This window comes from Pseudocoprococcus catus, from assembly GCF_019734885.1.
Lineage (GTDB): Bacteria > Bacillota > Clostridia > Lachnospirales > Lachnospiraceae > Coprococcus_A > Coprococcus_A catus.
In genome coordinates this window covers 1-57,671 of the sequence record NZ_JAAXCM010000039.1, presented here as the reverse complement: position 1 = coordinate 57,671, position 57,671 = coordinate 1, and the positions used below count along the sequence as shown (strand labels likewise).

Annotated in this window: 53 protein-coding genes, 2 pseudogenes and 1 riboswitch (1 of these 56 running past the window's edge); of the genes and pseudogenes, 5 read left to right on the top strand and 50 right to left on the bottom strand. The window is 43.9% G+C overall.

Translation table 11 applies throughout. The features are described 5' to 3' along the window. Positions 1-218: the final stretch of a hypothetical protein gene (locus HED67_RS11435; protein ID WP_221718371.1), read on the top strand. 1,264 nt of this gene lie to the left of the window's left edge; 218 of the gene's 1,482 nt are visible here — the last part of the coding sequence; its start codon lies beyond the left edge, outside the window; it ends in the stop codon at positions 216-218. A gap of 206 nt (positions 219-424) precedes the next feature. Here HED67_RS11435 and HED67_RS11430 read toward each other — a convergent pair whose 3' ends face one another. Together HED67_RS11430 and HED67_RS11425 are read right to left on the bottom strand one after the other, a co-directional pair. Then, a complete protein-coding gene (locus tag HED67_RS11430; RefSeq protein WP_178440111.1) occupies positions 425-1,279 on the bottom strand; it encodes a patatin-like phospholipase family protein in 855 nt (284 codons plus the stop codon). A gap of 298 nt (positions 1,280-1,577) precedes the next feature. Next, positions 1,578-1,730 carry a hypothetical protein gene (locus tag HED67_RS11425; protein ID WP_221718402.1) on the bottom strand — a complete coding sequence of 51 codons (153 nt, stop codon included), beginning with the start codon at positions 1,728-1,730 and terminating at the stop codon, positions 1,578-1,580. A gap of 241 nt (positions 1,731-1,971) precedes the next feature. Here HED67_RS11425 and HED67_RS11420 point away from each other — a divergent pair, with 241 nt between their 5' ends. Continuing rightward, entirely contained in the window at positions 1,972-3,294 is a 1,323-nt protein-coding gene (locus tag HED67_RS11420; RefSeq protein ID WP_221718370.1) for a sodium-dependent transporter, read from the top strand. A 140-nt stretch (positions 3,295-3,434) separates the two neighbouring features. On the opposite strand, the gene HED67_RS11415 is transcribed toward HED67_RS11420, so the two are convergent. Beyond that, on the bottom strand, positions 3,435-3,650 hold the full coding sequence (locus tag HED67_RS11415) for a helix-turn-helix domain-containing protein (RefSeq protein WP_178440106.1): 216 nt from the start codon (positions 3,648-3,650) through the stop codon (positions 3,435-3,437). Between the two features lie 288 nt (positions 3,651-3,938). On the opposite strand from HED67_RS11415, the gene HED67_RS11410 reads away from it, so the two are divergent. Then, positions 3,939-5,015 carry an ABC transporter substrate-binding protein gene (locus HED67_RS11410; RefSeq protein WP_221718369.1) on the top strand — a complete coding sequence of 359 codons (1,077 nt, stop codon included), beginning with the start codon at positions 3,939-3,941 and terminating at the stop codon, positions 5,013-5,015. Positions 5,016-5,071: 56 nt separating this feature from the next. Here HED67_RS11410 and HED67_RS17415 read toward each other — a convergent pair whose 3' ends face one another. Both HED67_RS17415 and HED67_RS17665 read right to left on the bottom strand, forming a co-directional pair. Then, positions 5,072-5,596, bottom strand: a complete 525-nt coding sequence (locus tag HED67_RS17415; protein ID WP_330656578.1) for an acyl-CoA dehydrogenase family protein — start codon at positions 5,594-5,596, stop codon at positions 5,072-5,074. Positions 5,597-5,659: 63 nt separating this feature from the next. Next, positions 5,660-5,856: pseudogene (locus HED67_RS17665) on the bottom strand (acyl-CoA dehydrogenase family protein); the annotation flags it as partial. A gap of 463 nt (positions 5,857-6,319) precedes the next feature. Between HED67_RS17665 and HED67_RS11400 the strand changes: the two are divergent. Further along, complete coding sequence (locus tag HED67_RS11400; RefSeq protein ID WP_221718368.1) at positions 6,320-6,985, top strand: electron transfer flavoprotein subunit alpha/FixB family protein; 666 nt, start codon at positions 6,320-6,322, stop codon at positions 6,983-6,985. Between the two features lie 189 nt (positions 6,986-7,174). Here HED67_RS11400 and HED67_RS11395 read toward each other — a convergent pair whose 3' ends face one another. From HED67_RS11395 to HED67_RS11315, 17 genes are all read right to left on the bottom strand, one after another. Further along, the gene (locus tag HED67_RS11395) at positions 7,175-7,507 is read right to left on the bottom strand and encodes a type II toxin-antitoxin system RelE/ParE family toxin (RefSeq protein ID WP_023923142.1); all 333 of its coding nucleotides are present in this window, start codon (positions 7,505-7,507) and stop codon (positions 7,175-7,177) included. Then, positions 7,504-7,812, bottom strand: a complete 309-nt coding sequence (locus tag HED67_RS11390; protein WP_221718367.1) for a type II toxin-antitoxin system RelB/DinJ family antitoxin — start codon at positions 7,810-7,812, stop codon at positions 7,504-7,506. Before HED67_RS11390 ends, HED67_RS11395 begins: the two co-directional genes overlap by 4 nt. Before the next feature lie 113 nt (positions 7,813-7,925). Beyond that, positions 7,926-8,282 carry a hypothetical protein gene (locus HED67_RS17725; RefSeq protein WP_221718401.1) on the bottom strand — a complete coding sequence of 119 codons (357 nt, stop codon included), beginning with the start codon at positions 8,280-8,282 and terminating at the stop codon, positions 7,926-7,928. 376 nt (positions 8,283-8,658) lie between these two features. Further along, complete coding sequence (locus tag HED67_RS11380) at positions 8,659-11,883, bottom strand: hybrid sensor histidine kinase/response regulator (RefSeq protein ID WP_221718366.1); 3,225 nt, start codon at positions 11,881-11,883, stop codon at positions 8,659-8,661. Next, the gene (locus tag HED67_RS11375; RefSeq protein ID WP_221718365.1) at positions 11,873-14,500 is read right to left on the bottom strand and encodes a hybrid sensor histidine kinase/response regulator; all 2,628 of its coding nucleotides are present in this window, start codon (positions 14,498-14,500) and stop codon (positions 11,873-11,875) included. The genes HED67_RS11380 and HED67_RS11375 overlap by 11 nt, the downstream gene beginning before the upstream one ends. A 128-nt stretch (positions 14,501-14,628) precedes the next feature. After that, positions 14,629-14,704, bottom strand: a riboswitch (cyclic di-GMP riboswitch). A 122-nt stretch (positions 14,705-14,826) separates the two neighbouring features. Next, complete coding sequence (locus HED67_RS11370; protein WP_221718364.1) at positions 14,827-15,276, bottom strand: hypothetical protein; 450 nt, start codon at positions 15,274-15,276, stop codon at positions 14,827-14,829. Positions 15,277-15,345: 69 nt separating this feature from the next. Then, positions 15,346-16,164: a hypothetical protein gene (locus tag HED67_RS11365; RefSeq protein ID WP_221718363.1), complete on the bottom strand. Its 819-nt coding sequence runs from the start codon at positions 16,162-16,164 to the stop codon at positions 15,346-15,348. 46 nt (positions 16,165-16,210) lie between these two features. Continuing rightward, on the bottom strand, positions 16,211-16,642 hold the full coding sequence (locus tag HED67_RS11360; RefSeq protein ID WP_221718362.1) for a hypothetical protein: 432 nt from the start codon (positions 16,640-16,642) through the stop codon (positions 16,211-16,213). Positions 16,643-16,916: 274 nt separating this feature from the next. Beyond that, a complete protein-coding gene (locus tag HED67_RS11355; protein ID WP_173770128.1) occupies positions 16,917-18,593 on the bottom strand; it encodes a recombinase family protein in 1,677 nt (558 codons plus the stop codon). Between the two features lie 52 nt (positions 18,594-18,645). Beyond that, entirely contained in the window at positions 18,646-18,798 is a 153-nt protein-coding gene (locus tag HED67_RS11350; RefSeq protein WP_015560145.1) for a hypothetical protein, read from the bottom strand. Positions 18,799-18,895: 97 nt separating this feature from the next. Further along, positions 18,896-19,267, bottom strand: a complete 372-nt coding sequence (locus HED67_RS11345; protein WP_015560144.1) for a type II toxin-antitoxin system PemK/MazF family toxin — start codon at positions 19,265-19,267, stop codon at positions 18,896-18,898. Positions 19,268-19,852: 585 nt separating this feature from the next. Then, a complete protein-coding gene (locus HED67_RS11340; protein WP_015560143.1) occupies positions 19,853-20,281 on the bottom strand; it encodes an RNA polymerase sigma factor in 429 nt (142 codons plus the stop codon). Between the two features lie 405 nt (positions 20,282-20,686). Beyond that, positions 20,687-21,763: an ABC transporter permease gene (locus tag HED67_RS11335; protein WP_015560142.1), complete on the bottom strand. Its 1,077-nt coding sequence runs from the start codon at positions 21,761-21,763 to the stop codon at positions 20,687-20,689. Further along, the gene (locus HED67_RS11330) at positions 21,763-22,635 is read right to left on the bottom strand and encodes an ABC transporter ATP-binding protein (RefSeq protein WP_021932294.1); all 873 of its coding nucleotides are present in this window, start codon (positions 22,633-22,635) and stop codon (positions 21,763-21,765) included. Before HED67_RS11330 ends, HED67_RS11335 begins: the two co-directional genes overlap by 1 nt. Positions 22,636-22,726: 91 nt before the next feature. Beyond that, positions 22,727-23,902, bottom strand: coding sequence for a sensor histidine kinase (locus HED67_RS11325; protein WP_226852905.1), 1,176 nt, complete (start codon positions 23,900-23,902; stop codon positions 22,727-22,729). Then, entirely contained in the window at positions 23,890-24,564 is a 675-nt protein-coding gene (locus tag HED67_RS11320) for a response regulator transcription factor (RefSeq protein WP_117889533.1), read from the bottom strand. The genes HED67_RS11325 and HED67_RS11320 overlap by 13 nt, the downstream gene beginning before the upstream one ends. A 37-nt stretch (positions 24,565-24,601) precedes the next feature. Then, positions 24,602-24,781, bottom strand: coding sequence for a helix-turn-helix domain-containing protein (locus HED67_RS11315; protein WP_015560140.1), 180 nt, complete (start codon positions 24,779-24,781; stop codon positions 24,602-24,604). 194 nt (positions 24,782-24,975) lie between these two features. Here HED67_RS11315 and HED67_RS11310 point away from each other — a divergent pair, with 194 nt between their 5' ends. Continuing rightward, positions 24,976-25,335, top strand: coding sequence for a helix-turn-helix transcriptional regulator (locus HED67_RS11310; RefSeq protein WP_221718361.1), 360 nt, complete (start codon positions 24,976-24,978; stop codon positions 25,333-25,335). 26 nt (positions 25,336-25,361) lie between these two features. Here the strand turns inward: HED67_RS11310 and HED67_RS11305 are convergent, their stop codons facing one another. The 28 genes and pseudogenes from HED67_RS11305 to HED67_RS11170 form a co-directional block, all read right to left on the bottom strand. Then, positions 25,362-27,137: a lysozyme family protein gene (locus tag HED67_RS11305; RefSeq protein ID WP_221718360.1), complete on the bottom strand. Its 1,776-nt coding sequence runs from the start codon at positions 27,135-27,137 to the stop codon at positions 25,362-25,364. Positions 27,138-27,172: 35 nt separating this feature from the next. After that, positions 27,173-27,946 (bottom strand): class B sortase, encoded by a 774-nt coding sequence (srtB, locus tag HED67_RS11300; protein WP_118366426.1) that lies wholly within the window; start codon positions 27,944-27,946, stop codon positions 27,173-27,175. 14 nt (positions 27,947-27,960) lie between these two features. Continuing rightward, complete coding sequence (locus tag HED67_RS11295; protein WP_221718359.1) at positions 27,961-28,374, bottom strand: DUF6075 family protein; 414 nt, start codon at positions 28,372-28,374, stop codon at positions 27,961-27,963. A gap of 15 nt (positions 28,375-28,389) precedes the next feature. Further along, on the bottom strand, positions 28,390-30,723 hold the full coding sequence (locus HED67_RS11290) for a VirB4-like conjugal transfer ATPase, CD1110 family (RefSeq protein ID WP_221718358.1): 2,334 nt from the start codon (positions 30,721-30,723) through the stop codon (positions 28,390-28,392). Next, positions 30,707-31,159: a PrgI family protein gene (locus HED67_RS11285; RefSeq protein ID WP_025577679.1), complete on the bottom strand. Its 453-nt coding sequence runs from the start codon at positions 31,157-31,159 to the stop codon at positions 30,707-30,709. The genes HED67_RS11290 and HED67_RS11285 overlap by 17 nt, the downstream gene beginning before the upstream one ends. Positions 31,160-31,173: 14 nt before the next feature. Continuing rightward, positions 31,174-32,010, bottom strand: coding sequence for a hypothetical protein (locus HED67_RS11280; RefSeq protein ID WP_008703427.1), 837 nt, complete (start codon positions 32,008-32,010; stop codon positions 31,174-31,176). A 91-nt stretch (positions 32,011-32,101) separates the two neighbouring features. Further along, entirely contained in the window at positions 32,102-32,458 is a 357-nt protein-coding gene (locus tag HED67_RS11275; protein WP_015560134.1) for a hypothetical protein, read from the bottom strand. 14 nt (positions 32,459-32,472) lie between these two features. Continuing rightward, a complete protein-coding gene (locus tag HED67_RS11270) occupies positions 32,473-34,263 on the bottom strand; it encodes a VirD4-like conjugal transfer protein, CD1115 family (protein ID WP_015560133.1) in 1,791 nt (596 codons plus the stop codon). Further along, the gene (locus HED67_RS11265; RefSeq protein ID WP_006857246.1) at positions 34,250-34,447 is read right to left on the bottom strand and encodes a hypothetical protein; all 198 of its coding nucleotides are present in this window, start codon (positions 34,445-34,447) and stop codon (positions 34,250-34,252) included. Before HED67_RS11265 ends, HED67_RS11270 begins: the two co-directional genes overlap by 14 nt. Positions 34,448-34,462: 15 nt before the next feature. Next, positions 34,463-35,326 carry a hypothetical protein gene (locus HED67_RS11260; protein ID WP_118633353.1) on the bottom strand — a complete coding sequence of 288 codons (864 nt, stop codon included), beginning with the start codon at positions 35,324-35,326 and terminating at the stop codon, positions 34,463-34,465. 6 nt (positions 35,327-35,332) lie between these two features. Then, positions 35,333-36,145 (bottom strand): PcfB family protein, encoded by an 813-nt coding sequence (locus HED67_RS11255; RefSeq protein ID WP_221718357.1) that lies wholly within the window; start codon positions 36,143-36,145, stop codon positions 35,333-35,335. Then, positions 36,087-37,499: a relaxase/mobilization nuclease domain-containing protein gene (locus tag HED67_RS11250; RefSeq protein WP_221718356.1), complete on the bottom strand. Its 1,413-nt coding sequence runs from the start codon at positions 37,497-37,499 to the stop codon at positions 36,087-36,089. Before HED67_RS11250 ends, HED67_RS11255 begins: the two co-directional genes overlap by 59 nt. Then, positions 37,499-37,828, bottom strand: a complete 330-nt coding sequence (locus tag HED67_RS11245) for a plasmid mobilization protein (RefSeq protein WP_008703437.1) — start codon at positions 37,826-37,828, stop codon at positions 37,499-37,501. Before HED67_RS11245 ends, HED67_RS11250 begins: the two co-directional genes overlap by 1 nt. After that, on the bottom strand, positions 37,788-37,940 hold the full coding sequence (locus tag HED67_RS11240; RefSeq protein ID WP_015522602.1) for a DUF3789 domain-containing protein: 153 nt from the start codon (positions 37,938-37,940) through the stop codon (positions 37,788-37,790). Before HED67_RS11240 ends, HED67_RS11245 begins: the two co-directional genes overlap by 41 nt. A 91-nt stretch (positions 37,941-38,031) precedes the next feature. Continuing rightward, positions 38,032-38,325, bottom strand: a complete 294-nt coding sequence (locus HED67_RS11235) for a hypothetical protein (protein WP_221718355.1) — start codon at positions 38,323-38,325, stop codon at positions 38,032-38,034. A 74-nt stretch (positions 38,326-38,399) separates the two neighbouring features. Next, positions 38,400-39,389 carry a DUF3991 and TOPRIM domain-containing protein gene (locus tag HED67_RS11230; protein WP_221718354.1) on the bottom strand — a complete coding sequence of 330 codons (990 nt, stop codon included), beginning with the start codon at positions 39,387-39,389 and terminating at the stop codon, positions 38,400-38,402. An 82-nt stretch (positions 39,390-39,471) separates the two neighbouring features. Beyond that, a complete protein-coding gene (locus HED67_RS11225; protein ID WP_221718353.1) occupies positions 39,472-40,638 on the bottom strand; it encodes a hypothetical protein in 1,167 nt (388 codons plus the stop codon). Positions 40,639-40,753: 115 nt separating this feature from the next. Then, positions 40,754-41,101, bottom strand: coding sequence for a DUF6664 family protein (locus HED67_RS11220; RefSeq protein ID WP_221718352.1), 348 nt, complete (start codon positions 41,099-41,101; stop codon positions 40,754-40,756). Positions 41,102-41,160: 59 nt separating this feature from the next. Next, a complete protein-coding gene (locus tag HED67_RS11215; RefSeq protein ID WP_221718351.1) occupies positions 41,161-48,924 on the bottom strand; it encodes an LPD25 domain-containing protein in 7,764 nt (2,587 codons plus the stop codon). Positions 48,925-48,971: 47 nt separating this feature from the next. Continuing rightward, entirely contained in the window at positions 48,972-49,178 is a 207-nt protein-coding gene (locus tag HED67_RS11210) for a hypothetical protein (RefSeq protein WP_006857236.1), read from the bottom strand. A 33-nt stretch (positions 49,179-49,211) separates the two neighbouring features. After that, entirely contained in the window at positions 49,212-49,919 is a 708-nt protein-coding gene (locus HED67_RS11205) for a hypothetical protein (protein WP_246612200.1), read from the bottom strand. 128 nt (positions 49,920-50,047) lie between these two features. Beyond that, positions 50,048-50,320 carry a hypothetical protein gene (locus HED67_RS11200; RefSeq protein ID WP_221718350.1) on the bottom strand — a complete coding sequence of 91 codons (273 nt, stop codon included), beginning with the start codon at positions 50,318-50,320 and terminating at the stop codon, positions 50,048-50,050. A gap of 10 nt (positions 50,321-50,330) precedes the next feature. Further along, the gene (locus tag HED67_RS11195; protein ID WP_117638563.1) at positions 50,331-50,633 is read right to left on the bottom strand and encodes a hypothetical protein; all 303 of its coding nucleotides are present in this window, start codon (positions 50,631-50,633) and stop codon (positions 50,331-50,333) included. 145 nt (positions 50,634-50,778) lie between these two features. Continuing rightward, the gene (locus HED67_RS11190) at positions 50,779-54,921 is read right to left on the bottom strand and encodes a SpaA isopeptide-forming pilin-related protein (RefSeq protein ID WP_221718349.1); all 4,143 of its coding nucleotides are present in this window, start codon (positions 54,919-54,921) and stop codon (positions 50,779-50,781) included. A 189-nt stretch (positions 54,922-55,110) separates the two neighbouring features. Further along, positions 55,111-56,046: a ParB/RepB/Spo0J family partition protein gene (locus tag HED67_RS11185; RefSeq protein WP_195523160.1), complete on the bottom strand. Its 936-nt coding sequence runs from the start codon at positions 56,044-56,046 to the stop codon at positions 55,111-55,113. Then, on the bottom strand, positions 56,000-56,827 hold the full coding sequence (locus HED67_RS11180) for a ParA family protein (protein WP_118633363.1): 828 nt from the start codon (positions 56,825-56,827) through the stop codon (positions 56,000-56,002). Before HED67_RS11180 ends, HED67_RS11185 begins: the two co-directional genes overlap by 47 nt. Before the next feature lie 125 nt (positions 56,828-56,952). Further along, positions 56,953-57,132, bottom strand: coding sequence for a hypothetical protein (locus HED67_RS11175; RefSeq protein ID WP_118280264.1), 180 nt, complete (start codon positions 57,130-57,132; stop codon positions 56,953-56,955). Positions 57,133-57,246: 114 nt separating this feature from the next. Beyond that, positions 57,247-57,597 (bottom strand): annotated as a pseudogene (locus HED67_RS11170) (23S rRNA (uracil-5-)-methyltransferase RumA); the annotation flags it as partial. Positions 57,598-57,671 lie beyond the last annotated feature (74 nt).

Here is a 57,671-nt window from a genome sequence, read left to right as displayed (position 1 = left end):
TGTTCCTCAAAAATCCGGAACGCTATCACACGGACGTCGGCCCTTATTTTTATTCTGTGCTCTCCGATACGCTTGTCCAGAAGATCAGTGCGTATCTGGACAGCATAAGAACTGCAGACTACTGCATTCATTACGACGCAGAGAGCCTGCAGGCATTTTACGATAAATACGGCTCTCTTGTCTATCGAATGATCGATTTGAGTGCTTTTAAAAAGTAAGACAAGAGGCGTGTTGCTCCAGGTATACATAAAGGGATTAAAACGAGATTATTCAACACAGACGCGTTAGAAGCACCTGCGCTTGAATAATCTCATTTTAATCCCTTTTCGATGTTTTTGAGCAACACGCCGTTGAACATTTCAAAAGCACTCTAGCCGGGAATTGAATATGGCACTCTCATGGGCAAAGTTTTACTCTACAACACTTACTTCATAAAAGCCTTCAGTTTTTCCTGCTGTGCATAAAAATCCCTGATTCCCATCTCATAAATAGCCTCTTCCTCCTTGGCATCCATGCTGTAAGTGCCGCCGCCAAGTACGTGTTCCGGTGCAAAAACAAATGCTTTGCCTGACTTTTCCAAGGCAAACATTTTATCCTGGCAGGCTTTGTACATGATATGTCTGTGATCCAGTGCTTCGATGATCTTCGGATATTTTTTGCATAATCTCTTGTAAATAAACCGATCTCTCTCCGGCTCCTTCACAAAATCATGGGGCTTGGTCAAAATGACAACCAGCTTGTCACAGCCGTCATCCATGGCTTTCTGAACAGGAATAGAATCCGATACACCGCCATCATAGTAAAATCTTCCATCGATCTCAACAGGCCTGCAGACTGCAGGAATCGCACAGGATGCCATCACATGACGATAATCATCCTTATGCATGTCTTTCTTGCTGAAATAAGTCGGCTTGCCCGTCTGAGCATCCGTTGCCACCAGCCAGTATTCCATCGGACTTTTCATAAAGGCATCAAAATCCAGCGGATCTGCGCCACCGGAATTGGTCAGCGTTCCATATATATACTGGAGCCCGAAAAGATTACCCGTCTTCAAAAAAGAAGAAAGACCAAAGTAGCCCTTCTCATTAATATGCTCTGTGTAGAAGCGGATATTTCTGCCCCGCTGTCCGGCTACAAAAGAAACCCCATTGGCCGAACCGGCTGAAACACCGATACAATAATCAAAAGTGACGCCATTATCCATCATGGCATCCAGAATTCCGGCGGTATAAGCACATTTCATGCCGCCGCCTTCCAATACCAAGCCAATCTTACTCATTGTCATCAATCTCCATTATTTATTCTATATCACTTATTGTTTTTCCTATTCAACCTGTTTGTTCTGCGATATATTCTAACATAAAATAAAAATCAGATGTCATGACAATTTCTTGATTTTGTCGCTTTCACGACATTTCAACGCCTTCTTCTATCAAAAACAGTTTCTTACACCTCTTTCCATCTGTTAAATATCAAAACAGCATTGTACAGATAAAAAAGTTGTTCCTATATTTATATAGAAACAACTTTTTAGGTGATATTATGCACTTTTCTTTAGTATATGTATATTTTTCTTTTTAAATCAGACCCGCTTTTTTCATTTCAGAATGCATCTTATCAAAAGCTTTTCCCGGTCCTGTAAGCTTATTCGGCAAATAAGGTGCCCCGACTTTTCTGCCTCTCATCTGTGCCATATCTTTGGCTGCCACTGGGAAGCTTGTAGCATCCATTCGCCTTTTTTCTGCTTTAAAACTTGAGTTTTCTATCAAAACATAGTAATATTTTTGTAACTGTTCAAAGCTAATCTCCAAAATGCTACGCATTTCGTCGGTGTGGCGTATCCGCCAAATAAAATTTCAAAAACAGTCTTAAAAATGCAAACATTTTATATCTGTTTTTTGAAATTTTGCTTGGCTCTGAACAGTTACATATTTTTACAATAAATAAACGAAACTCTTGAAAGGAAATGATATGAGCAAAAGAGAATCTTTTAACAGCCGCTGGGGCTTTATACTGGCCTGCATCGGTTCTGCAGTCGGCATGGGCAATATCTGGATGTTTCCAACCCGCGTCTCCCTCTACGGAGGCGGTGCTTTCCTGATCCCTTATTTTATCTTTGTCGTCCTGATCGGCTTTACGGGAGTTATCAGCGAAATGAGCTTTGGCCGTGCCACCCGCTCCGGCCCTATCGACGCCTTCGGCATTGCCTGTGAATCCAGAGGACATCGCAAGGCAGGAGAAGCCTTGGGATGGATTCCGGTTCTTGGCGCACTGGCTATGGCTATTGGCTACACCGTTGTCATGGGCTGGATTTTGAAGTATACCATCGGAACTTTTACCGGTGCTGTTCTGGCCCCTGCCGATATTGATGGCTTTGCCGGTGCTTTCGGCTCAATGGCCTCTTCCTTCGGCAATAATTTCTGGCAGACTGCCGCTTTAGTGATCTGCATGATCATTCTGATGTTCGGTGTTGGCAGCGGCATTGAGAAGGCCAACAAGATCATGATGCCTGTTTTCTTCGTCCTGTTCATTATTCTCGGCATTTATGTTGCTTTCCAACCCGGTGCTGTCGATGGATACCATTATATTTTCAGAGTCGATTCAAAGGCACTGTCCGATCCAGTCACATGGATTTTTGCTCTTGGTCAGGCATTCTTCTCTCTGTCTGTAGCAGGAAATGGTACTCTGATCTACGGTTCCTATCTTCCGGATACGGAAGACGTCCCAGCTTCCGCAGCCAGAGTTGCTTTTTTTGATACCATCGCCGCTATGCTGGCTGCCCTGGTCATTATCCCTGCCATGGCCACCACCGGTGCACAGCTCGATCAGGGTGGTCCCGGACTATTATTCATCTACCTGCCTCATCTGATCAAAGCCATGCCCGGCGGAAGAATAATTGCTATTATCTTCTTTGCTGCCGTCTTTTTGGCCGGTATGTCCTCTCTGATGAACCTTTATGAGGCTCCTATCGCCACCGTTCAGGAGAAAACCGGTCTCGGAAGAAAAGCATCCTGTCTCGTTATCGCAGCCATCGGCATCGTCATTTCCCTGCTGATCCAGGGCATTGTCTCCGACTGGATGGATGTACTGTCCATTTACATCTGCCCTCTTGGTGCAGGTCTGGCAGGCATTATGTTCTTCTGGGTCCTCGGCAAAAGATATGTGGATAAGCAGGTCAACACCGGCCGCAAAAAGCCTTTCACCGGGCTGTTCTTCCCAATTTGCAAATACATTTACATTCCGATTTGTTTTCTGGTTTTAATCCTCGGTATCGCACTGGGCGGCATCGGCTAAATATTATTTGCATTTTTCAATATTATCCGCCCCTCACACAAAGCTAAAAAGAGCCTATGCAGTATTTTAATCCATTGATATGATGTACTGCACAGGCTCTTTTTGCTCTTATTCCGATTACTTAATGCTTTAAAACCAACTTAATTCTCCGAAACTTTCTGTTCATTCTCTTTCTTCACTTTTTCATTCTGAATATAATACTCCATAAACTTCAGAACATATTTCGGCGCATTTCTCGTTCCGCGCTCCCACTCAGTCACAGTCCTGTAGGGGATCTCAAATTCCTCGCAAAACTGTCTTCTGTTCATTCCCGTTGCTTTTCTTAATTCCTTAATAATCTGTTGGCACTCTGTCATAATCTCATTTTCCTCCTCAAATCACGCACAGCCGCAGGCATATACGGCCTCTTATATCTCCGATCCACTCTTTAAATTATTACATCTTTTGTCTATTATATCGCACTTTTATGTACTACACAATGTGTTGTTATACAATTTTCAACCAGACCGGTTATCTTATTTTTCTCTGTTGAATTATTTTCTGATTGGTGTTATAATTTACTTTGCCAGTTTAAAGTGCTACGCTTTAAACCATTGGTGAATTTAAAAAACGCAACACATACGATGTTGCGTAGGAGGAAAAGAATGAAAAAGGGAATTAGAAAAATGTTATCTGCCATTGCCTGTACGGCTTTGGCTATGGGTTGTCTGGCAGGCTGCGGCTCCAACACTGGCTCACCCGCAGCAGGTACAACCACTGAATCAGCTGCAGAAAATGCTTCAGCGTCAGCATCCGAAGCTGCTGCAGACAGTACTGAAGGCACTGCAGCCGACGACAAAGTCTATCAGATCGGCATCTGCCAGTTAGTCCAGCATGAAGCACTAGATCGTGCCACACAGGGTTTTGAAGATGCTCTGGTAAAATTATTAGGAGAGGATCACGTACAGTTCAACCTTCAGAATGCACAGGGTGACTCCCAGACATGTGCCACTATCGCCAACCAATTTGTCAACAACGGCTCTGACCTGATCATGGCCAACGCTACAGCTGCCCTTCAGGCCTGTGCCAATGCCACATCCACGATTCCTGTTGTGGGCACTTCTGTCACAAGCTTTGCCGCTGCACTGGATATTGAACTGGATGACAACGGCTGTACAGGCATCAATGTTACAGGGACCAACGATCTGGCACCACTGGATCAGCAGGCGCAAATCATCGCTGATCTCTTTCCTGATGTGAAACAGGTTGGTATCCTCTACTGCTCGGCCGAAGTCAATTCTGTTTATCAGGCCGAACATATTGCCTCTTATCTGGATGACTTAAATATTAAACACAAAGACTTCAGCTTCTCAGATTCCAACGATCTGCAGTCAGTGACCAACAACTGTGTTTCCGAATGTGATGTAATCTATGTACCAACAGATAATGTTGTATCCAGCAATCAGTCCATCATCGATGCTGTTGCCCGCCCTGCAGGCGTGCCGATCATCTGCGGCGAAGAAAGTCAGTGTACAGGCTGCGGCCTTGCCTCCCTCTCCATCGACTTCTATGATATTGGTTATCGCGCCGGCGAACAGGCCTACGATATTCTTGTAAATGGCAAGGATCCGGCTACAATGCCAGTTGAAGACCCACAGAGTCTGACACGCATTTACAACCCGCAGATTGCTTCTGATCTGGGCATCACCCTCGACGATGATTATCAGGCCATTGAACAGTAGCCAATCTCTTATTCATCTATAGAACTATGAGAAACACGCTCCGCGAGTTTCTCAAGTTATCGCGGCCTCTTCACTCCGTTTCGGTCGTTGCTAAACAAGCGCCACTGGCGCTTAGCAACGCCTAAGTCTCGTGCAAGCACGGACTTTGGCTCGTTGCTCGCGTAAATAAAATCCGACATGATAAAGTAAAAGCAGTCATTATTTTTACTTTCATCATGTCGGATTTTATGCTTTGAACCAATGCACGAAAAAGGCCTGTATGTGCTAGGAAATACAGCCCTTTCTGTCACTTCCCTAGCCACATTGGTACAGAGATATTTTGCTTTTGCAGCAGACTGATCGTAAGGCTTTCCTGTGTCATGATCGGTTGCTGCCTTATAGAGCATATATTTTGCAGCTTCAATCTTAACTGCCAGTTCAGCCATCTTGAACTGAAGATACTGGAATTTTGCAAGAGGTCCATTGGTATTGAAGCATTTCAAAACATTGATGACATATTCATCACCATCTTTGACAGCTGTTGTAATACAGCCGCCTGCATCAGATCCTGCATTGGGCTCTGTCAGGCCAAAAGAGCCCAATGCCTTTCCTGAAAGGACTTCTGAAAGGAAAGCTTTCTTCTGTTCTTCTGTCGCATCAGAGTTCCAAACACTGCCGACATAAAGAGAAGTTGTTACAGAAAAAGCAATACCAAAGGAAGCATCTACCTTGGAAACTTCTTCTACTGCAAGCGCATATTCATATAACCAAGTCCCTGACCGCCATATTCTTTCGGATAAGGCAAACCGATAAAGCCCAGCTCACCGGCTTTATGGAACTGTTCCACAGGAAATTCACTCTTTTCATCTCGTTCAAGAACATCCGGAAGTAATTCTTCCTGGGCAAATTTTCTTGCTGCTTCCTAGATGGATTTCTGCTGTTCAGTTAATTTAAAATTCATAATATCCTCCTTCACATCGCAACTGTTATGGGGACAGTTACGCCCTACTCACTTTCTGTTCCTTTTTTCACATCGCATTTTATTTCGCGTTCCAAATAGTTTGCATGCCAACTATTTGCATTGAATATATCATACCGACACCAGGAAGTCAACACATAATTTTTTACAAAAGATTCAAATAAAATTTGTGCAAAAAATTGATTGACGAATTGTTTTTATTGTAATGCAATTTACGCGAATTGATTAGTTAGCATACTAAAATTTGTCGATGAACTAATTGCGCCCCGTCAATTTCAACAGATGAATATGATTTTTTTCAGAAATGAAAAAGGATCTGCATCTCTGCCCGAAGGTGAAATGTCCTATGAATATTTTGGTGATATTAAGAAATATATACAGCAATCCGGATTTGTTTGATGATGAGCAGTATCTATGCAAAAGATTTTCTCATTATGCTTTTTCTGATGATCAGCCGACAGTCATCGTTGTCAAAGACACCGGCATCACAGAACCACGTCAGAATTTACTTCAGAGCTGTGTCAAAGTCGCAGAACTTTCTGCCTCTGCTCCCGTTAATACTGCTAAAAAATGCCCAGGGAATCATGCAGCTCCTGGTGAAACTGTTTTTGTGAGAAAAATTATTCACGAAAATGTGTCAAATGCTATCAAAGACGCTCCACTCATTTTCGCCGGCGGCAGAGGCCTGATGAATGAACAGAGCTTTGAAGCATTGCGCAGACTGGCAGATTTCTTTGACGCCTCAGTGGGTGCCTCCAGACCCGTTGTTGACTGCGGCTGGGCAGGGCCTTCAGAACAAATCGGCCAGACCGGTAGCTTCGTTCATCCCAAAGTATATCTGGCCTTCGGCATCTCCGGAGCTATCCAGCATCTGGCCGGCATGAAAAACAGTCAATGTATCATTGCAGTAAACACCAACCTGAATTCGCCAATCTTTCAGTATTGTGATTACGGCATCCGAGGGGACGCCAACTCCATTATCCGTAATCTGCTGCAGATTCTGGCGGTTTGATAACAAAGGACTGATTATAAATCAACGGCGCTTTTTATATTTTTCAATGATTTCTTTTGTTTCTCAAACAGTTCTTTTCATTGGGGATAAGTAGCTGCTCCCTCCACACACCAGTCCATAAACTGCTTAATATCCTTGATTTCCAGACCGGAGCGTTTCAGACACTCAATTATGATTGATGCTATCAAATTATTTTGTTTTTGTAAATCTGTTTAATTGCGTATCTACATCTCTTCCACCGTACATGACACGGATGATCGTAACCACTTGTGTATCATCATCCGGAATATATAGAACGAGATAATTGTCTACTGGCGCTACGCGTAGCCCTCGACTTTTCCATGGTTCCAACTCATATTGTCGATATCTCTTCGGCATATGATCAAGATCCATAATACATGCTTCAAGCCTATCAAGCTGACCACTTGCATTTTCTGGTGCCTGCAGTTCAAAAGCAATGTATTCGAAGATTCCACGAAGGTCTATCTCGGCCTGATCTGAAATCTCGATATCATAAATCATAAACTGTAATCCTTGCGGATATCAGCAAAAACAGATTTTGCTGATCTAGTACGACCAGCCTGCATATCCGCATATCCTTTCTCTAGTTCTGCATTCATCTGTGCTTCTGATAATGCACTAACGTCTACAGGACGAGCGGATGGCATTTTCACTTCAAAAGGAAGTCCTCTTTGAAGAATAATTTGTTTGTAAAACATATTTATTGCATTGGATGCAGGAATTCCTAATGCTGCTAAGATTCTTTCTGCCTGTTCTTTTACATCAGGCTCTATGCGTGCGTATAAATTTGCTGATTTTGTTGCCATAGTAAACACTCCCTTCGAGTTCTTTCTAACTATATTATATCCATTTGTCCGGACAAAAGCAATACAAAATCAATATTTTACAAATTGTTCATACTCCAAAATCTACCAGTTGATTAAAATTTGTCGAAGTCCTCCTGAGTCGCCACTTCCTTATATCCTTTGTAATCATCGCTGCTGTTTTCAGCATACATATCATTCACGAGGCCAATGGTAAGCAAATCCCGGTCTAGGATACTAATCCCCAGCTGTACGCAACGAAGCAAAAATAAAGGTGTTGTCATCGGGCGATCTGTTGGACGAACTTTTTTAGCACTTACATCCGTTTGAACATTAAGTCCCCAAAGTTCAATAAGCTGTGGAAGCACCTGATAAATGGAGAATGTATTAAATCCGTCCAACCACTCTTCCGGTGTATCTGGGATATTAGCATCTGCATGCTTTGCCATCACATACGCAATGTTCTCGAACATACATCGGTGATACTACTGAAAGCATATTTTCTTGCAAACTAAATCTGCTCTCTAACCTGTATAATAATTTGTCTAATATTTATGTGCTGATGAAAAAACCTTCTGACGCTGCAACTGCTTTAAAAAAAGCAATCTCTATCCGCAGCCAGCATAACGAACTTGCACTTATGGAGTCCCACGACCTGCTACAGCAGCTCATAAACCTTACAAAATTCTGCTACTCCAGTAACAAAACGTCAATCGTTTTTTAATCACTTTTTTTCTAAAAATGGGCAAAAAATAGAGCATATAGATTTCTCTATACACTCTACTTATAGTTATTTCCTTTTCCTCTCAATTATCAGTCATCTGAAAGTTGATTTTTTATTATCGTGGCTTACATCCATTCGTGCAACATTCTGTTCAATTTTTCCATATCAAGAGGTTTCGCAATATGTTCATTCATTCCTGCACTCTTTGCAAGTATCACATCCTCCGTAAATGCATTTGCCGTCATTGCAACGATTGGCAACAGCTCACCTTTGTGTTTAGGCAGGGAACGGATAGCTGTAGCCGCCTCATACCCATTCATAATCGGCATCTGCACATCCATAAAGACCAAATCATAATATCCATTTGGATGATCTGCTACCTTATCTACAGCTTCTTTTCCATTTACAGCCGTTTCAATCTCAGCACCTGTCATACCTATGATCTCAGCTGCAACTTCTCTGTTCAGTTCATTATCTTCCACCAAAAGGATTTTCTTTCCTGTATAATCACTTGCAGCGATATTTTTCAGGTAATCTCTTGCATCCTGACTCGGCTTTCCGGATATTATCTTTTGCAGTGCTGCGGTAAGTCTTGAGCGGAACAACGGTTTTGAAATGAATTCATCTACTCCTGCTGCTTTGGCTTCTTCTTCGATTTTTGTATAATCATAGGACGTCAGAACAATGACAGAAACATCAGGTCCTATCTTTTGGCGTATCTGCCTTGTTGTTTCAATTCCATCCATTCCCGGCATCTGCCAGTCAATAATATATACAAAATAATCATTGCCATTCTCATGACGTTTCACCGCACGCTCTACTGCCTCTTTTCCTGACAGTACCCACTCTCCGTCGATTCCAATCTCATTAAGAGTAGCCACTGTTCCTTCACAGCATGTCTTATCATCATCCACAACCAGCACGGGCAAGTTGACCAGTTCATCAATAGTCTCTGACTTTTCATCCCGCAGACGAAGGAAAATAGTAACGGTAAATCTGCTTCCCTTTCCCAGCTTGCTTTCTACCTTAATGTTTCCATTCATCATATTGACGATATTTCTTGTGATTGCCATTCCCAAACCGGTTCCTTGGATTTCGCTGATGCGTTTATCATCTTCACGAGTAAACGGGTCAAACATAACCTTTTGAAATTCCTCGCTCATTCCCATACCGTTGTCTTGAATCACAAACTCATAGCATCCTATATCCAGGGAAGTGGTAGGCTTTTCCGTAATAGAAAACAGTATCTTGCCGCCATCTGGGGTATATTTGATGGCATTACCCATAATATTAGTAAATATCTGTTGTACTCTTAAACTGTCTCCTCTTACATATTCATGTTCAATTTTGTTGAGCTGTACTTCAAAATTATGATGGTGAGCTTCAATCTCGGAACGTGTCATTGCGATCAAGTTATCTACCAGTTCATCCAGATTAAAGTCTTCTTCCGTCAGTTCGATCTTTCCATTTTCAATGCGTGACATATCCAGTACTTCATTAATCAAACCAAGCAGATGACGGCTCGACTTGGTTATTTTTCCAAGGCAATCAATCACACGATCTTGATGATCAATATTTGCTCCGGCAATGGCTGTCATACCAACGATTGCATTCATCGGAGTCCGAATATCATGAGACATATTTGATAAAAACTCTGTCTTTGACCTGTTTGCCTTGTTAGCCGCTTCATAAGCTTCCTTCAAAGCAACCCTCGATTCTATCTCCGCAAGTTTTTCCTGAGTGGTATCCTGTGAGATCAACAGCACCTTTTCAAGTACTCCGTCTTTCCAAGACAAAGGAATGAAAGCCATGCTCTTAAAATTCTTTTCATCTTCCGTACAATATTCCAGCTTATAAATATCATCCATACTTCTAATCATGCCACGGATATGGTCTGCTGAAATGACTTTGTCAATCGTTTCATCCTTTGCCACCACTTTATAGCGGGATGCAATCCTCCTGATCAGGTCATGATATGTTCCGTAAGCATCGTATGGTGGCTTTTTTCCGTGCAGACTATAAAACTTATAAGTATCATCTTCCAGATTGCACATAGCAAAACGATTGACCAGACGCATTGTTCCCTGAAGAAGCAGATCCATCACATCATTCTTACGTGTCAGCTCCAATATGTTTTCCATTTCTTTTCTGGCTTCTGTAATATCCCGGACAAAAATCATTGCATAACGGGAACCGTCATTTTTTTCTCCTCTCATAAGGACGTTGCGAACCAAACGTTCCTCACCTTTTATCCGTATTCTGCATTCAAGAGTGATTTCTTTTGAACCTTCACTCAGTTTTTCAACAATAAAATTACGGTTGTAAAAATGAGAAACCGCTTCCTTGTCCTCATCAACAACATAATTATCCAGGTATGCCTGAATCAGTTCATCCCATGTATGGCTCTTTTCAAAAATCTCCAGAAGAGAATCCTCTACTTTTAGTGACTCAAAAGAATTATCCTTTAGATTTACATAATACTCGCAGATATTTCCCTCTGTATAGGCACGATGAAATGCCTCATTTCTCTGTGCTTTCATCTCGCTCTGCTTTCTCTTGTCAATATTTATGAATGTACCGACAATAAGACGTACTGTTCCGTCCAGACGTCTGGTTGTCTCGGCATTTGCCCGGAACCATTGATAGGAACCATCTTTCATCTTCAAGCGGTATTCACAGTCATATTTCACACTATCTGTTTTGTCTTGAATTGCTTGCTCTAACAGTGTAAGTGTTGCTTCCTTATCTTCTGGATGTAACAAATCTGACCACGATTCCAGTTTATTTGGGAAATCAAGAATGTCATGATACCCAAGCATCGTGCGAAACTCATGACTCCAGTACACTTCCTTAATATTTCCGCTTTTGTCACAATCAAAATGCCACATCCCCGAATGAATCACGTTATTGATCAGTTTCAGATTCTGCTGCATCCAGTCAATCTGAACAGACAATACCCATACCTGCTTTCCATCATCTGCTATAGCATCTTTCTTGCACATACGGACAAATACAGGTGTGCCATCGCTCATTAGCATCTGTCCTTCCCCACACCCTTGAAGGTGCTGGAACCTGCCGTGTTCAAGAAAGGTCTGGTATTCTCCATAGAAAAGATTTCTCAGAGAACCTGATGTTTTCTTTTGAAATTCTTCAAACGTATATCCCAGATTCTTCAACATGTGTGAACTGACCTGTGTGATTGTAAGATTCTCATCATAATATCCTGTCATGAATCCAACAATATCCAGTTCGCTCACTGCATCCTGTACGATTTTTTGACAGTTTTCATTTAACTTTGTATTATCCAGTGAAAAGATATTATTTTCACTTTGCTTTTCTTTATTGAACATTTTCATCCTCCGTATATTCTAAGTCCAACAGGGATGTAAGTACTTCCATTAGTTTATTTATATCAAAAGGCTTTGAAAGATGAGCATTCATTCCTGCTTCAGCACAATATTCTTCATCACTCTTAAAAGCATTGGCAGTCACAGCAATGATCGGAATTTCAGCACTTTCTGAATCCATCTGGCGAATATGCTTTGTAGCATCTATTCCATCCATGACGGGCATCTGCATATCCATGAGAATTGCGTCATATGTTTTTGGCGCTGCTCTGTGAAATTTATCTACACAAATCTTGCCATTTTCTGCCCTTTCACATGTAATTCCATACATTCCAAGCAATTCCTGTTCCACTTCATAGTTTAAATCATTATCTTCTGCCACCAGCAGATGTATCCTTTTAAGCTTATTAAACTTTTTTTCTGGTTTAGCTGATATTTTTTCTTTCGCTTCTTTTATATATTCAACATCAAATGAGACAGTAAAGACTGTACCCCCTCCAACAGCACTTTTCGCTGTAATAGTTCCCCCCATAAGTACTGTTAGTTCCTTTACCACAGAGAGTCCCAATCCGCTTCCTCTAATCTGATTCACTCTGGTATCCACAGCCCTTGAAAAACGATCATACATTTTCTCCATGTATTCCTTCGTCATTCCTATTCCGCTATCCTGAATGACAGATACCAGACGAATATAACCTTTTCTGTCACTCTTCTCCTGTTTTACTTCAAAAACAATCTGACCGCCATCTGGCGTATACTTTATCGCATTTGAAAGAAGGTTCATGTAAATTTGTTTCAGACGAAGTTCATCCAGAATGATTCTGTCATATTCTATATTTTTCAGTCTGCATGAGATTTGCTGGTGCTTATCCGGCATCACTTCCAGTATGGTATCCCGGAACTGTGAAAACACCTCAGACACACTCATCTCCTCCATCAAAATATTTAGCTTTCCTTTTTCGATTCGGCTTAAATCCAATACATCGTTAACAATCTGTTGAAGATAGTTGCTTGCAATATCAATCTGATTCAGACCATAACGCACTTTTTCTTTATTGTCGATATTTTCTCTTGCAATTTTCGTAAATCCACGAACTGCATTCATCGGTGTCCGTATGTCGTGAGAAACCCGTGACAGAAAATCAGTTTTTGCTTCGCTTTCTCTTTTTGCACGTTCTGCCATTAGTGCAAGGCTTTCTTCTCTGCGTTTTGTTTCACTGATTATGCGTGTCACATACAGAACATGAATTGCCCTGCCTTCTTCATTCCTTATTTTTACAATAAAACGTGCTAAATGCCAGTTTCCGTCTTTTGCCTTATACTCTAATGCCGTTGTATCATCATTCTTCAATCTGTCCGCAAGAGTAGACAAATCAAAGAATTTCAAAACCATATCGTAATGTTCCTGACAAACAAAATTATCACAGATCTCCTTCATTTTTTCTGAAGCAAGTCCGACTTTACCTGTCAAACGATGAATTTCCTGTTCTGCTGATATTTCTTCATACTGATCATTCTCAAGAACAATTCGATACAAAGAAAAATATATTTTCCCAATGGCAGAAACAATACTGTTGCTGATTCTTGATTCTTCCAAGGTTTTTTCTAAAGCCTTCTGTATTTTCTGTTCCTGCTTTATAATATCATCTACATAACGAAACGCTACCATAATACCAAAACTATTCTGGTCTGTTCCGTTTGCCCGAATCGCATGTACTTCAAAATTTTTATGTGTTTTACTATTCGGAAGACTTCTGTAGCGAAACGACACCCGTTCTTCTTTCAAAAGTTCTTCTTTTAAAGCATGTGTTTCCAGTCTTGCCAGAAAATAATCTCTGTCTTCTTCAATCACATAACTCTCTGCATATGCTTTTAACATTGGCATATATGCAATCATCGTTTTATTGGGAGCTTTTATAAATTTTGCAGCATTCGCACCCGAATCAACCTTTATTACTTCCCCAACACCTGCATCTAAATCTACATAATATACAGATGTATACTCCTGACAGAGCGTGTCGAGAAACATGTTTTTGTGCTCCAGTTCTTTGGTTTTTTGTTTAAGATTCTGTTCTACAAGTGTATTAACCAATGCACTGCCAAGATGTGCTCCGATCAGTTCAAGGAAAAATATAAAATTTTCGTTTTCCTGGATATATGGATTGTCCAGCCCTAAAAAACCAGTCAGGTAGGAGCCATGAAAAAGCGGCAAAACAACCACTGACTTTATCGCCTTCATTTTTAAAAGTTCATATTCCAAAGGCATAGTGTGGCATATGTCCTCTATATTGTTTACGACAACGCTTTCTCCTTGCCTGAACTTTTTCACCCAACATGGCATTTCTTCAAATTTCACATCCTGAAGATTATCTCTTTGAGCTGTAATTCCCTCTGCACACCACTCATAGGTATTTGTAAATGTCTCTGGTGTATGAACCGTTTCAAAAAGATAAGTTCGATCTGCATTTCCATAATTGCCAAGAACTTCAAGGAGTTTCTGAATTCCTGCTCCAATACTCTCGCTATTTTTGGCTTTGTCAATTTCTTTTAAAATCCGCAGAATAGCTCCTTCTCCTGCAAGGATACTGTAGTTCTGCCTGTCAGTCTCCTTTTTTATCATCTTTAATCTCCATTATCTTTTTTACTTAATCTTTCTATTTCTTTTCTCTGTTACTCTATTCAGATAAGCTAAACCATAATAAAAAGCAAAGAAACTACTAATTAACCATAGTATCCCTTTGCTATTTCATATGCAACTGGCTGCCATTTTACAGGCCCTATAGCTTTGCGTCACAGACTTTCATCTGTTTTGCTAAAATATGTATTTTCTTTTGGAAGCACAATTCGTTTTATTATACCCTCCCCCACAAAAGCGTGTCAATGTGCATTTCACACAATAAGTTCATATAAATAGCAAATCCAACTTATTCTCATTCTTTAAATTGTTTAAATGGTAGAGTAGGCGGATGAAATTTTCATCCGCCCCTCATCAAACCGTGCATGAGGTTCTCCCTCACACGGCTTTCCGACATTATTGCAAAGGTGATCCGAAGCGCTCAGTAAAATACCTCTGATGGGATCGACGAAAAACTTCAGGAGCTTCAGAAAGAACTTCTTAAAAAGGCCAATAACAAAGAGGCCTATGATGAGGTTGCCGACGAGATCTTCAAACTCCGAGAACAGCGAGAAAAATGCACGGTTGACACTGCTGCCAGGGACGCACAGATTGCCCGCATCAATGAACTGCAGGATTTCATAAAGCAACATCCGGCACACCTGGAAGCCTTCGACGAGGCCCTGGTGAAACGTTGGCTTGAGCGGATCACCGCCTGGGAGGACCACTTCACTGTAGAGCTTAAGTCCGGACTGAAAATTGATATTGAAGGATAATCCCATAGACGCACGAAACCCTCTCGACCATGATGGCCGGGAGGGCATTTTTGTTATTTTTCTCCTTGTTTAACTTTATTGATATTCAATATGTTCTTCATCGACCTCAGTTTCTGCTGTATAGTCTGCATCAATGCTGTCTTTATAGTACTCCGGATCACAAAGATTATATGACATAAGATTTTTTCTCAATTTCATACAGCCAGGTTTAAACATTGCAAACGTCAATCCGCCGGAAAGTGCACCTCCTAATATTGGAACAGCTGATGCCACGCCATCAGCAAAGATTTGCTTCGTCATACGGATGCCAACACTTAGTGCAACCTTCTTTACAATCGGATAAACCACACCCTTAGTTAAAGATTTTTGAGCCAACTTCTTAGCAATGTTTTTTGCCAGTACATCAGCTAATTTCTTGAGAACACCCGTGGCACCTTGTACGCCAAACATCACACCCATAAAAATAAGTAAATAGTTCATTGTTTCAGAATCCACATCATCCTCATTAAGATTGAACTGCTCAAATCCATACAAATACGCTAATTCCTGCACTGTCCTGAGAATGAAAGCAAAGTATGATGTAATATCTGCTGCTGCAGCTCCGAATGCCGCCGCTCCGCCTGGTATACTTGCTGCAACAGAAAGTGTAGTAACTTTTGTTGCTTCATAGTTAATCACCTGCTTCGAGATTTTATTAACTAACTCTTTTGAAATCCCAGCCTTTGCTGGATTATTCTTTATTGCCTCAGCAATAATATCTTCTGAGCAATATCTTATCAGTTCCTTCCGAAGAAACTTTTCTCGATTTATTTTCACACCAGGTGTATGCATTGCCGCTGCAAGAATCTTCTCGAATGTCATTTCATTCTTTACAGTTTTAACAATATCAGCCATTTAACACGCCTCCTTTCTTTATAGCATTTGTATTTTTCGCGAGGCCTTACTCATCATCATAATCTTCACTAATTCTGATTGCCTCGGGGACATCCTCAGTCACCGGAATAATTTCCTGGATGATTTTGAAGCAATCAGCAAATTCATCAGCCGGTACTCCCAATTCACGCGCTACCTTATTTCCATCATCATATGTAACGATAAAATCTATATTGCCACTGTCGCAATACATAGCCTTTTGATCGCGACTTAATATCTCATTAACAGCCACAGCGATCTTCTCAAACGCCGAGCTGAAAATACTGTTCGTCGTTTTATAGGACCACTTCCTGCGCACATTGAGCGAATTGTCACTCTCAAGATAAGGCTTATATTCATACGCGATAGAATTGGCTGTTATAGTCAATTTATCGTTATAAGCATAATCTACGGGGCAAAATCCAGATGTGCTTTTTATAACAATTTTCTTTGTTTTCATGCCCTATCTCCTCACATCTATTCCACTGCCTGCAACCACCCAAAATGGTCGAGTTGCCGGATTGGTTGTCAGCCCTTTCTGTTTTCCAAAATTCATTCCAAAATCCGTGACATCTAATCCACTGTCTCAAATCGCGACATCTAATCCGAGGTTACAACCTGACACACATTTTGCCGTGGATATGTTTCCATATAAGAAAACCGGGTCTTTTCAGATGTCGGGGCTTTACATCCCAACTTCCGAAAAAGCCCGGAAATACGCCGCTTTCTGGCACTTATTTATCTTTCCTTGACATCAATACTACTGTCTCAACGGTATTACCTTTTTCCCACAAAAGCCGCCTTACCTCTTGACCATCCCGATATATTGGGAAATTAAACTCTATCGACTTCAAAGGCTGCTCTGACTCCCCGTTTGGATATATCTGAATTTCTTTTATGAGATAAGTAATAAGGCTTTTCTTTTCCTCGTCACTTATTATATCATAGAGCTTTCCGAAATTCAGCATAAGCTTGTAAATATTGTCCAGAGTGATTGTTTCCATTTCGATAGAACTTTTTCTCAGCTTTGCATCTTCAATCCGTTCTTCCAACTCTACAATCGTATCATACAAGGCATCAAGTCTTAAAGTCATATCGTGAATTTTTCTTTCTCTGAAGCGGGTATCAACAGGCAGATTATCAATTTCTCTCTCCAGACGTGCTTTGTTCAAATCAACTTCTTTCAGTTTACTCTCGTAATTGGCAAGTTCCTTATCAATAGCTGTTGTATCGGTCTGTACGCCAATACGCTTTTCAATCTCTTTTGCAAAATACTTATCGCTTACCAATTCCTTAACAGCTTCAATTACAAGTGGCTCAATATCTGTTTTTCTCAGAGATGCCTTATAGTCACAATGATGTCCTCGTTCCTGCTTATTTCTGCCGCAAATATAATAGTAAACCTCTTTGTATGTGCCATCTTTATTTGTCCAAGCGTGTTTGTTCGTATACATTGAACTTCCACAAAGGGGACACTTTAATATCCCCGTCAAAAGGTGTGACCTATCCTTACCGATTTTGGATGGCTGTTTAATTCCTGTTGCCATACGCTTTGCGTGAACCTTTTGCCACAATTCCTCGCTGATAATTCCTTCATGTTGTCCATCTTCCAGAATGTAATCCTCTGCATGAACCTGCTTATATTCATTTTTTGTACCTTTTACCTTTTCTCGTGTTCTTCTGCCATAAGCAATCTTTCCACAATAAACAGGATTGTCTAATATCAACCGTATAAAATGACTGCTCCAAGTTTCCAATGTGCCGTTCTGACGAGGTATCTTCTTTATACCTTGAAGATTAAGATATTTTGCTACTCCGCCAAGTCCTATATCAGAATTAGCAAATTTATCAAATATAATTCTGATTGCTTCAGCTTCCGTTTCTTCTATCAAGAGCTGATTGTCTTTCAGATAATATCCGTATGGTGCAAATCCACCATTCCACCCACCTTGTCGTGCTTTTTCTCTCCGTCCATTCATTGTCTGTTCAATGATATTTTCTCTTTCTATTTCTGCAACCGCAGACAAAACAGAGATTAAAAGTTTTCCACTTGTCTGTGACGAGTCAATTCCTTCTTCAATACAAATAAGATTTATTCCATAAGATTGTACAAACTCTAATGAATTTAGAATATCCGCTGCATTTCTTCCGAAACGGGAAAGTTTATAAACCAGAATATAGTCTATCTCCAATCCGTTTTTTATATCGGAAAGCATTTTCTTAAATGCAGGTCGTCCTTCAATAGATTTTCCTGATTTACCTGCATCCTCATAGATACCGACAATTTCCATTTCTTCTCGGTCAGCAAATCGTTTTAATCCGTTTTTTTGTCCTTCAAGGCTATATCCGTCTACCTGCATTTCGGTACTTACTCTCGGATACAGGACACATTTCTTTCCTTCTCTGTTCATCGTACCACCTCCATAATTTTATAGGGAAATGTGATATGTAAGGCTGCGTAACTTACGCAGCACAATCCAATTCTTGCAAAACTGTCTTTCCGTATTTTTCAACTATCTGCACCATAACATTGATAAATGAATTAAATACTTCGTTTTCATCTTTCATCTGTTCATTTTGCAATTCTGGATTTTGGATATAGTTTTCATTTCCCATAATGAGTACCTCCGCTATAAAACAAGCGGCTGTACTCTAAATTATAGAAATACAGCCGCATTTTTACCAATGTGCAAATTTATCGTTCTCGTCCCTTTTACACATCTGTTGCCTTCATTTTCTCCAATGCAACACTAATGGCAAGAGCCTTATCAACCCTTGCCACTATATCGTCTGGTATCATTCCCAAATACTGCCTTAGTCGCTGCTTATCAATCGTTCTTACCTGTTCAAGCAAAATGATTGAGTTCTTATCCAAACCTTCAAAATCATTGATTAAAGTGTGCGTCGGCAATTTTGCTTTGGTGTGTATTCGGCTTGTGATGGGTGCGACAATGACCGTAGGACTGTGCTTATTACCGACATCGTTTGAAATGATAAGTACAGGTCTTGTTCCGCCTTGCTCCGAGCCGATAACGGGATTTAAGTTTGCGTAGTAAATATCTCCACGCTTGAATTTTCTTTCCATTATGTTTGACCTCCCAATTTTATTTAGGCAGGTATGTTCTGCCTATGTAGGCAGCCAAACGTAAGGAAGTATTTAAGGTCGGGAGAATATAAACAAAATCTCTGTTCTTATGACCGCCTTTCGTTTGGCTGATATGATAGGAGCATTTCAATTTGTCCTCGACACCCCGAAATGCTATGGGAAGTCGCCAAATGGTCAGCAGCGAACTGACACCACGGGAGTTCCACCCCAACTGTCGTTCTGACAGAGCCGCCCTCATTGCCTGCGACGGTTTTTTCACGCTCGGGCTGTGACTGGACGGGAGTATCATTATCCTCTTTGTGGGTTATGGCGAAATCGGGAGCTGCCCGATATTTTGAGTCGGTAAAGATAGGCTCACCACCTTTCAATCGCTCGCTGCCGCTTGGCAGGTCGTGGCGTACCGCTGCACACGCTTATGCTCATCACAATCACAAAGAGAAAGTATTTGGCGAATGGGTATTCATTTGTCAAGGAGCAATCCCGTTTTCGCCACACAAAGGAAAACAGGGCAAGAGTTTTTTGTCCTCTCACCCTGTAGCCCGTGGGAATATTCAATTTTCCCCTCTACTCAAAAAACTTTTTTAATTTTTCTTTGAGCCTATCCATTCTTCTGTAAACAGCTTTTTCAGTAATATCCAGATACACCGCAATTTCACGGGTTGAATATCCTTGTATCTTCATCAAAGCAATCTGCAATGTAAGCCTGTCCACCTTAATCAAAACTTGATAGAGGTGCTGATTTTCGATGCTGTCCAGAAAATCCTCAACCGTTTTGACTTCGGGCTGTGTAGTATCTTCAGCAAGCTCGTCAAGATATGTACCTGTTTCCTGCACTCGCTGATAATACCGTCTGTCTGAATTAAAAATCGCCCAATCGTGAATACGGAGCTGTTCTATATCGTCCTCAGTAACGCCTAAGTTCCGCAACTGCTTTTCCTCGGCTTCTTTCCAGAGCCGCCATTTCTTTTCTTCTTTGGCTTTGTTGTATGCCATATCGTTTCCTCCAATCTGAATTTTTGAAAAATCCAGATTGGCAGGCGGTGAACGGCAACCGACAGAAAAGCAAAAAGCCGCAAAGGTACTAAGACCTCTACGGCAATAAGCGTAAGCATATCTATAATTAAGAGATGTAATCTCTACTTGTAAAATGTAAGAGTGCCACGAGTGAGTGATGATTTTTTCTAAAAGATAATCTTCACTCCACTGTGACACTCCGTAAATAGTAGCTGCTTCTGATGAGCAGCATTGCGGTCATATTCGACCATCGCATAAAAAAATTCCTCCAAACTCGAAAACGGGTTCGGAGGGAAGTTGAATTTTCGTCTGGGCGTGTTTATACTGCCCACCAAAGCACCGTTTTTTTTATTTGGTGGGCTTGCTTCATATTGATTTTAAAGCTTATCTTACTTGATGTTTTGAAAATGCCTTATGGGAAATGATTGAACCTATTACTACTAAAGCAATCGCAACAGGAATAGACCATACTGCATAAAGCATACCATTGTGCATTTGTTCAACAGACATTATGGAAATATACTGTGAATAGAAAAGGGGCATCAGCACAATAATTCGATATAATGCACTTGTTTCAGAGATAGGAAGCATTATCGGTATCACATGAATAGCTGCTGAAATTACAAACGCTATCATTTGACTTTTACAAACAGCAGACAGAATTAAAACTATTCCTGTTACACTGATTGCACTCATAAACGCCAACAGGATTTGATACTTTAATACTGTTCCGCAAGTAATATTAAACGGAATATACCCTTCTAAAAAATCTATTGGAGCAAAAAGGATAGAGCAGTCCAGCCCCTCTGTTCCATAAATAGCAACCGCAATAAGCAAATTGAAAATAACAACCAAAGTCGTTATGAAAACGGCTGAAAGTAAACTTGCTAATACTTTTGCTGTGGCACATTTTGTCTTTCCGTATTTACTTGTCAAAATAATGTTATCCACTCCACCATACTCGCCAGAGAAAACAGGAGCAATTAGCAAAATAATTACTAATGAAAGGACAATAAAAATCTTCGCCATATTTTGGCTTGTACTAAGCCAACCGTTTACATACCCAACTTTTATTTCTTTATCGCCAAATACATCTGCTACGCTTAACCCGTTCCAATTTCCATCTATATCAGCAAAATGGGAGAATACAGAAGACTGCAAAGCATTTTGATAAATGTATTTTGCGTTCATTCCATGTAAATCTTGAGTAGGCTTAAACTCAGACATCATCTGCTGTACTTTATTGTCAGTTAACTTTCCCTCATACTTCAATGCAATTTGCTTATCAATTTCTACCGCAGCTTTTCCAGTTTCCTCTGCACCGTTTCCGTCAAATGCGTACATACTGTGAAGCGTGGAAAAAGACAGTATCAAGGACAATAGTAATACGGCAGCAACAGAAATAACCGCAAAGCGTTTTGTCAATATTTTTCGTAATTCAAACTTGATTAGATTTTTCATTATTCGTTCACTCCTTTAAAATAGAATAGATACAAATCCTCTAATGTAGGTTCTACCTTTATCGCATTTTCCATAGGCGACTGTTCAGAAATCACACGCAGAACCGTACAATTATTTTCAATGTTTCGCAAATTGCTTATATTCAGAGTTTCAGAATATTGCTCCGCACGACTGGTCGGAACTGTACATTCCCATACCTGTCCGTCAATTTCTGTGGTAATTTCCTGCGTTTTTCCAAAATGGAGAATCTGACCGTCTTTCATCATAATAATGTCCTCAGCAATAAACTCGACATCAGAAACAATGTGCGTAGAGAGAATAACTATTCTATCTTTAGAAAATGCACTAATCAGATTACGAAAACGGACACGCTCTTTTGGGTCAAGACCTGCTGTCGGCTCATCTAAAATTAAGATGCGTGGATTATTCAACATCGCCTGTGCAATACCTAAACGTTGTTTCATACCACCAGAGAAAGTTTTGATTTTGAGGTTTCTTTTCTCTGCTAAATCAACAGCTTCCAACAATTCTGTTGCTTTCTTATGAGCTTGTTTTTCACTCAGTCCTTTTAATGCCGCAACATACATAAGGAAATCCCAAGCTGTAAAGTCTGGATAATATCCAAACTGTTGCGGTAAATATCCCAATAAATTACGGTACTTCTCTCCGAGTACAGATATGTTTTTCCCATCCAAAGTAATTTTCCCAGAGGTCGGTGTCTGAATATCGCAGAGTAACCGCATAAGGGTAGTTTTTCCCGCACCATTTGCACCAAGCAAACCGTAAACGCCATTTGATAATGAGAGGTTCAAATGGTTTACGGCTGTTTTTGAGCCATATTGCTTTGTTAGTTGAATTGCTTTAAGTTCCATATCAAAAACTCCTTTCGTCTTAGGGAGCAAAAAAATACTCTCCATGTGTTTACATAGAGAGTATAGAATGCAATTTTCTACTTTTTATCTACTAATCGAGAGATTTGAAAAAAGCAGTCACTTTTGCTCCGATTGAGCAATTTTCAATTTTCAGATAACCACCGTGATGTTCACATAAAATTTTACAGATATACAGCCCAAGTCCGAAATGCTCAGAGTGATTTTCTTCTTCCGTAAAATATGGATTGGTTGCTTTGCTTAAAATATTTTTTGAAAAGCCACATCCATTGTCTGAAACAGAGAGATAAAAGCCATCATTATTACTTGTGTAAGTGATGTTTACCTTTGATGTTGCGTATCGGATTGCATTTGAAATCAAATTATTATTAACTTGTGAAACAAAAGTATAATCAATGCCAATAGGAATATCGGAAATGTTATTTTGAATAGAAAGAGTTTTTCCACTTTGCTCACACAAAATTCTTGCACTATCAGCTATTGCGGTCACATAACCGCTTATATTAGACTTGTCACTTATGGGTTGAGCATCTTCTAAACGACGCAAGTGGCTCATACTATCAACATATCTTTCCAAACGGAAAATATGTTTTCCCATTGTTACAGCGGTGCTTTTGGTTATTGGGTCATGGTTGGACTGTAAAATTTCATTATACCCTTTTAATACGGTAAGTGGAGTACGTAAATCGTGAGCAAAAGCAGCATTAAGTTGTTTTCGTTCTTCCATTTGCCGCCACATTTCAGAGAAATTATTAGCAAGGGTAAAACGCATTGTTTCAAATGATGAACACAATTCTCCTAATTCATCTTTGCTGTCATATTTAATTGAGAAGTTTAAATTATTATTAGAAATCATTTCAGAAGCGGCTTTTAATTCTGTAAGCGGTTTTTTTAACTTGTTTCTATAGAATAACAAGGTCGCCGTAATAATACATAACGCTGAATAAATCGGAGTTGCAATTATTGGGGCAACTTCACATATTGAAAGTAACCGTTGGTCTTTTTCAGACATTGCAACAGGTGCAACTCCAATATAATTGCCATCACCGAGTCTTTCTCCATTTTCATTTGTTAAATAATATTTTTCTCCTGTTGGGGGATATTTGCTTTCAATCGTTTTTGTAGCATTATTGCACAAAGTAGCTGTTCCTGCACTTAATAGAATGGCAAGAATTACAAACGCTGAGATATAAAGTATTATACTTTTTCGCAATGACAGGTTACACCACATTTTCTTTATCTTATCCACTTATATCCACACCCCCAAACTGTTTCAATATAAGATTTATTTGTGTATGCTGCAATTTTTGTTCGTATTCTGCGAATATGCTCGGCAACAACACTACTATCTCCCTCACTGTCATATCCCCAAACTCTTTCATAAATTCTCTCTTTATCAAAAACTTGTCCTGCGTTTTGAGATAATAACTCAACAATGTCAAATTCTTTTTTTACAAGACCAATAGGTTGGTTCTGTATATAAACAGTTCTTTCAGAGTAGTCAATTAAAAGTTCTCCTGAAAACTTAACTTTTGTATTCGTTTGATGTCGTTCTTCTCTTCTTAAATGTGCTTGCACTCTGGCTTCAAGTTCAACAAGAGAAAACGGCTTAACAATATAATCATCACCACCTACGGAAAATCCTTGTACCTTATCATTTTCTTCAATACGGGCAGTTAAAAAGAGTATAGGGCAAGAAACATAATCCCTAATTTTCTTGCAGACTTCCATCCCATCAAGCTTCGGCATATTTATATCTAATAAGATTATATCTGGTTGTAATTCTGCTAATTTGAGGGTTTCTACTCCATTATAAGCAGAAAAGACCTCATAGCCCTTGCTTCTAAAAAATCCTGTAAGCATTTCAACTATATCAACTTCATCATCGGAAATTAAAATCCTGTACCTCACATATAACACCTCCATAATAAACACTAACGAAAAATTTTCAATTTTTCATCAACTTTTTTCTTGCATCAGCAGGCTTTTCAGCATTTTTCGGAATAAGCCACACACGGTTAATATTCATAACCCCCTCAATACGGTTTCCTTTACAAAGTCTTTGTACCCATCTTAACGATACGTTCCACTTTTCAGCGGCTTCCTGTGCTGTCATATATTCAAACATATCTGACCTCCTAAGGTGTACTGTATATATTATAGCCGTTTGAACGAACAGTATCAAGTGTGCAATTATGAACTTTGACCGCTTGTAATAAGAGATTTTATATCCTAATATCAGAGATTTCAAATCGTTCTATAAGAACTCACATTTCTGTAAAATATAATAGTAGCATTTTGCAGATACAAGGTGGTGAGTTTATGGACACAAGAAACAATGATTTTGACTTCGATTTTACACCGATAGGACAGGCAATCAAGAAAGCAAGGACAGCAAAAGGTACGACCAGAGAGCAGCTTGCTCGTATTGTAGATTATGACCCAAGACATCTTCAAGCGATTGAAAATGAGGGACAAAAACCAAGTCTGGAGCTGCTCATTCAGCTTGTGACAATGTTCGGTGTATCGGTTGATGAATACATATTCCCAGATAATGAGGTCAAAAGAAGTTCCGTCCGCAGACGCTTAGACGCAGAACTCGACAAACTAAACGATAAAGAGCTGTCCATAGTTGAAGCAACTGTCAGCGGACTATGTAAGGCAAAAGAGCCAGAGGAATAAACCTCTGGTTTTTCTTTTGCCCATTTTTAATAGGCAGGAACACCGTAACCATAGATGGAGCTGCTTCCAACCGTATATTGCTTTTGTCTGCAAGCATCGCCAGAATTACCCTCCACGGTGTAAACGACACCGTTTTCGCATTTCTCCACAATGCCTACATGGTCGGTTTCTCCGTCGCCTTCCCAATCAAAGAAAATAATATCGCCTGCCTGCGGCTCGTAGTTTCTGTCTTGCCATTGTCCGTTACCCTTAAACCAATTTGAGCCGTCCACGCAGCCTGCGAATTTCGGGATAATCCCGCTTTCGATATAACCACACTGGTCGGCACACCACGATACGAAGCAGGCACACCATTCTACACGCCCATCAAAGCCATACCAACTCCAATAAGGCTGACCGCCCTCATTTCCGAGCTGTGTCAAAGCGACCTCTACAATGGCTTGGTTGCTGCCGCTTGTGAACGCCCGTCCATACGGATAATAGCGTAACACATGGGCGGGGTACTGTGTGTCGCCGTATTTTTCCCACCCTAACCGCTGTGCCTGCATGGTGGAAAACTCTACCGCATTGGTGTAGGAATAACCGCCGTAGCTGGTTTTCGCCCATGAGATATACCCATTGCCGAAGTTATAGCCCTGCAAGGCGAGCTTGATACGCTCCATGTCAATCGGGTTTTCCACCTCGGCAGAGATAAGGGCGGCTTTCAGCTCCTGCACGCCGCACTGGATGGAATACTCTGGGTCTTGTATCCCGTTCGGCTCATGGGGATACCTTGTGTTAAAGCTGCCCTCCGCCGCCTGCATGGGGTCAAGCCCACGCCCGCCAGACTCCTGCATCATCACCGCCTTGATAAGCTCCACATATTCGGGGATGCCGTACTGCTTAGCGTATTTCTGTATCAACGGCGTGTAGGCTTCCACCTCCACACTGACGAGGGTATAGGAAGTGCTTTCGCTTCCTCCCCCAAATAAGGACACGGCACATCCGAGTAGGACAACAATCAAGATAATCACGACGGCAATCCAGCCGCCTGCGATTAAAGCGGAAATCAGAGCCTTTGTTCCTGCAATAATCGCCTTGACCGCAACTATAGTGGCTCTGACCGTAGCTTTTGTTGCTTCAGCGGTTGCCTTTGCGGTGGCTTTTGCCGCCTGTGCTGCCTTTTGGGCAGTTTTCGCAGAAGCCTTTGCCGCTGCATGTGCCGTTTTTACCGAGGTTTCCGTCGTTTTGATTGCCGCCTTAGAAGTTGCCTGTGCGGTTTTAATTCCCTTTTCGGTAGTCTTGACTGTTCCCTTAGCAGTTGTTTTCACCGCTTTTTCTGCATTTCGGGCTGTGCTCTTAATCATTTTTTGCCCCTGCTGTCGGGTCTTTATCAACTGCGATTTTGCTGTCTGAGAAACATCGGGGGCAGAGGAACGGCTTGCAGCCCCGTGACGGATCTGCAAGCCGTGTTGTTCTGACATATTCTGTGCTGCTTTCTGTTCTACGGCTTTGACAGCCCGACTTTGCTTGAAATCGGTTATTTTATCTTTTGCCTTACCGATATTCTCCTGCGTTGTCTTGACTGCCTTTTGCCCCTGCTTATTGAACTGGTGGACACCTTCGTCCTTTGCACGGTCTGCCGCAAAAGAAATCCTGTCCGCAGCATATTCTGTGGCAGAGTTTTCATCAGCGTAATATCCCTGTTCCGCTTTTTCCTTTATCCCCACATAGGCAGACTTCATACGCTCACTGGCTATGGCGGCTTTATCTATGGTCTTTATCGTACCTTTGACCGCATCTCTGGTTTTTATATCAGCCATAGAAAACCTCCTTTCCCAGAGAATTTGCGTTCAAATCAGCCGACCTTTTTTGCCACTACAACGAGCCTGCCGTTCTGTGCGGAGTATTCGCAGGTGGAAAGGGTAATGAGCCTGTCGCCGTATCCAGCGGTCACACCTGTATCATACAAAGCAAGCTCCTTGCACTTCCCGATATAGGAATTAAAATCTTCCTCATTCTCCGCATCAACAAAGTCGTAGTATCGGAAGCCCTCAGAGCTGTACGCCACAGTCTTAAATACAGCGACGATTTCATACTCTGCCTGCTCTGTGAGGGTATCAAACTGAATATTCTTGTGTTCCTCATAAAAGCTCTTGGACTTGTAATCCTCCAACGCTCCAAACATCTTGCCGCCCTTAATGTGATGACCGTAGATAACCAGATTGTCACTTTCAGCAATATCGCAATTCTCCTGCACATAAGGCGTTCCTAAATCGCTGTACTCTTTTTCAAAATTGTGCTTCAGATAAAAATTCGGATTGTTCCTGCTCTGCATCACAGGATAATTGATTGTCGTGCCGGCAATGGAAATCCAACCGACCATATCCTCATTCTGTAAATACAATTCCTGATACTTGGCAAGCACATCTTCCCCCTCGCTGACAGGGGCATCGTCTGGCACGGTTTCATCCGTGGGAGCCTGCTCTACCATCTCGGCAATCTCCTCAAAGGCTTCCGTCTGCTCGTCCACCTCTGCATAGTAATGATAAATGCGGAAGCCGCAAAAAGCCGCCGTACCTAACAGGCACACGGCGGCTACAACACAGATAATAGATTTATAATTCTTCATAGGCTTTTCCTTTCTTATCTTGAAATTTCCGTCTGTTTTCTGGGAGCAGGAAGCTCCCTGCAATATTCGGGGTATCTGACCTTGATACCCTCCATAAAGTAGGGAGCAAACTCACAGCAAAACAACTCCTCTGGCGTGAAATACCGTTCCCGCCGTTCCCGCCCTTCCTCTGCATACCCGTTCCAAAGGTTAAAAGCAAGATGGCAGACCTTGACTGTTCCGCTTGTCTGCCAGCCGCCGTGCATACCCTCTGGCTCGATGCAGTCCTCCTTGAAATTGAACATCTGGTTGATGTTCGCCCTCGTTTCCGAAGCGATACCCATCACATAGAAAAATGCCCTGTGATAACAGTCGTTCACTCTGCATTTCATCATATTTTCCAGAAAGAAATCACGGTGAGCCGTATCACGGAATTTAATATCAGCCATAAAAGACCTCCTTTCTTAGACCTCACCGAACTTGGTCGTCATCAACTTGTAAAGCTCGGTATTGCGTGGGAACTTGTTTACAAACGGCACAAGGGAGCTGCCAACTTTGAGTAATCCCTGTCCTGCACCGACATTCGTGATATAACTCATCTGAAGGTCGGAGATATTAAGGAGCTTGGCAAGCTCAAGTCTGTCCGTAGATGCTTGGTTAAGCATAATGATAAATTCGCTGTTAGCAAGCATCGTCCTTGCCGTATGGCTCTGCAAAAGGTCGTCTACATTCTGCGTAATACCCGTACAGTACGCACCGTATTTACGCACACGCTTCCAGAGGGTAAAGAGGAAGTTTGCAGAGTATTCGTGCTGAAAGAGCAGATAAATTTCGTCAATGAAAATAAAGGTATTTCTGCCTTTGGCTCTGTTCTGAGTGATACGGTTTAAGATGCTGTCAAGCACCACAAGCATACCGATAGGCTGTAACTGCTTGCCCAAATCCAGAATGTCATAGCAGATAAGGCGGCTGTGAGTATCAACATTCGTGTGCTTTGCAAAGGTGTTGAGCGAACCGTCCGTAAACAGCTCAATCGCAAGAGCGATTTCCTGTGCTTCTGGCTCATTCTGTTTTAACAGCTCCTCACGGAAGTCCTGCAAGGTGGGCGGCGTTCCCATATAGTTGCCCTGCTGATAGTAGCGGTACACGCTTGCCGTACATCGGTCAATAATGGATTTCTGCTTTGCTCCCAAGTTCGTGCCGCCGATGAGCTGTTCGCAAAGGGATAAAATAAACTCCGATTTCAGAATGACAGGGTTTGCACCGTCACCGTAATCGGAGTTCATATCCATAGCATTGATGTGATTTTCACTTGTCGCAGAGATATGAATGACTTCTCCCTGCATTGCTTTCACAAGCGGGGAATACTCACGCTCTGGGTCAATGATGATTATATCGGCATTAGGGTCGGTCAGAATGATATTCGTCATTTCTTCCTTTGCGGTAAAAGATTTTCCTGCACCTGACACACCGAGAATAAAGGAATTGCCGTTAAGGAGCTGCCTGCGGTTGGCAATAATCATATTTTTGCTGATGACATTCTGACCGTAATACACACCGTTTTCGTGGTAAATTTCCTGCACACGGAACGGTATAAACACTGCAAGGCTCTCTGTTGTGAGGGTACGCAGGGCATCTATCTTCCGTACACCAAATGGCAGAGCTGTATTTAATCCGTCCATCTGTTGATATTTCAGCACCGCAAACTGGCACAAGTGCTTTCTTGCGGTAGTCAAGAGAGCTTCTGTATCATTGTCGAGCTGCTCTTTGGTGTCAGCCGTATGCACCATCGTCAGCACGGCAAACATCATTCTCTGGTCACGGGTTGTCAAATCGTCCAGAAATTCCTTGCTTTCCTTTCGCTGCTGTTCCAAATCATAGGGGATAACGGCAGAAAAATTGTTGTTCTGGTTCTGCTTCCTCTGCCAATTCGTGATATTGGTTTCCACACCAAGCAGACGGTTTTCCACCTCCCGCACGGCTTCATCTGTGGGAACGGGGATAATGTCAACGGACAGCATCATATTCCTGTTCAACTCACAAAGCTCCGCCACCATACTGTCCTTGATATATGCCGCATACTCTCTGAGAAAAATCACACGCCCATATCTGTCACCCATTCTGAAGCAGTCGCTCTCAAATTCAAAGGTATTAGGGCAGATAAAATCCTTGAAATCGTGACCTTTCCGCATCGTCTGGGTAATATCGAAGTGGAACGCTGTTTCTTCTCCTGTACGGTAGAAGTCGTGGAAGATACGTAGCTTGTCGCCTGCGTCCAGTTCCACACACTTCGACCCCAGACGGTTAAAGTGGGCGATAAGGTCAGCACCCACACGGGCAAAGTAGTTTCGGGCTTCCTCGATATTCTTCTTGCAGACAGATACGGTTACATACTTATCCTGTACGATGGAATTAGCCCCTGTCGCCTTATCCAGAAGCATTTTGTTGTATTCCTTGCGGTACTTATACAGACCGTCATCAGCCATTGGGATTAAAATGGTCTGTTCAAAATCAGCTTTGTTCAAGCGACGGTTGTTGATAGTGATTTTCGTGGTCGCACCGCTGTCAAGGGAATTAAGAAGCTCCGAGTATTCAAGGAACATTGCTTCCTTATCCTCACGGCTTGCCACGGCATAGTTTATATCCTCAAACTTAAAGGTCTTTGCGTACTTGTTCCTGCCTACAAGAAATATGCCGTCCTCCCAGATTGTCTTAATCGGGATAACATTTTGTACCGACTTCGGCACAACAAACTTTTCCCTGTCCTGCTTGAACAGATTTTTAAGAGTTCTCAGCATTGTTTACCTCCTTGCTGCATTTCGCTTTTTTCTTTTTCGATTTCTTTGGTTTTGGTGTCCTGCCTTTCTGCTTTTTCCGTACTGTCGTCAACCCTTTTTCATAGGCTTCAATGGTTGGCTTCACCGTTTCATAATAAAGATTATCTGGCAGGAACATCAGCTTTTTCGGCATCAGAAATTCTGATTTAAGCCACGCCCAGACAAACTGCTCTGCGGTCATACCGTTGTATTTGATAAAGCCCATAGCCGCAAAGGGGAATGCACCTAAGATACAAACCCAACTGAGTGTTTCCGTTCCAAACCGTGGACGGAGAAGAAAATACAAACCCATCGCCACGCCGCAGGCAAGGACAGAAAAAATGAACTGTCTGAGTGACAGTCCAAAAAACATACTCTCCGTATAATTACGGATTTCCTTATTTATCTTTACTTCCAATCATAGCACCTCCCTTACAAGCCCATCATTTCTCTTACAACACGGTCTGCCATTTTGACCGCACCGACAAGGACGAGCATATTGAACACAAGTTCCCCGATATAGCTCCATACCATTGTAACCGCCGCCGCATCGGGATTGACCACAGGCGGAGAAGAAGCAAATAGGGAAAAGATAATGCAGGCAAGCACGATAACCGCACCTTCAAGACATACAGCGGCATAGCTCTTAATGAAGCTCTTGCCGACGCTTTGGCTCGGCTCTCCCGCAAAAGCGGAAAGGGGTACGGGTGCTATGGCAGTATAGATATACAGCTTGAAAAACCTGCCATATACCGACATAATCATTATGAATGACAGCACCGTAATAAACAGTCCGCCTATCAGCGTGACCGCCCATAGCGGGATACTCTCAAAAAATCCGCAATCTTCAACGGCTGTCACGATTTCCTGCGGCAACACCGTCTGCTGTGCCGAGCCAAATCCTGCGGCATTCATAATCGTGGAAATCATACCCTGCACAATCTTAAACAGTGCCATCATCAGTTCTAATCCGTAGGTCACTGCACCTTTGGCAATGGCAAAGCGGATAAACAGCTTCAAAGCCTGCTCTGGTCGCTTGACTTCTGCAAAATTTCCGCAGGTACGCATCACACCCACAACAAAGAACAGCACGAGCAGGGCAAGTCCAATAGCCTGCACCGCACCGTGAATATCCACGATGACATTCCATATCGTGCCGCCCTTAAAATTCTCTGGGGATTGAGTAATGAGCTGCCATATCTCGGCTAATTTCTCATTCCAAGTGTTTAGGGCGTTCTCTAAATTCTGTACCACCCAGTTATCAGACATTTGACCACCTCCTTGATGATATTAGATAACGGGAGCGAGTTCCGCACTCGGCGGATCTGCTCCCGTTATCTTTTTGTGTCAGTCTGTTATCTTAGCCTGTGATAAGAGTCAAGATTTCCTTTGCGAAGGTAATGACAACGCCGCCTGCAAGGGTCAAAAAGCCGTTAGCCCTCTGGGACGGGTCGTGGGATTTGAGGGAAAGACCAATCTGCACGATACCAAAGCCGAGCATAATCATACCAACAGCCCTCACCAGACCGAAAATGAAATCGGACAGATTGTTGACTACCTGAATGGGGTCATTGGCAGCAAAGGCGGTTACGGAAGTACCAAGCACAAATGTCATTGCCATAACAGCCATACAGTAATAGCGGAAGCCTTTCTTAACCTTTCCAGTCATCGGCAGCTTCGTGGTTTTCTTGTTCTCATTCTTCTTAAAAAGTTTCATAGAGTAAATCCTCCTTATAAATTGAATATTTCTTCCAAGTCCTCATCGGACAGAAGCTCATAGGAAGTGCTGACAGCTGTCACGCTCACGGCGTTATCTGGAATATCACTGTCAAACACAAGAGTTGCGACAGCCTGCGTAGGCTCTCCGTGGATATACGGCGGTTGCCCTCCGTCAGCCGTCAGCTTCACATTCGGGTGCTTCAAGATGTCATACTTGAAGTCCATAACGGGGCGTTCTCCACGCACAAAAAGAAGTGCGTATCGGTTATCAAGCATACGCACTTCGTCTGGGGTCATCAGCTCACGCCCCGAAATCTGATAATTTGTTGAATAGTTACCACTCCGCCCAGAGCTTTTCCCGTAGGTGTTGGTATCAATGGTTTCCTTGCCCAAAAGTTCTGACACATATTTGTGGGTGCTTTGCTCGTTGCCGCCCAAATACAGAAACTCATCGCAGTTGCCGACAATGCTTTCCCATTGCTTTTCAAAAAGGGCTTTGAGCTGTGCCAGATTTTGCAGGATAATGGATACCGATACCCCTCTGGAACGCATAACAGACAGGATTTTATCAAAGTCATCAGGCAATGAAACATTCGCAAATTCGTCCATTATAAAATGGCAATGCACAGGCAGGCTTCCGCCGTACTTGTGGTCTGCAAGATAAAAAAGCTGCTGAAAGAGCTGGGTATAAAGGATACTGACAAGGAAATTAAAGCTCGTGTCGTTGTCTGGTATCAGAGCGAACAGAGCGACCTTCTTTTCTCCCAGACTTGGCAGGTCAAGCTCATCGGTGGCGGTAAGCCCTGCAAGGCTCTCCAGATTGAATTTTTCAAGCCTTGCGGCAAGGGTTATCTGGATACTCTTTAAGGTCTTTGCACTACCAGAGTGGTAATCCCTGTAATACTTGAGGGCGATATGCTCTGGGTTTACCATTTCCAGACGGTCAAACAGCTCGTCCAGAGGGCTTACATAGCTGTCATCGTCCTCTCGGACTTCGCCTGCACGGAGCAGCTCCATAACCATCGGGAAATTCTGCTCGTCTGACGGTGCTTCATATTTCAGATAGAACACCAGAGCCAGAAGCAGCATACTTGCCGCCGTATCCCAGAACGGGTCTTGCGACTGTGAGCCTTTCGGCGTGGTCGCTTTAAACAAATTTGTTACCAACCTCTGAACATCGTTATCGTTCCGCAGATAGACAAAAGGATTGTAACAATGACTGCGGTGCATATTGATAAGGTCAAGTACACGCACCTCATAGCCTTTATTTTCCAACAGACCGCCGATGTCACGGACGATTTCGCCCTTTGGATCGAGTATTACAAAAGATGTGTTGCACTGCATAGCATTTGGCTTGCAGAAAAACCTTGTTTTACCCGCACCAGAGCCACCACATACTAAAATGTTCAGATTCCTGCGGTGCTTTTTCCCGTCCAACCCGATACGGACATTCTGGGTCAAGAGCTTATTAGCTGACGGGTCTTTATCTCGGTACTTCTTATTCAAAGCACCTGCGTTGCCCCATTTCGCAGAGCCGTGTTCCTCACGCCTGCGGTAATTCCTGCGTGTAGAGAAATAAACTCCGATGCCCATAGCGTAGGCAAGCAAAAAAATAAGGACAGTCTTTACGCTGTCCTCACACATCGTTATTTCAAGCGGATTGCCCATCGCCACGGGTATACCTCGGATAATCTCTACAAGACCGCCGCTGACATAGGGTGCTGTCAGCAGGGCAAGCCATACAACAGGAAGTATGCCGCAAACAGTAAGGATTAGGCTCGTTTTCTGGTCATCGTTCCTCATTACACCTGCAATGCACGACCTTAACCTTTTTTGTCGGAGCGTGTGCCACCTTACTTATCAGCTCGTCAACAGGCTCGGTGGGGCGTTCCTCCTGTAACTGCCTTGTACGCAGGGTGTTTAAGGCGTTGATGACGATATTCTTATCGTACTTATCAAGTGCGATATGGTATCGTTCCTCTCTCATAGTCTGCACCTCCGATTAGCGTTCCTGCTCTTTGTTCTTTGCAGGCTTGTTCTTCTCCATACTCTTATACATATCGCTCTGGATTTCGCCCAGAACATCACGCATCGTGCCAAGCTCTCCTTTGAACGCCTGCGTATCCATTTCCGCATACTCTCTGGGAAGTCTGGAAAAGTCAAAACCTCTGGTATCCACGCCGTAACGAGAGCTTACCATATAGGCAACGCAGAAGGAGTTGAAATCGGAAACATCACGGCTCTCGTTGTACTTAAAGTCATAGACCGCCGCCGACACTTCTTTTGCCATACTCACGAACAGCACTTCCTCGGAAAGCCCCTTCTTGACAAAAATGGTCTGCTGAGAGCTGTCATAATAGGCAGGCAGTTCAAGCTCATCGACAGGAACACAGGGTACAGGGCTTGCATCAATCAGAGCCGACACAAGCTCACGCATGGATTTCGGCTCCTGTTCCTGCTGCCTGTCCTTTGCCGAGGTTTCAGAAATGTCATAAACCACTTTGGCATTGTAGGAGATACCCTTTGTCCCGTCCTCACGGGTGTATTCCTTGCTCGGCTCAAGAATAATGATTTTTTGTGCATCCTTGTTCACATAGACACGGCTCGCTTTCCATTTGCTGTACTCTTTAAGCTGCGTTGCTTCGGGCATCTGTGCTGACACCAGAATAGCGTTAGCCACGGAGTAACGGTCAAAGCGACCCTGCACATCAAGATACTGACGGAAGCTGTCGCCGCTTGCCATCATTTCAAAGCAGGTATTGTCAATCAGCTCATAGGCTTCTTTCCGCTGTGCCTGCTTTGCGGCAGCCCATTCCTCTTTATCAAAAGGTCTGTTGCCGCCGCTGAATACATCATAAATACTCATAGCTGTTTACCTCGTTTCTTTGGATTTTGGTTTCTTTTTCTTTCTCTGGGGCTGTTTATGCTCCGTTTTCCCGTTAGCACTTTTCGCCCTGTCGGAAGCTCCGCTTTTGTCCAGGGCGGAAGTGCCAATCTCTGCTTCCTGCTCCTTGCGGCTCTCCTTGATTTTCCGCAGTTCCTCTCTGACAGAAGGTTTCTCCTTAGTCATAGTAGCCCCCTCTGCGAACTTCTTTGGCTGCTCTGAGGTAGGCTCGGACTGAGGGGATTTTTCTGTCTTTGCCACCGAGGGGTTTGGGGCGTTTTCCTCCTTCTGGATGGGCTTGCCCATAAGCTCGTCAAGCAGCTTGTCTTTCTCCGCCTTTTCCTGCACACCAATCTCTGGCTCTGGCTGACCGTCCTTTGCATCTTTGGATTTCTCGGCTTCCGTCACAATAGAAGCGGTATCCACCGAAGCAAGATTAAAGCGTTCCACGATACGACTGATTTTCGATGCGTCTTCGGCACGGGCGATGACATCGACCTCTGCATTGGGGTCTTTGTTTTTCCTGTCCGTGAGGACGCAATAAAGCACACCGTATTTTTTCGCTTCCTGAGTGAACTTTTTCAAGTCGCCGCTTTTGACGGTAAAGACTTTCAGTTCCTTACCAGAACGGAGCATACTTGTCAGCCTTGCTTTGCCTTTGGTTTTCTTTTCTTCTTTAAGAATGGAATACAACAGGATAGCGATGTTCTTCGCACCTGCACCTGTAATTTTGGCAGCGACCTCAAAGCCCTCCAAGCTCATTCGGACGATTTGTTCTGCCGCTTCGCCGCCTGTGTTCATTCTTCATCAGCTCCTTTCTTTGCTGTTCGTGTTCGTCTGCCCGTATCGTCTGCAATTTTTCCTTGAGGGTATCACTACGGGCGGAAATGCCCTCGCACAGTCTGACCTCCTTTCGGATAATTTTCAGCCGCCCCGAAATATCGGAAAGCTCTGCCTTGACTGCTTCCTTTTCTTCGCCGCTTGTTCTGCGGGATTTAGAGTAAAGCTTCTTTCTCTTCTGAAGCAGGGCAGACATCTCCGTTTTCAGAGAGCCTTTATATGAACAAAGCTGCTCCGCCGTATCAATGTGATTGCGGCAAAGTAGCCTCGTTTCCTGTGTGATGGCTTCCATCTTCATAAGGTCGTCCTTTAAAAGATAATGAAGCCGTGCATAATTTTGTTTTCTGCCTTTCGGCAGGATACCGAGCTTGTAGCAGTAATGGAGATACAGCCCACGCAAGCCACCGATTTTCTTGGCGTTCTTCAAAGAGCCTTTGACCCGATAGACCTTAACCTGTGGCTGTGGCTCTGAGAAGCTCTGGAATTTGACCGCATAGGAATTTTCGCTGATACGCTCCATAATCCTGTCATTGGTGTATTCCTCTCCGAGCTTATAAAGCCGCTTGGGTCTTTGCCAGCCCTTACCGATAATCGTCCAATACTTGCGGTTGGGGTCAAAGTTTATGCGGTAACCCATTTCTGTCAACTGGCGGTCAAAGTCTTTCAGCGTGAATGATTTGCTGATAGCTTCATCCACCGCTTGTCTGGCAACATTATCCCTCGTGGGTCGCCCCTGCTTTTCGGCTTGGTAAAGGGCGTAGGGCTTTTTCTTGCCGCTTGGGTGTTCGATGACAGACAGGGCATACTCACGGCAAAGCTCATCGGAACGCTGACGGAGCAGCCGCAGATTTGCTTTGTTGTCGTGGTAGTGCATACCGTCCGCAAAAGAAACAGAGTTCACAACAAAGTGATTATGCAGGCAGTCGGTATTTAGGTGGGTGGCAACGATGACTTGAAATCTGTCGCCCCACATTCGCTCGGCAAGTTTAACGCCGACCTCGTGTGCCTGCTCTGGCGTAACCTCACCGTGCTTGAAGCTCTGGAAGCCGTGATAGCAGACAATCTCACTCGTGTCGCTCCATCCCGCTTTGGCAATCATCATTTCATCTCTGGCGGTGGTCGGGTCACAATTTACACCTGTGACAAAGAAACGCTGCTCGGTCTTATTCTTATTAGTAGCGTACTCCATTACATCGACCATCGCCTGCAGGTCGGCTTCGGTGTATTTGGGATTGGCGGTCTTTGCAGGATTTTCGGCATAGTCGATTGGATGGTCGAGCCTGCCACGCACATCCCATATCTCGCAGACCGCCATCACGATGACCTGCGTGGAAGCAGATACCTTTTGCGAATATCAATCTGAAATTCGTGCCACTTCCTTGCTTCCTCACGGAGCATCGGGGTATCCACAAAGCCGAGGGCGTTTGCCTTAACCGCAAGCTGATTGATACGGTTTCCAATGGCGGACAGCTCACGCATCATTTTATAGAACTCTGGGTCGGGCTTTTCGCAGAGCTGATAGCCCCTTACCATTTCTCTTAAAAAGGCTTCTTTTGAGCGACCCGATTTCCGCACAAGCTCATTAAGGTGTTCGGCTTCCTCCTCAGTCAGACGGAAAAGTATCTGCACATTTCTTTTTCGCATTGTCCTCTTCCTTTCTCTCGGAAAGTCTGTTTATCTGCAAGCAGCACATACACACAACGCCGAACAGACCGCCGAGCATTGTGCCGATAATGAAAAATAAGAACTCACTCATTCTTGAACTCCTTTCTGTTCTCACGGGGTATTAGGGGCTGACCCCTAACAAGCGAATTTGGCTAACCAAATTCAGTGCTTGGTAAGACATCTCATTCTTCGCAGTCGTCCTCATACATACACTCACCACACACGGGGCAGAAGTACGGACAGTCCGAGCAATCCTCATTTTCCTGTAATATATTCTCACCCGCACCATCAAGACCGTCCTCGCTCTGCTCGGTAATATCGGCTTCGCCGCAGACAAAATCATCATCGGTAAAGTTGATAAGGTCGGTATCGAACAGGATAATTTTTGTCTTTTCCTTTGCCTGTTCGAGGCTTTCCGCATAGACGGAAACGGTCTTTTGATAATGGGCGGTAAGGGTTACATCATACTTTTTCAATGGTTCATTCCTCGCTTTCAGCACTAAATTTTGATTTGGTTTCGGTGTCTTTCTGGTGAGAATCTACTACACAATCAACGGGCATCACTCCTTTCACGCTTGGGCATAGGTCTTGCAATTTCCAGATAGGACAACAAAAAATCGTTGAAGTCCTTGCCGACAGGCGGTGGATCATCAACGATTTTGTAGTCTTTCTGCAACAGTTCCTTCAAAGTGGCAGTACAAAGCCTGCCTACCTTGTCATTATCCAGATGCAGAACGATGGTTTTAATTTGTGGATTGACACTCAAAAAAGTTGTGAGGGCTATGGGAATTTTGCTGTCCTTTATCTCTTTCTTTGGCTGATACACGCCCGAAAGAGAAAGCAGACTTTCCGATTTGTAGTCCTTGCCCTCGCATTTCAGATAAGTGGCATAGGACAGTAAATCAATGGTGGCTTCAAATAAATGCAAGGTATCCGTCGGCTCTCTTGCCAGAAGTCGGAACGAATACCTTTTGTCGCTGCCCGATGCGTCCTGCTTGAAAGTGCTGCCGAAAGTGCCTCGCAGGGCGGCATATTTCGGTATTCCGCTTTCGTCTTTGCCGATAAAAACAGCATTGTGATAATCGGCACTCTCATAGAGCGTACCGTCTGAGATACACTCCTGTATGAGTTGATAGTCAATACCACGCCCGAAAAGATACTGTATCACTCTGTTACAATCCTTATTTTGGTGCGGTAGGAGCAGGACTTTCGGTTCATCTTTCTTGGGAGCAGGGGGTGGCTTCCAGTCCGCCATCGTCTGTCCCGTGAGAATTTCCACGGCTTCCACAAAGTCATATTCCTTGACCTTGATGAGATAATCGAGGGCAGAATAGCCGCCGAAACCTCTCGACCACCAATACCATTTACCGTTGGAAATCTTTAAGCTGTCGTGTTCTGTGGTACAGTACACATTGCTTGTGCCTTTGACCTTAACAAGATTGCTCGGCTCAAACTCACGCAGATATGATAACAGGTCAATCTGGCGTACCCGTTCAAGCACATCTGGGTCAATCTGCACATAGGGTCGGTTAGTTCTCAATGGATAAAATCACCTCCAGAAATAGAAAAAGCCGAGGGGCTTTCGTTAAATGAAAACCTCTCGGCTATGTAAGTTCTATTTGTTATTCTTGTGTTGTTGAATTACTTTTGTCATAACAAAAAGTAGCATTACTCAGATATGGATAATAGTGAAACTCTCCTGAACATATAGCATTAAACATATCTTGCCGATAATCTGAAGTTATGCTTCTATATTTTCGATAAATTAAGTTATGCTCATCTCTTAATTTGTATGTTTCATTATCTTCTGGCTTTAATATGCCTACAATTTCATTATTACAATCTTTAAGCATAATAATCGGATATACTGAATTAAACATTTCAATGCGTTTATCTTCATCATTATCAGCTTCCGAGCCATCACAAACAAGCATAATTTGGTATTGCGGAAATATATTGTTCGCATCTACTTCAATAAAATGATAATGATTTTTTGCATTTTTCAGTTGCTTATAGTCCTCTTCATTTTCAAAAAACATATATGTTTGAGGATTATATATTCTGTGTTCCACATAATTACAATTATTGTTTTTATAGTAATTCTCTACATAAGTTTGGGAGTCATTAAGAAGTTTTTTACAGTAATCTAAAATAGTTGATACAACATCCAATACATCTTCCTTTATATGCACTCTACCATCTTTTTCAAACTCTTGAATGCTTACCTCTCCTTGCACAGAGAACAAATCAAATTTATTCTGCACATATAATTGATACCTATGCTTTTGAGTGTTATTAAAATCAGCTACATAAGAATAATTCTGATTAGCTGTTATATTAGTAAAATCTGTAATAAATTGGTCTGTATATTCTGGGAATGCACTCATTTTATTAATCACATTAACCAGAGAAGCTCTTTTTATCGGCAACGCCTGTTCTCCAAAAAGGCTGGAATTTATCCACTGAGCAAAAGTATCGAAAAAATTATGAAGCAATCCCATTATTTCCATAAATACTTTTTCAATCGCAACTGTCGTGTCAATTTCTATTCCGAAAAAGTCAACAACATTTTTATGCAATTTATATGTACCTTTTCCTGTCCTTTTTGCATCTTCAAATACCTTGTTTATAACCTCTGTTTCTTCCTCTTGATACTTTTTAATTAGATTTTTAAGAGCGTTATAGCTCAGTTCAGCCATATCAAGTTTGTATTGACAGGAAGTAAAAAATTGAAAAGAGTCAGCTACCTTTTTATCCATAAGTAGCTTCAGCAAGTCAAAGTTTGTCATTATTATTCCCCCATTTATTTATAATGAGTAATTATACCACACTACAATAAATTTTTCCATCTCTCGGCTATGTAAAAGACGGCATCAACTCCACGCCAATGCCGTCTTTTCTCGGTTATAAAATTCCTGCTTTTTTGAGATACCCAACGCTGTCATAGCACCCTCTGAAATAGATTGCTTCCTGCTGCATATCGCTGAGCCTGTTCCGAAGCTCCAAAACTTCTATCAAAGCCTTACACTCCTGCTCGGATAAATCACTCGGCTTTTCCGTATCCAAAACTGCCATCACTTTGGGATACTCCTTGTAGAGTTCCTCTATCCTTTCCTCTGTGGAACGGTATTCTGGATTTCCTTTGGGCAGCTTTGCGATAACGGAGCTTAGATATTCCGAAAAAATGTTGCTATGCACATCAACAAAGGTTTCAAATCTGAAATTATCAAGCACACCTTTCACCTCCGACATTTACTAATCTACACCTATTATACTTCCCAGAAATCAGCAATACAAATATGCAAACCGCATTATCTCTCCCGACTTGCACATTTTCTTTCGGGCTGTTCTTCTGTCTGCTCTGGCTCGGTATCCATAACGGAAGTATCTTTTTCATTCAGATTCAGCTCAATGTTAAGAGTGTTCAGCCGTTCTGTTTTTTCTTTCAGCTCATCTTCAAAGGCAAAAGGCTTCTTGATTTCCTCCTTTGCGATTTCAAGCTGTGCGATAGTTTCCGCCTTTTTGGTCTTGGCAGCTTCCAGTCTGGCGAGGAGCTTTGACAGCTCGTTCTCAATTCGGGTCAGATTTCCGAGAGCATCAGAGCCTAAATCCACCTTATGCTTTGCCTTTCCGCAGAGGTTCATACAGTAATGGGCGTTGACGGTATCATAATAAATCTCCATTCGGAAACCTCGATAGCTGCCGATTTCGGTAGGTGCAGACATCGGATAATCCTTGCAGATTGCAAGAAGCATTTCGCCTGCGTCTGCCTTTTCGGTGTAGGTCACGCCTTTTAGGGTCATCGGGCAGAACTTATCCTCGCCCTGCGGCTTGTGCTGCTCGGCAAGAGCTACATCATTTTCATAGCCTGCAATGCGTTCCTCATACTCCTTAATGGTCTGGGGATAGTATTTCAGCACCCTGTCCTCAAGGTCGTAATGTTCGGAAAGATAACTCTGCTTTAACACTCGGAGCTTGGAAACCTGTATATCCAAATCCATCTTTTCCTTAAAACGGGCATCGCCTGTGGCAAGCATTTTAACCTCCGCAAAGGACAGGGCAACCTCGTCCACATCTTCGGCAGAGCGTACAGGGCTTTTGCTCGTCATTATCTGGCTGATAAATTTCTGCTTGCTCTCCACCAACTGATAGAGGTAGGCATCAAAAGTTTGCTCGGTCACATAGCGGTAAACCTCCACCTCTGGGAACATATTTCCCTGCCGTTCAATACGCCCCTGCCTTTGTTCAAGGTCGGAAGGACGCCACGGACAGTCAAGGTTATGGATTGCTATGAGCCTGTCCTGCACATTCATACCTGCTCCCATCTTCGGAGTAGAGCCGAACAGCACACGGACTTCGCCGCTTCTGACCTTGCCGAACAACTCTTTTTTCTGTGCATCGGTGTTCGCTTCGTGGATAAATCGTATCTGCTCCGCAGGGATACCACGGGCTATCAGTTTCTCCCTCATATCGTCGTAGACATTGAAAGTGCCGTCATTTTTCGGGGTTGACAGGTCGCAGAACACAAGCTGTGTCGCTTTGGTATCGGCGTGTTCCTCCCAGATGCGGTACACATTATCCACGCAGGCATTGACTTTACTGTCTGGATCATCTGGCAGCATCGGGTCAATCATCCTCTGGTCAAGAGCCAGTTTCCGCCCGTCATTGGTTATCTTGAGCATATTGTCGATGTTCGGCTCGACAAGCCTTGCCCTGACTTTCTCAGCCCGCTTCGCAAGGGAAGCTACCATCTCGGTCTGTATCTCGCTCGGCTTGGTCTTAATATTGTGGTAATTGACCTTTGGCACGGGGAGCTTTAGCATATCGGCGGTCTGAATATCCGCCACCTCACGGAACATCTGCATCAGCTCTGGCAGGTTATAGAACTTGGCAAACCTCGTCTTGGCTCGGTAATTTGTGCCTTCGGGTGCTAATTCCAGAGCTGTAACCGTTTCTCCAAAGGTAGAAGCCCAACTGTCAAAATGCTGCAAACCATTCTGTGCAAGGGTGTCATACTGCAAGTACCTCTGAACGGAGTACAGCTCAACCATTGAATTGCTGACAGGCGTACCCGTTGCGAAAACCGTGCCACGGTTGCCCGTGATTTCGTCCAGATAGCGGCATTTCATAAAGAGGTCGCTTGATTTCTGGGCTTCGGTCTGGGCGATACCGCCTACATTTCGCATCTTGGTGTAGAGGTACAAATTCTTATAAAAATGGCTCTCATCAATGAAAAGCCTGTCAACGCCGAGCTGTTCAAAGTCGATAACCGTATCCTTACGCTTGGTGTCGTTAAGCTTTTCGAGCTTCGTCTTGATTGCCTTTCGGGTTTTCATTAGCTGTTTGACCGTGAACTGCTCGCCTTTGGAAGCCTGCACATCATCAATGCCACGCTCAATATCATCAAGCTGCTTCTCCAACTGTTCCCGCTGTCGTTCTATGCTCATCGGAATTTTTTCAAACTGAGAATGCCCAATAATGACTGCATCATAGTCGCCTGTGGCAATCCTACCGCAGAACTTCTTGCGGTTTCCTGTTTCAAAATCCTGCTTTGTTGTAACAAGGATATTTGCACTCGGATAGAGCCGCAGATACTCAGAAGCCCACTGACCGACAAGATGATTCGGCACAACAAACATGGATTTCTGGCATAAACCGAGCCGTTTGCTTTCCTGTGCGGCGGCTACCATTTCAAAGGTTTTTCCTGCTCCCACCTTATGGGCAAGAAGCGTATTGCCGCCATAAAGGATATGGGCGATAGCGTTGACTTGATGGGGTCTTAGTGTGATTTCTGGACTGATACCTCCAAAAGTGATATGGCTTCCGTCATACTCACGGGGTCGCACAGAGTTAAAAGTGTCGTTGTAATAACGGACAAGGCGGTTTCGCCGTTCTGAGTCTTTCCATAACCAATCCTGAAACGCCTGCTTGATGACTTCCTGCTTCGCCTGTGCCGCCGTGGTTTCCTTTGCATTGAACACCGCTTTTTTATTGCCGTGTTCGTCATACACATAATCAAAGATACGGGTGTCACGCAGGTTTAAGGTGTCCTCAATAATGCGATAGGCGGAAGCCCTTTTCGTACCATAGGTACTGTCCGCCTTTACATTCCCCATATCGGAGCTTTTATTTTCTATGAACCAGTCTCCGTTTATCGGGGTGTATCGTACCTTTAATCTGCCTGCGGCATAGCTTGACGGAGTTAAAAGCTCCATCACAAACCGCTGTATATCTTCCTGCGGTATCCAAGTCGCACCCAGACGGACAGAGATTTCCGCCGCCGATAGGTCTTTGGGAATGACCTTTTTCAAGGCTTCCACATTAACTGCAAGCTCTGGGTCATTCTTGGCAGCAAGCTCCGCAACCGTCAGCTTGTTTCGGACATTTCCCGACAGATACTCGTCTGCGGCTACATAGGAAACAGGCTCACAGTTCGGTACTTTGAAGATAACACCTTGTAAATCCTGCACAAGCTCAGCCTGCATTTTGCCTGTGAGCTGCTCCATATAAGGCAAATCAACACGGGCTTTCTCCCCGATAGAGAGGGCGAGGGCTTCGCTTGCGGTTTCAACAGAGGTAATCTCACGGTGGGGCTTGATAGTCCGCTTTGTGAACATATCTGCCTTCCGTTTGAAGTTGCCCTCATCATCAAGCACCTCCAGAGAACATAAAAGGAAGTAGCTCTCGTCTGAAGCAAAAGCAAGATAGTTTCCTCGGCTGTTGATTAGACCGTATTTTGCGGTATAAACATCATACAGACGGTTGAGGTTTTCCTGCTCGGTGCGTATCATTTCCTCTGGGTAATCCTCGGTCTGATACTCAATGAGCTTACGCACACAGTCACGGATTTGGATAAGTCCCTTAATACGGTTTTCTGCGGTCATCGACACAGAAGCAGGTTGCATACGGTCGTTCTCTCGGAAGTAAACCCTGCCGTCCACCAGAGTAAAAGAGAAGTTACGCACATTCGGGTCAGCAGGAACGGAAAGCTCCTGCTCATCGGAGATTTCATCAACCCTATTATCAAGCTCTGGGATTTCGCCGTTTATCCTCTGAACTGCATTGGACAGAAGCTCGGAAAGTGGTATATCCTTATGGGCTTTACAAACAGGCTCAAAAGTACCAAAGCGTGTGCTTTCCATCTTTATTTCGCCCAACACCATTTCGGGGTGTTCGACAAAATATCTGTTCATCGTAACACCGTTTTCGTCTGTATCAAGGTGTACCCAGTCTGGCTCTATATCCATCACTCGGTCACGCTTTTGCAGGATAAGAATATCGCTCGTAACCTCCGTGCCTGCGTTTGCCTTAAAAGTGTTGTCAGGCAGACGGATAGCTCCGAGCAGCTCGGCTCTCTGAGCAATATACTTGCGTATTTCGGGGCTTGCCTTATCCATTGTTCCCTTAGAGGTAATGAACGCAACAACACCGCCCGCACGAACTTTATCAAGAGCCTTTGCGAAAAAGTAGTCGTGTATGAGGAACTTCTGGGCGTTGTATCGGCTGTCATTGACCCTTATCTCACCAAACGGCACATTGCCGAGAACTACATCAAAATGGTCGTCTGGGAGATTCGTTTTCTCAAAGCCCTCAATGGCAATGTTCGCTTTTTGGTAGAGCTGTTTTGCAATCCTGCCTGTAAGAGAGTCGATTTCCACACCGTGGAGCTTGCTGTTTTGCATACTATCAGGAAGCAGACCAAAGAAATTGCCTGTACCGCAGGACGGCTCCAAGATATTGCCCTGTGAAAAGCCCAGGCGGTCAAGTGCGCCATACATCGCCTTGATAACAACAGGCGGCGTATAAAAAGCGGTCAGCGTTGACTCCATAGCGGCACGGTATTCCTCTGGGGAAAGGCTGGCATATAGCTCCTTAAACTCCTCCGCCCACGCCGCATTGTGTTCGTCAAATGCCATAGAAAGACCGCCCCAACCGACATACCGAGATAGGACTTCCTGTTCTTCGGGTGTGGCAAGGCGGTTTTCGATTTCAAGCTCGTGCAGCAGGTTGATTGCCGCCATATTGTTACGGAATTTTTCTTTTGCCCCGCCGACACCGATGGCGTCATCAATAATACGGAAATTATGACGGTCTGCGGCAGGAGCTTCCGTTTTTTCTTTGGGCGGTAATTCGGTTTTTTCCTGTTCCAATAGCTTTTGGATATAGCCGATTTTCTCCACTCGGTTTATCGGAAAGCCCACATTGTTCTGGAATGTGATGTCACGCAGGGACACATCGCCGCTGATTTTGCCAATGTTCTCAATGAGATATTTACGGTTATCTATGATGATTTCCCTGCCTATGAGGTCGTCTGCGGATTGCTCCATTTCAATGGCAGGAGCTTCTGAGCCATTCATTATATCGGCATACGCCTGTGGTTTTTCTTCGGCTTCCTCGGCTGTCCTGTACCAATCACTTTCGGTAGCCATAATCTCATCAAGGAGCTTCTCGTCCTCTTGGGTCAGCTCGGTGTGCTGTTCCAAAAATGGGATAAACTCATCTCTGCCACGGAGCAGGCTTTCTCGGTCATCTCCATATAGCTGTTCGCCCTTTGGAGATAAGGCATAATCGTAAAAATTCTTAATGTGGGCAATTAAATCGCCCTCACCATCGCCAATATCAAACCGCCCTTCATAGTTAAATTCCTCGCCGCCGATAACAGCCTTGATAACAAAATCTGTCTTGTGATACCACCCGATATTTTTATCGCCCTCACGCTCACGGTGCTGTTTCTCGTCCAAAATACCAAGCATCTTATTACCCAGAGCAAAGCTCAAATCCGTATAGCGGTCATTAAGCTGTCTGTCATAAAAGGCAGGGTGCTCAGAAAAACCGATAGAAAACTGTATTCCGTCCTGCTTTTTCTCGGACGGTGTTTCTGTCCTCTGTTTCTCGGTTACGACCACCTTCAGATGGTCGTTTGCAGGATTTTCCGTTAGCTTTTCTTCAAAGTCGGCTCGGCTGTATTCCTGCCCCAAGATAGGGAACTCGGCATTTTGCAGGTAGACCTTTTCCTCAGTAAGTGTTGCAATCTCATATTTATCCGCACCGATATACACCACATCGCCCTCATTGTAGAGGTAGCGGAGTGGGTGCAGCTCCCTTAATTCCTCGGTGAACTTCCACCCATTACTGCGGCTGAAAACTGAGGTCGTTTTCCATTGTACCTGTGCAAGAAAGTCTATGAGCTGTTGAACGGTTGAGGGGTCGGACAGGTGCTGTTCCATTTGCTCGGCGGTAACATCTGCAAGGTCGCTTCGTTCCACAACAGATAACAGGTCTTTTTCGTACCTGTCCAAGTCACGGATAAAGTCAGATAGCCGCAAAGCAAGGGTATCCCGTTTGTCAGCAGGCGGCAGGTCACGGTGGGCGTCGATAAAACGCTGCCTTGCTATTTTCCTCTGGGTGTCAATCTCATATTGGGGAGCTGACACGCTCTCAAGATAATCGGCATAATGGTCTTTTTCTTTCGGATTGAGATAGCGGTTATCCTTAATCAGCTCACGCAGACGCTTTTCAACCTCTGACCATTTCAACACAAGGTCGTGATTGGTATAAGTGCCGTTTCGGTCAATGGCAAGACCTTTGCTGTCATGCCAAGAATGACCGCTGAAACCATCGGGGAAGATGTGCGTACCGCCGCCCGTTCCATACTCATTTTTAAGGAACTCAATATTTTTCTGTCTATCCTCGCCCTTTTGAAATTGGCGGTAGATGCGGTATTTTCCGTCCGCAACGCCGCTGCCTTTCTGAAATACGGAGTCAATATCTTCTTTGGAAATAGCAAAAGCAGAGGCTTTTTCGTCCTCTGCTTTTGCTATCATTTCGATTTGTTCATCTACGGTTGGAAGATTGACCCTGACCTCATCATCTTTGGCAACGCTTACTTGTAAATCAGTTCGGTCAGTATCACTTCCTCCGCTTGGTTGCGGATGTTGTTCATCAGTCCGACCCACTGCATCGGTGCTTTCTCTTTCAGTTCCTCTGTCACGCCCTGCTCGGCTGAGAGCCGCTTCGTCAGAAGCTCCAACCTCTGGAGTGCTGTCTGCTCTACCTCGTGCAGATGCCCGTTCAGTCTGCCCGATGTCAGCAAGTTGAGATAGGTCACTCTTTTGTGTTTCTCCAGATAATCCCTGTGCATCAAAGCGTACCTGCCAAGCGGAAGCTCTGGCTCTGTCGGTAATGTTAGGTCGGGAATAAGATAATCCCCCTGTCTGCTGTAAGTGATTTCGCTCATTGTATTCGCTCCTTTCGGGTTGTTGTCTGCCTTTATCATACTGAGCCTGCGTTCTTTGTGCAAAGGTGCGATTCTGGTCTTTTCCCGCTATTTGCACATTTCGGATAGACTGTGAGATTTCCCGTAACGCCATTTCCGCAATATCGCTCGTGGCAATGCCGATGGCGTTTATCGATGCAGGGGTATTGAAATTTACAATATCCACAAAATCCTCTCTGTCAAAAAACTCATTCGTATCCAGACCGCAGCGGCTGATCAGCATAAAAGCAACGCTGTTTGCTGCCAGCCGCCTGTAAATGACTTCTATATTAAAGTCGTCCAGTTCTTCCAAAAAGCTGTCTTTCGTGCAGTCCTTTAACTGAGAAAAATAGTCTTGCAGATTGTCCTCCACGGCGTTCTTTGCCGTTTCCATTAAGGCAGAAGCAAGGTCAATGCTTTCCACATCTCCAAACCTGTCCGAGAGCCTTTCCATAACAGCCTGCTCGTATCGCTCATCCATCTGCCATATCGGAACAGGGTGGCTGCCATAATAGCCCTCGTGGGTGTCGGACACATCAAAATAGTATTTCAGCGTATTCCTGCGACCTTTCGGGTCAAATACGGCAATACCCTTGCTGTCCTTATTGACCCAACGTTTGAACTGACTGTTCCAAGTTTCGAGCTTCGCAACGGCGACAGCATCGGGGCGTTGGGCGTATATTAAAAGCTGTTCGTCAAAACGGCATTTATAGTTGCGGCAGGCAGAGGACAGAAAGCCCTGCCACGCCTGCGGATTTTTTGCAACTGCAACGCCTGTACGCCGATACAGCTCTGTGATTAGCTGATACTTCGCTGCCATTCAACCTACACCTCCTTATCGTTTCTGTTTCAAATATTCCTGTTTACTCACTCCGCACCACCGCCAAGAAAAGAAATGACCTTGTTCGATTTAATGCTCTTTTGCAGGTCATTGATGAGGGTAATATCCGCAACCGTAATGCCCTGCATAGAAAGAATATCGTCCATAGTCATAGCGGCAATCGCTTTTTCATCGGTAAAGCCTGCTTCCAAGACCTTATTCAAGACCTTGACGGCTTTCTGATTAACAGCCATATTCTAAATCCTCCTTATCGTTCTAAATCCTCCTTATCGTTCTAAATCCTTGTGCTTCGGTGTTTTCTGCGGCGTTTGTTCCGCAGGTTTCGGCTCATAGGTCGCCCCGTTTTTCTGCATACGCTCGGCAAACTCGCAGATGTGGTACAGATTGCTGCCGACTTCGGTATGGTATTCATCAATAAAGCGGCAGGGATACTCCCGTTTCTCTCCCCGAGAGGTCGTGACAATGACCTTTCCGCCGTCTGGGATACGGAACAGTTCTTTATATTGAGGGTCAATAAATCGGATACCTTGTTCTGCTTTCTGGATATGCTTATCAAGCCATTCCTTCACATAGCAATAGCAATAAAAATTATAATCGCCTTTGGTGGGATTGCACCGAAGCAGAAAAGCGTGTTTCTCCGTATCTACACGGAAACCGTACTCAGTACAATAGTTGCCCTTTATCGCACTTTCGGGAAAATGCCTTGCAAACGCACTCATATCATAGCGGTTATGCAAAAGCCCTTTATCCTCCCGTAAAGCATTGATGACCGTATCAAGGTCTGCCTTAAATTCATCAGATTTCCATTGTGGTCTGGTATCAAACCAAGTAGTGTAGAATCCATAGCCCGTTGTGGCAAAGTCACCACGCAGATGTCCGATAGTACCTGTCTGCCCCTCAAGCTGCATACTTTGGGCATAGGTGTATTTCTGTTCTGTCTGGGTCAAAGGTCTTGTCTTTATTTCTTTACTCATTCGGCTGCTCCTTTCTTTCCTTTTTCTCCTTCTGTTTGTCTAAAATCTTGCGGATACAGACATCGCAGAAAATAACTGACCCGTCCTTATATCGGGGATAAGGACAGGTCGTGCAGTCATATTTTATTTTATCGCTCACGGTCATCACCGTTTTTCTGCTTCTGGGCAGGCTGATTATAGGGCATATGGCACTCTGACTGGTATCGTTCATTCAGCTTTTGCCGTGCAACATCAAGCTCATTCGTGTAATAACCCCAGAAATAATTTGAGCCGCCCTTGCAGTACCAACACACATAAGGGTTGGGTGCGTTGGGATTGTGACCGATGACAAGCTCTGTACTCCCGATAGTACAGCTCTCGATGATTTCATAGTTCTGATTGGAGCGTTTTTCTTCGTCCATAAACACCTCTCTATTCTTTGGCATAACGCCGATAGGCTTTTTCGCCCGTGGCTCTCATTTTTTGCACAGGGTGACTCCCTGCAAGCTCTGGATGCTGTGCCTGTAGCTTGCGGCGTGTCCTGCTGACACTCTCAAAGCTCGGCAGACCGAGATATTTGTGCTGCGTCATTATCTCTGCAAGCGGCATTGCCCCTGCGTCCTTCAGACAGGCATTACAAAGTACAAGATACAGCACCATATCGTCATTTCTGGCATCTTCATTCTTTTCCAGAACAGCTCTGACTTTCTTTTCAATGGTTTTTAGGTTTCTCATCTTTACCTCCATAAAGGAAAGGGCGGCATCTTTCAGCCGCCCAAACCACTTACTTATTCTTTCTGTTACGGATATTCAGCCATACCGCCGCACCCACAATGAACACGACAAGCACGATTGCGATAATGGTTTTAGCGTCCATCAATTAGTCCTCCTTTTTCTTCTTTCTGTTCTTATAGCCAACAAATCCGAGAACACCCGCACCGACAACAGACAGAGCCGCAAGGCTTACCCATAAGCCCAGATTGAAGTCGTCGCCTGTTTTCGGAGTATCCCTGAACTCATTGTGCATCTGCACGATAGCCGTAGCATTCACCTTTACCGTTACCTGTTTATCGGCAGGAAGGATATATCCTGCGGAAGCCTTGTCGCTTACTTCGGATACGGTATAGTCGCCAATCCGCATGCCCTCAATCACGATTTCTCCGTTCTTATCTGTCTTAAAGGTCTGGTCATAGTCCACGCCTGTCACTCGGAAAGAGAAGCCCTCCACCTTACCGTCAGAGGAAGTCTTTACGATTTTAAGAGAGCCTTTCTGTGCTGCATTGATAAAACCAACACCCGCCTTGTTTTCCACGGTGTAGGTCTTGCCGTTCTCCTCGATGGATACGGCATACACATTTTCATCAAGCACAAAGCCTGTCGGGGCTTTGGTTTCCTTTACCAGATATTTGCCGTAGCGGAGTTCACTCATCTGGTAAACGCCGCCGTCAAGTTCTTTCATTTCGCCAAGCAGTGTATCGTCTTTATCCAGTTTCCCATTGCCATTAGTATCGGAGTAAACCTCAAATACCGCACCAGACAGCTTGTTGTCGGGATAATCCTCATCAACCTTTGTCAAAGCGATGTTGCCCTTAATGAAGTAGTTGACAAGTTCGATTTCCACAACTTCGTCCACCTTACCTATAGTCACGGCGATTTCTTCCTCGGAGAGTACATATCCCTTCGGGCTTTCGATTTCACGGATTATCCAAGTTCCATACGGCACTTTGGTAAAAGAAAAACTACCATCATCTTTTGATGTGGTAGCGGCAATCGCATTTTCCTTTGTAAACTCGGTAGTTCCTGTCTTGAAGATACCGATAACTGCACCGCCTAGAGTTTTTCCGTCCTCATCAGATTTCTTACCGCTTACAGAGCCGTAAATAATGTCATTTGTGATAGCTTCGCCCTCGTTGGCTGTAATGCGGATAGTTTCGGTATCCTGTCCTGCGTATTCAAAAGTAACAGGGTATTTTGCATCGCTGACAATATATGCGGAGTTGGTCGAGATTTCCTGCACATAATAGCTGCCCATCGGCAGGTCGCTGATTGCTTTCCCGTGACCGCTTTCATCAAGGGAAATGACCTCAATCAGACCGTCCGCAGGAATGGTCTTTCCATTTGCGGCTGTGAGTTCCTCCGCCGCATACAAGCCAAAGGTCACATCAAAGATTTCTCCATTCTTGCCAATGCCGTAGGCTTCATCAATGGCAAGGCTCTTGATGAGGTCGATTTCAACACGCTGTCTTTCATTATAGAAAGAAGTAGCCGTTTCCGTTACATCAACATTCTGTCCTTCATACACAAGCTCAACAGAACGAACTTCCTCATTCAGCACCATTCCATACGGAGCTGTGATTTCCTTAACCTCATATTTTCCGAGATACAGTTCTTTGGATTTTGCTGTACCGTCCTTTCCTGTCGTAACGGTATCCACAACCTCGCCCTTGTTTGCTCTGACCGTTCCGTCCAGAGTGACAATATCCTCGGCTGCGGTAATCTCATAGACTGCACCCTCAAGACCGCTGACAGAGAAAATCGGCTGATACAATCCCTTATCGCCTGCCACGGAGCTGAATACTTCGCCAGACTTTTCTACGGTAATTGTACCTTTCTGTGCCATATTGGAGCGTACTACCTCAATAATGGTAATGCCGCTTTCTTCCTCGGAGTTTTCCTGCACTACATCAAAATAAACAGGCTCGGAATTTAAGACATACCCATACGGGGCTTGCACTTCCACAAGGGAATAGCCTTTGCCGTATTCCAACGTCTGCGGTGTGATAAGGTCGCCGTCTGCCGTAGTATAGAAGGTGTCAATGGTCGACACTTCGGGATAAGTGAAAGTCATAGTCACAAGGTTTCCATTTGGGTCGTAAATCTGGAAGCCTGCACCTGCATACGGGATTGTATTGCCTGTTTCTGCATCTTTTTTTACGATTTTGATATAGCTCTCAAAGTTAGCGTTGTTGATAAGGTAGCGGTAGGTCTGACCGTCCTTGCTGATAAACACATCAAAGTCTTTCATCAGTTCACGCCCCTCCCAACCAGAGGTCTGGCGGACGGTATAAATGCCATACGGCATATCCTTTGTCTGGGCAAAACCGTTCTCGTCACAGGTCAGCACATCACGCTCGGTTTCCTTTGCATTTTCATAGCTGCCTGCAGATTTGAGGAACACTTCAAATACCGCACCTTCTTCGGGTGTTTCAATCTGGGTTTCCCCGTTATCCGTATGCTTGATGAGTGCGATATTGCCTTTGATGACCTGTTCATTCACATCGTTTTCGGTACTGTTCAGCTCTACCGTGTATAGCTCTGGTTCTGCACCTACCTTGTGGATTGCGGTATCCAGAAGATATCCCTCGGACGGGCTGATTTCACGGACAGTCCAATCATTGTCACAGATATAATACTTGGTCGTAAACTGACCGTTTTCATCAGTCGTGTAGGTGTCAATCAGTTCCTCACCCTTATAGATGCCGTAAACCGCACCCGCAAGAGAAGCGTCGCCCTGCGGAGAACCTGTTTCTGCATCGGTCTTTGTCACAGTCACTTGGAATTTCTTCAATACATTATCGAAGCTGCGTTTTGTGACCTTGTTCCATTCAATCGGAGCTGTCTGGGAAGCAGGAACGACATAGCGGACTGCGGTATCCACTTCCTCAACCACATACGGGGTATCGCCGCTGATAAGGACATTTTCAAACTTTGCCAGACCGTTTTTATCAGTCACGGCATACTCGTCAACAGGCAAGCCGCTTAAAGATGTGCCGTAAAGGTGGAATTTTATTCCCTCCACCAGATTGTCCTCGGAAGTCTTGACGATTTCCAGACTGCCACGCTTCAAAGTATTGCTGAAGGTCACAGCAGAGGTTTTTCCTCCAATAAGGGTCACGGTCTGGGTTTTCTGCGGCTCATAACGGTCAATGGACTGTTCTGTGACGGTATAAGTGCCAGGGAATAATCCCTCCACGGAGACAGAGCCGTCCTTTCCTGTCTTAACTGTCTTATTGAAGTTATCACCTTTGATTGTAAAAGAGATGCCCTCCACAACTCCGTCCTCAGAAGTCTTTTTGAGGGCAATCGTGCCTGTCGGCGTTTCGATATTGATATATGCAGACACGGTATCAGCATTCTCCACACCTGTTACCAAATCCTGCAAGTTCGGGTCGCCATAGGCAATGAGCTTTGCACTGCTGCTGACAGTCGGCACATTGTTCCTCTTTGCCGTAATGCGGACAGAACCGCTGATAGCTACGGTGGAGCTGATTGTCAGCTTATTTCCAGACTTCGATACACTCACATTGCTGTCAGAGCTTGAAAAGCTGTAATCGGAAAGGACGCCGTTGCTGTCCGTCAATGTGATGCTGTACTTTCCGTCCTTGTAGGCAAGCTCCTTTGTGATGTCATTCTTACCGCCCGACATAAAGCTCGGAATGGTGTTATGCTCACGCAGCATTGCAACAATCTGGTCATACACTGCCCTTGCTCCGCTGTTGGCATAATTTGAACCGAAGTGCAGGCTGTAAACGGTAGTGCTTGTCTGGTTATATGAGCCTGTGGCTTCACGGCAGCCTGTGACAAACTCCCAAACGAGTGTCTGCGTGGCAAGCCATTTTTCATCATCACTTCCCGACAGATTATTTCGGTTGCCCTGATACCCATAGAGCAGGGCAAGCCCAACCGCCTTTTTCTGATTGGCTGAAAGGGCGTTCCAAGTATCAGAGGAAGCCTTTTTCAAGGTGTTTCCTGTTTTCAGCGGTACTCCTGGCTGAATACAAAACGCATTCTCACCGTCCACAAACATACGGTACTTATAATTTCCCGTTCCGCCTGCGGTATAGCTGCCGATATTCGCACTGGAATTGTACCTCATCGCATTACCGTTGCTGTCATAGGTGTGGGAAAAGGAAATCGTCCCGATGTCACCCGCAGCAAACGCCGTCGCAGGCATTATGGATAATGCCGTGACCGCAGCCATTACAAAAGCCGCAGCCTTTTTGAACAATTTAGGGATTTTCATTGTTACCTCCTGTAATTTGGATTGAATATTTTGCCTTACTGACCGAAAAAAGCTGCCCGTTATGGACAGCCTAAAGTATTTCTTTTCTCGGATAGTTACTGGCAGTAGTTAGGGGGTGAGGTGTGGAGAGGGGGAAGCCGAAATAATGACTATCCACTCAAATGGGCAGACCTCGCCCTCGATGTGTGGCTATCTCTCGTGAGCCTTGTTCCGCTGCAAGTGTCGGTTATAAAACTCCAACGCCTTGACAACAAAATCCGTTTCCTGCCCTCTGGGAACAGTCTTGGGAATGAGCTTGGTTATCCTCTCGTCACGGAAAGCAGGTTTTTCCTTCTGGTTGGGCTTTTCTTCCTCCATAATGGACTGGATAACCTCGGAAGTGAGCTTGCCGTCGTGGTTATACTTCTTCATTTTGATAGCCTGTGCCAATGACGGGGTAGCATCGTTGTACTCCATTGCTTCAAGCAGGGTGTATTGCTGTTCCTCGGTCAGATAAGAAACCTCAACCGCAGGACGAAAAGCAATCTGCCTTTCATCTACCATTTGCAGGATTTCGGGAACAAGCTCCGTTAGACGGATATACCTCTGAATTTGATTGCGGCTTTCTCCAACCTTTTCGGCAAGTTCAGCATCACTCCTCAACTTTGTCCCCATTGGGGACGAAGTTAAATCACTTCTTTCACCTTGTCGTTTCATAGCTTCCAACCGCATTTTATACGCAAAGGCTTTTTCACTTGGTAGAATAACGGAGCGTTGGAGATTACTTTCCACCATCACAATAATGGCTTCGTCACGGGTAAGCTCTTTAACCTCGCATTTCAGCGTTTCAAGCCCCGCAAGTTCACAAGCCTTTTTTCGCCTGTGACCGCTGATAAGCTCATACCGTCCGTCCTCTTTTAAGCGAACTGTCGCAGGGGTCATTACACCGTTTCGCTTGATACTCTCGACAAGCTGTTCCATATCTTCGTCCATTAAAACCTTGAACGGGTGGTCTGGAAACTCGTCAATCTCCGATATGGGAATATCCCTTATCTTAGAGAGCTTTTCTTCCTCACGGCTTTCGTCCGTTTGGAAAAGGTCATCGTATGCGGTCAGCTCGATTTTGGTTTCTCTGCTTCTCGCCAATCTCTGCCACCTCCTTTCCGAACTGCTCATAGGCTGCGGCAACCTTGCCGCTTTTGTCGTAGGCAAAGATACTTTTGCCTTCTGCGGTAGCTTCCACCGCACGGATAGAATGAGGTATCTCGGTATCAAATACCTTGATTTTCTTACCGTATGCACTTTTGACCGTTGCCGTAATTTCCTTAGAAATGTTGGTACGGGGCATTACCATAGTCATTAAGATACCGTCTATCCGCAGCTTTGGGTTGATTTGCCGCTTGACCATTGATACGGAGCGAAGTAAAAGCTCCAGACCTTTAGCCGAGAGATAGTGGGGCTGTGTAGGGATAATCACGCTGTCAGCCGCCGCCAGAGCATTGATGGTTATCATACCTAAGCTCGGCATACAATCAATAAGCACATAATCGTAATTCTTTTTAACCTCATTGACATAGGTTTTCAGCACACGCTCACGGCTCATTGCATTGATTAGCCTTACCTCAAAGCCAGACAGCTCAATGTTTGACGGAAGCAGGTCAACGCCCTCTCTGTGGTGGATAATACCCTGTGAAACATCAAGCGTTTTATCGTCTATGATGTTCTGCATCACAGTAGAGAGCGTTATGGGAATATCGTCTGGTCTGTTATAACCCAGAGCCATCGTGAGATTTGCCTGTGCATCGGCATCAATCAGCAGGACTTTTTTACCCTGTTGCACCAGACTTACGCCCAGATTGACCGCTGTGGTTGTTTTTCCGACACCGCCTTTCTGGTTAGTCAGAGCAATCACTTTGCAATTTGACATAGATGCGTCCTCCTTTCACATAGATTTAGCCACTTTGTCAAAGTGGCTATGTAAACAGTACCAGAGAACGCAAAAAAGCCGCCTACTCTTAAAATCAATAAGAATAAGCGGCTTTGAAATTTGCCTTAGACATATTCAATTTTCATTCTCTTGGTCGGTGCATTTATGACCTTAAAAACAAGCTCGTCAACACAATCCGTATATCTGCCTTGCTGAATGAGCTGATTTTTTAACTCTACAAGGCTATGTATTAAAAGTTTTCTTTCGTGGCTATCCAAATACAGATGATTAAATTTCTCTCTCATAAGCACACCTCCACTTCTTTAGCTTCATTATATTGGAAAGCAGGGGAAAGGACAAATCTGCAAAAAGGGATAAAAATAAGCGTACCACTATTTCTAATGATACGCCTATCCTCATTAAATCACTTCAAAATGCTTCAACGCATCCTTTATGGCTTCCACTTTCTCTGCTGTCGGATGCTTCCTCGGCTGTTTCAATTCCTCTACCGCATTAGGAGCATCGTACATTGGCAAGCCTAAATCTCTCTTTACCTCTGCGATATATGCGGTATGTACCTTGAAGCCGTATTTTGCTTCTATGTACTCCTTTATCATTTTGTAGGTCACTCGTTCCTTGGGCTTGTATTCTTCGGCTCTTTTAGCAATATTATCAAGTGGAACTTTTCCCTCACCCTCGCCAAACTCAACTTTTACGTTGATATGTCCGTCTGGCTTTTTGTGGGAAAGCAGTACTACCGTCTCTACATGTGTTGAGACTAACATCGGAACACACACCCTTTACCTCGTCACTTATATCGGAACACATTTTTTTCACTTTGTCT

Coding starts and splice junctions, on each gene's coding strand:
- HED67_RS11190 (WP_221718349.1), bottom strand. CDS start 54,921: ATGAAAATCCCTAAATTGTTCAAAAAGGCTGCGGCTTTTGTAATGGCT.
- HED67_RS11175 (WP_118280264.1), bottom strand. CDS start 57,132: ATGAGAGAGAAATTTAATCATCTGTATTTGGATAGCCACGAAAGAAAA.
- HED67_RS11330 (WP_021932294.1), bottom strand. CDS start 22,635: ATGGAACTTAAAGCAATTCAACTAACAAAGCAATATGGCTCAAAAACA.
- HED67_RS11290 (WP_221718358.1), bottom strand. CDS start 30,723: ATGCTGAGAACTCTTAAAAATCTGTTCAAGCAGGACAGGGAAAAGTTT.
- HED67_RS17725 (WP_221718401.1), bottom strand. CDS start 8,282: ATGTTCGAGAACATTGCGTATGTGATGGCAAAGCATGCAGATGCTAAT.
- srtB (WP_118366426.1), bottom strand. CDS start 27,946: ATGAAGAATTATAAATCTATTATCTGTGTTGTAGCCGCCGTGTGCCTG.
- HED67_RS11420 (WP_221718370.1), top strand. CDS start 1,972: ATGAGCAAAAGAGAATCTTTTAACAGCCGCTGGGGCTTTATACTGGCC.
- HED67_RS11375 (WP_221718365.1), bottom strand. CDS start 14,500: ATGATAAAAAAGGAGACTGACAGGCAGAACTACAGTATCCTTGCAGGA.
- HED67_RS11205 (WP_246612200.1), bottom strand. CDS start 49,919: ATGAGTAAAGAAATAAAGACAAGACCTTTGACCCAGACAGAACAGAAA.
- HED67_RS11210 (WP_006857236.1), bottom strand. CDS start 49,178: ATGGCTGTTAATCAGAAAGCCGTCAAGGTCTTGAATAAGGTCTTGGAA.
- HED67_RS11295 (WP_221718359.1), bottom strand. CDS start 28,374: ATGGCTGATATTAAATTCCGTGATACGGCTCACCGTGATTTCTTTCTG.
- HED67_RS11195 (WP_117638563.1), bottom strand. CDS start 50,633: ATGAGAAACCTAAAAACCATTGAAAAGAAAGTCAGAGCTGTTCTGGAA.
- HED67_RS11255 (WP_221718357.1), bottom strand. CDS start 36,145: ATGAACACAGGCGGCGAAGCGGCAGAACAAATCGTCCGAATGAGCTTG.
- HED67_RS11370 (WP_221718364.1), bottom strand. CDS start 15,276: ATGGGATTATCCTTCAATATCAATTTTCAGTCCGGACTTAAGCTCTAC.
- HED67_RS11305 (WP_221718360.1), bottom strand. CDS start 27,137: ATGGCTGATATAAAAACCAGAGATGCGGTCAAAGGTACGATAAAGACC.
- HED67_RS11200 (WP_221718350.1), bottom strand. CDS start 50,320: ATGGACGAAGAAAAACGCTCCAATCAGAACTATGAAATCATCGAGAGC.
- HED67_RS11410 (WP_221718369.1), top strand. CDS start 3,939: ATGAAAAAGGGAATTAGAAAAATGTTATCTGCCATTGCCTGTACGGCT.
- HED67_RS11415 (WP_178440106.1), bottom strand. CDS start 3,650: ATGACAGAGTGCCAACAGATTATTAAGGAATTAAGAAAAGCAACGGGA.
- HED67_RS11250 (WP_221718356.1), bottom strand. CDS start 37,499: ATGGCGGTCTGCGAGATATGGGATGTGCGTGGCAGGCTCGACCATCCA.
- HED67_RS11225 (WP_221718353.1), bottom strand. CDS start 40,638: ATGACAAACTTTGACTTGCTGAAGCTACTTATGGATAAAAAGGTAGCT.
- HED67_RS11270 (WP_015560133.1), bottom strand. CDS start 34,263: ATGAGGAACGATGACCAGAAAACGAGCCTAATCCTTACTGTTTGCGGC.
- HED67_RS11240 (WP_015522602.1), bottom strand. CDS start 37,940: ATGAGTGAGTTCTTATTTTTCATTATCGGCACAATGCTCGGCGGTCTG.
- HED67_RS11350 (WP_015560145.1), bottom strand. CDS start 18,798: ATGGGAAATGAAAACTATATCCAAAATCCAGAATTGCAAAATGAACAG.
- HED67_RS11400 (WP_221718368.1), top strand. CDS start 6,320: ATGAATATTTTGGTGATATTAAGAAATATATACAGCAATCCGGATTTG.
- HED67_RS11215 (WP_221718351.1), bottom strand. CDS start 48,924: ATGGCAGCGAAGTATCAGCTAATCACAGAGCTGTATCGGCGTACAGGC.
- HED67_RS11315 (WP_015560140.1), bottom strand. CDS start 24,781: ATGTTTGAATATATGACAGCACAGGAAGCCGCTGAAAAGTGGAACGTA.
- HED67_RS11180 (WP_118633363.1), bottom strand. CDS start 56,827: ATGTCAAATTGCAAAGTGATTGCTCTGACTAACCAGAAAGGCGGTGTC.
- HED67_RS11310 (WP_221718361.1), top strand. CDS start 24,976: ATGGACACAAGAAACAATGATTTTGACTTCGATTTTACACCGATAGGA.
- HED67_RS11340 (WP_015560143.1), bottom strand. CDS start 20,281: ATGGCATACAACAAAGCCAAAGAAGAAAAGAAATGGCGGCTCTGGAAA.
- HED67_RS11390 (WP_221718367.1), bottom strand. CDS start 7,812: ATGGCAACAAAATCAGCAAATTTATACGCACGCATAGAGCCTGATGTA.
- HED67_RS11360 (WP_221718362.1), bottom strand. CDS start 16,642: ATGAAAACAAAGAAAATTGTTATAAAAAGCACATCTGGATTTTGCCCC.
- HED67_RS11345 (WP_015560144.1), bottom strand. CDS start 19,267: ATGGAAAGAAAATTCAAGCGTGGAGATATTTACTACGCAAACTTAAAT.
- HED67_RS11220 (WP_221718352.1), bottom strand. CDS start 41,101: ATGTCGGAGGTGAAAGGTGTGCTTGATAATTTCAGATTTGAAACCTTT.
- HED67_RS11395 (WP_023923142.1), bottom strand. CDS start 7,507: ATGATTTATGATATCGAGATTTCAGATCAGGCCGAGATAGACCTTCGT.
- HED67_RS11245 (WP_008703437.1), bottom strand. CDS start 37,828: ATGCGAAAAAGAAATGTGCAGATACTTTTCCGTCTGACTGAGGAGGAA.
- HED67_RS11275 (WP_015560134.1), bottom strand. CDS start 32,458: ATGAAACTTTTTAAGAAGAATGAGAACAAGAAAACCACGAAGCTGCCG.
- HED67_RS11380 (WP_221718366.1), bottom strand. CDS start 11,883: ATGTTCAATAAAGAAAAGCAAAGTGAAAATAATATCTTTTCACTGGAT.
- HED67_RS11265 (WP_006857246.1), bottom strand. CDS start 34,447: ATGAGAGAGGAACGATACCATATCGCACTTGATAAGTACGATAAGAAT.
- HED67_RS11430 (WP_178440111.1), bottom strand. CDS start 1,279: ATGAGTAAGATTGGCTTGGTATTGGAAGGCGGCGGCATGAAATGTGCT.
- HED67_RS11280 (WP_008703427.1), bottom strand. CDS start 32,010: ATGTCTGATAACTGGGTGGTACAGAATTTAGAGAACGCCCTAAACACT.
- HED67_RS11425 (WP_221718402.1), bottom strand. CDS start 1,730: ATGGATGCTACAAGCTTCCCAGTGGCAGCCAAAGATATGGCACAGATG.
- HED67_RS11260 (WP_118633353.1), bottom strand. CDS start 35,326: ATGAGTATTTATGATGTATTCAGCGGCGGCAACAGACCTTTTGATAAA.
- HED67_RS11355 (WP_173770128.1), bottom strand. CDS start 18,593: ATGAACAGAGAAGGAAAGAAATGTGTCCTGTATCCGAGAGTAAGTACC.
- HED67_RS11365 (WP_221718363.1), bottom strand. CDS start 16,164: ATGGCTGATATTGTTAAAACTGTAAAGAATGAAATGACATTCGAGAAG.
- HED67_RS11335 (WP_015560142.1), bottom strand. CDS start 21,763: ATGAAAAATCTAATCAAGTTTGAATTACGAAAAATATTGACAAAACGC.